Raw genomic sequence first — 57,671 nt, 5'->3', positions numbered from 1 at the left:
AACTCGTCGGACTCGATGGCTTCCAGAAGCACCTGCCCAAGCAACTCTCCGGCGGGATGAAGATGCGGGTCTCCATCGCCCGAGCGCTCACCCTCAACCCGGACATCTTCCTGTTCGACGAGCCGTTCGGCGCCCTCGACGAGTTGACCCGTGAGCGTCTCAATGTCGAAGTGACGAACGTGTTCGCCGCCCGCCCGTTCACTGGCATGTTCATCACGCACAACATCTTCGAGGCAGTCTTCCTCTCCACCCGTGTCGTCGTGATGTCCGGCCGGCCCGGCACCGTCGTCGGAGAGGTGCAGGTTCCCCTGCCTTTCCCCCGTCCGCTCGACCTGCGATTCGACCGTGCATTCACCCGTTTGGTGAGCGAAGTGTCAGGTCTCCTGAGAGAGGGATCCTCATGACTCTCACTGCGACGCAGCCCATGTCCCTGCCCAAGCGTCGCTCTGGACGTGGCTGGGCAGCGGCGGTTCTTCCGCCGCTGCTCGTGCTCGCCGGTTTCCTCGGTCTTTGGTACCTGATGTCCTATGAGCTGCTGGCTCCGGATCGACGGTTTCTGGTGCCTCCACCACACCGTGTGGTGTCCGTGGGCTTCCTCGACTGGGAGAATCTCCAGGCGCTGCTTGTCGGCTTGGTGGTCACCATGCGCGTGGCAGGCGTGGGTCTGCTCGCGGCGATTGTCATCGGGTTGGCCGTGGCGATCGCCATGAGCCAGGCGGCCTGGGTGGAGCGTTCTCTGTACCCGTACGCCGTCACGCTGCAGACCATTCCGATCCTGGCGCTGGTGCCGTTGTTCGGGTTCTGGTTCGGGTTCGGGTTCTTCAGCCGCGTGGTCGTGTGCACGATGATCTCGTTGTTCCCGATCATCGCCAACACCTTGTTCGGACTGAAGTCCATCGACCCCGCGCTTCGTGAACTCTTCGCCCTCCAGAAGGTCGGGCGCTGGAAGAGGTTGCGGAAGCTGGACCTGCCCTTCGCGCTGACCGCGGTGCTCGCCGGCTTTCGGATCTCCGCGGGCTTGTCGGTGATCGGCGCGATCGTGGGCGACTTCTTCTTCAGGCAAGGCACCACGGGCATCGGCATCCTGATGTCGCTCTACATCTCGCGGCTTCAGTCCGAACTGCTCTACGCCTCGATCATCTTGAGCTCGCTGCTCGGTATCGTCGCCTTCTGGCTCTTCAGCGGGCTCTCGTTCGTGGTAGGAAAGCGGTTCGACCGCAGCCAAGCCTGAGCGCAAGACTCCGGCTGGTCCATAGGAAGGCCTCCGAATCCGGTGTCGGCACCCGCCTTCACCAGGTTCGGAGGTCTTCGCATGACGGAGGAGCGGCTAGCGGATCGCTCGTGGCTGGGCACGGCGGCTTCGAGATGGCAGCGAGCGCCAGTACGGCGATTTGCTGCGCCAACCGGTCAAGGTCGGCGTCGTCGTTGTTGGAGGCAACGGCGGATTCGGCCAGGATCGCCTGTGCGGCAAGGCGGAACCTGGCCTCGTCAGGCATGCTCAACCGGTTCCTCCTTCTACGACGCGCAGTTGACTTACGCGTCGAGTACCAGGCGTGCCGACGTGGCGCGAGAGACGCAGATCATCATCCGGTCAGCACGCTGCTCGTCGCTGAGTACGGAGTCGCGGTGGTCCGGGGTTCCCTCGAGAACGCGCGTCTCGCATGTGCCGCAGATACCTTCGCGACATGACCCGAACACCTCGGAGCCGAGTTCCTCCGCGACGTCGAGGATCGACTCGTCTGCAGTGACCGTGCGGGTGATTCCGAGACGCCGGAACTCGACCTCGACGGGACGCGACTCGCCTGCAGGCGCCTGCGGCGCGGAGAAGCGCTCGAGGTGGGGCGGGGGCAGCCCGAGATCATGACACCTCGAGGCAACCGCGTCGAGCATCGGCGCTGGCCCGCAGCAGTACACGGCGGTCTTGTCTGTGCAACCGCTCAGAATGCGCCCCAGGTCAGGCATTCCGCATTCGTCCTCGGGGATGACATGTACCCGCTCTCCGAATCGCGACGTCAACTCCTCGACGAACGCCATCCGTGCACGACGTCGACCTGCGTAGTAAAGGCTCCAGCGCAGCCTGTCGGCTTCTACGGCGTCCACCATCGGGATGATGGGGGTGATTCCGATGCCGCCTGCGATGAACAGGTAGTCGTGGGCGCAGTCTAAGGGAAAGAGGTTGCGCGGGCCCCGGGCGCTGATCGCCGCCCCTTCTGCCAGGTGGTCATGGATGTACCTGGAACCGCCCCGGCCCGCGGGCTCGCGGAGGATTGCCACGCGCCACTCGAACGAATCCTCCGGGTCGCCGCACAGTGAGTATTGCCGGATAAGCGTGCCCGTGCCCTGGACCGGGAGTACGAGGTCGATGTGAGCGCCAGGGTCCCATCGCGGCAGCTTGTCGCCGGCCCGGGCGCGGAGAGCGATCTCCACGACGTCGGCCGCACGCAGTGCTTTCTCGACAACGACAAGGTCGATTGTTTCGTTGCTCGAGCGCTCATCCATGCAGACTCACCGTCCATTACCAGGTGCTAGTGGCCGGAGCGGAAAGAATGGGGCACGCCGTACGTTCTCGTGATGACGAGTTGTCAACACGAGCGCGTTCGGAAGCCCCATTTCTTACGCCAGTCCAAATATTAGTTCATACCTTTAGTATTGGCAACGCTAAAGGTTCAGGAAGAAGGTGCGGACGGCCGACCGGAACCGATCGACGTCAGCCTCGAGCGCCACCCGAACCGGGGTGCCGTCCCCAGCAGCGTTGCCTTCCTCTTCTCCACCTGGCCGCTTGTGCACCCGCCGGGCAAGCGGTCGCATGTCCACCACCGTCGCTCCCCATGCCGAGCTGCCGCCGACGTCCACTTGGACACCCAGCAGTTCCGAGGTCAGCAGGGTCGGGTCTGCGCACGCCATCGCCGCGACTAAGTCATGACAGGGCGTCTCCCCAGGCGCGCACAGCATTCCTGCGTTGCGCTGGTAGAACGAGAGTCGGTCCGCCAGGAACTCGGCCGCAGGCGTCTGGCGTGCCATGAGTGCGGCGAATTCGTGCTCAGTGAAGGTTGCCGCGTGTGTGACGTCCAGGCCCACCATCAGGGGCGGTTCCGCCCACGGGGAGCGAAGTACCGTGTCGGCAGCCGCGGGATCATGCGCGATGTTCGCCTCCGAGCTGGGACGCGCGTTGCCGCCGGCAGCGGCGCTACCGCCCATGAACGTCAGCCGAGCCTCGGCAGATTGCATGGCTCCGGACCCGACGGCGGCCGCCAGGTTCGTCATCGGTCCAAGCGCGAGTACGCCGATCCCGTCGCGGCAGTACTCTGCGAGAGCCTCCGTCGCGCTACGGGATGTCTCGGGCGGCCGTCGTGCAGCGGGACGTCGTACGTCCGCCAGCCCGTCGTGGCCGTGGATCGTCACGGGGCGCCGGGTGCGTGGCGCGGGCCCGGACGGGCTCGAGCCGACGAACACTGGAACGTCGTCCGCGCCCGCTGCTTCGAGGATCACCCTCAGGTTCGCCGCGGCCTGCTCGGCCGGCACACTTCCGCCGACGGCGGTCACGGCGACGATGTCTATGTCGGGATTACCACAAAGCCACAGCAGGGCCGCGGCGTCGTCAATAGCACCGTCGCTATCTACGATGAGTCTCAAAGGTATTCCTTCCGCTTCATGGTCTGGGTCCTCGGCAGCGTTAGAGTGCTGTCATGGCTGGATTTGGGAGCGAGGTGCAATATGTCGCTGAGTGAGGAGATGCGCCGGGAGATTGCCTCTCTCGAGGCGCTCCCTCTGGAGGATCTGGAGGAGGCGCTGCGGCATCACTCCGCCGGCCACACTCCGGGCTTCCTGCTCCGGCATGCGACGCTGAGGTGGCAGCGGCAGGTGGCGGCCGCGCTGGCCGGAATGTCGCTCACCCACGTTCAGTTCCTGGTTCTCAGTAGTACCTGGTGGCTCGGCAGAGAGGGCGAGGCGCCTCGCCAGCGTGAGATCGCAGCGCATGCCGGTCTCGAGCCCGTCCTCACCTCGCAGGTCCTCAAGACCCTCGAACGGGCCGGACACATCACGCGGGATCGTGACGTGCAGGATGCGCGCGCGGTGCGCGTAGCCGTGACGCCCGCAGGCAAGGACTTGGCCCGGCGCTGTGTGGTCATCCTCGACAAGCTCGGCGAGGAGTTCTTCGCCGACGCGATGGCCACACCTGGATTCCTCGACGCCATCCGCGGCCTGGCCGGCCGGGACTCCACAGGGCACGAGCTACCTGAACCTGGGGCTGACCCAGGCTGAGGCAGCTCGTGGCTGAGGTGCTTCGCGAGTGGGCGGATGCCTAGGCCTTCGGCTGCGCCGCGGCTCGCGCTGCCTCGACGAACGGGCGCGCCCAGGTCCGATCCGGCGGGACCAATGAGCTCTCCTGAGCCAGTTCCGCGAGGATGCGCCTGTACTCCACGGTCATCCGGTCGGTCCGGGTGTGCATCTCGGTCTGTACCTCGAGCGGGAACTCGGGTCGGATCTGCTCCAGGAGTTCCTTGTCCTCGGCCTGGATCCGCCGGTCGAGCGTGATGATCTCTTGCCGCTTGGCCTCGTCGGGGTTGTCGTTGCGGGCGATGAACTGGCAGAAGAGGGTGTGCTCGTCGTCCACCGGGGTCGCCGTCTTGAACAGCACGTGCCGTAGGCCGTTCTCGTACTCCATCACGTCGCGAAAGACGAAGGGCTGCACGAGTTGGGAGTTCGTGGTCCGAGTCGTGAAGTCGCCGGTCAGCCCGGTGTTGCGGCGCTGCTCCGGTGTCAGCCTGGAGATATAGGAAACCCGCGAGCGGATGGTGTCACCCTCGCGCTCGACCTTCATGTTGTTCATCCGGGGGTTGGACGAGTCGCCGATCGTGTTGCGATGCGTCCAGGCCAGATGGGAGACGTCGAGGGCGTTGTCGATCACCCGGGGCGCGGACGCCCGCCATACCTCCATGATCTCGTGGATCAGGTCGAACTCGGGATCCAGTGCCTCGGGGAGCTCGGGGATTCCGGCACGCGGCATCCCCGGGCAGATCCAGACGAGGCCGTACCGTTCCTCCACCAGGACGGACAGCGCCCGGGCACGCGGTGGCACTGGCTGCTCCGGGTCATTCTGCGGGATACGTTCGCACGCGCCAGACGGGGCGAAGGACCAGCCGTGGTAGCCGCACACCAGCGCGCCGTCCTCAACCCATCCCTGGCTCAGCCGCGAGCCACGGTGCGGACATTCGTCGATGGCCGCGCCGATCAGACCGCTTGTGCCGCGCCACAGCACGTAGTCGTCGCCGAGCACCCGGGCGGGCCTGGGCTTGTCCGTGATGTCAGACGAGTAGGCGACCGCGTACCAGTACTCCTTGAACGCTGGAACCTGACTTACGAGCATCTTCCGTTCCTTTCAATTCGCATGCGTGTGAGCACCGGTTTGCGCGCGGCGAAGGCATCCGCTTCGATCCGCGACTTCGAGCCGTGCACCAACTCCCCGTGATGGACGACGAGACGTCCGTCGACGAGGACGTGCTCAACCCGTCGGTTGAGACTGTTGGCGAAGACCAGGTGCGTCGCAGCCCGGACAGCCTCGGAAGGCACTCCTGCTTCCGGGGTGGCGACCACCGCGATATCGGCCAAGCGTCCGACCGCCAGCTCGCCGAGTACATCGCCCCAGCCGAGCGCCTGCGCACCCTGCCGGGTGCCGAGTTCGAGGATGCGGTACGCCGGCATCGCAGCGGCGCCGCACCTGGGCCGGTGAACCAGCGCTGCCATGCGCAGTTCGTCGAAGGCGTCCAGGCTGTTGTTGCAGGCGGCGCCGTCCGTTCCGATCGTGACGTTGACTCCGACGGCGAGCATCTCGGGCACTCGGGCAATCCCGGATCCGAGCTTCAGGTTGGCCGACGGGCAATGCGCAACGTTGGTCCGAGTGGTTGCCAGCAGCCGCAGCTCCTCATCAGAGAGCCAGACACAATGGGCGAGGACCGAGCGGGGCCCGAGGGCATCAAATGCCTTCAGCACCTGCACGTCACGACCGTCGTTCACTCCAGCGACCAGCGCGGCCTGTGAACGGTTCTCGTTGACGTGGGTGTGTATGACCAACTGCCTGCGTCGCGCAAGGTCGACCGCCTCATGCATGAGGACTGTGGATGCGGCACTGGGGGCGCGTGGTGCGACCGAGGCTTGAAGTCGCCCTCCCTCGCGCCCGTGCCAGCGTTCGACCAGGCGCTCCAGATCGGCCCATGCTTCGCCGGTGCTCTCGCCCCAGAGTTCTGTGCCCGGCTCCTGCCGGTCCATCAGAGCCTTACCGACGACCGCACGAGCGCCCAGGTCTGCTGCCGCCTCGAACGCAACGTCTGTGTGTCGGGCCGTCTCCATCGAGTTGAAGGTGGTCGTCCCTGACAAGAGCAGTTGCGCGACGCCCCAGCGCGCGGAGGCTGCAGCGGATTCACGGTCGAGAAGCTGCTCCAGGGGCCAGATGTGCCGGTCCAGCCACTGCATGACGTCCAAGTCCTCGGCGACTCCCCGGAACAGCGTTTGACACAGATGCACGTGGGTCTGCACAAGCCCGGGGATCACCCAGCACCCGGTGGCGTCGACCTCTTGGTCTCCGCCGGTCGCGCGGATCTTTCCGATTGCGGCGATGACGTTGCCCTCGACTGCGACGTCGGCGCGCCGTGCCATCGTGGTCCCACCTGCGACCACGACGCCGTTCCGGATGACCGTTCTACCCACACGCACCCCATTCGATTAATGTATGAACTGTAAAGGTACGAACTATCGACTGGCTACCCTCGGAACGGCGGTGCATTCGTGATCGTGCTCGGCGCGATCGATCCACAGGACGCGGGGGAGGCAGTGGCGAAGCGCGCTATCGGAACTGTGACCCGCATCGACGTGGGCCGTGGGCGGGCGCCGCTCCTCGTATTCATCGTCGCTCCGGCTGCGAAACCCTCCGCATCTCGGTCGGCTGTGTCGACGACCCAAGAATGTGAGGACACATGGACCTCGGTCTGCAAGGCCGGAACATCCTCGTCACCGGCGCGACCGGTCTGATCGGGTCCGCAATCGTTCAGGCGCTGGCGTCCGAAGGCGCCGTGCCGTTGGTGCATTACTGGACTGGTGTTCGCCGCGCTCGCGATATCGCTGAGGCCACCGGTGGCATCGCCCTGCGGGCAGACCTCCGCAGTGAAGCCGAGGTCGAGTCCTTGTTCGATGCGGCGATCACCCACTCCGGGTCCATCGATGGATTGGTAGCCAACGCCGGCTGGTGGCCAGGTGCGCCGGTGCCCTCGCGCGATCTCCCGCTGTACCGCTGGCGCACCACCTTGGAGCAGAACCTGACGATCACCTTCCTGACTGCCCGGGCGTACCTGCAGCACGTTCGCGACATCGGCCGCGGATCCCTGGTGCTCGTCTCGTCCGCAGCGGCGGATCTAGGCGAGGATGGGTTTGCGGACTACGCGGCAGCCAAGTCCGCAATCGCCTTCGGCCTGACGAGGACTCTCGCGCGAGAGATCGTGGCCGACGCCCCCACCGCCCGAGTGAACGCGGTCGCCCCGAGTTGGGTCCCACCACCCGGCCCGGTCGACCAAGGCCGTCTGCGGCAGGCGCTTGCCACGTCGCCTCTAGACCGCCCTGCAACCCCCACGGAAGTCGCGAACACCATCCTCTGGTTGCTTTCAGACGAGGCGTCAAGCTACGTGACGGGGCAAGTTATCCGGGTAACCGGCGGTCTGGCGGGCAAACCTCACACGCCCGCTCCGTGAACCGGCCGTGACATGTGCTTGGCGCTGACAGAGCGCTTGAGTACAGCGCAGCTGGGGATCTCGAGTGAGGACTATCTCTGTCGCACAAGTGTGGCTATGAAGAAATACAGACACCCGATCCCGGTCGCGATCAGGCACACCCAGTAAGCAAGGACGAGCCGCGGTGATTCCCTACCGGCGGCCTTGGCCTCGCTGGCGTCGCGGTACTCGTCGACCTGCGAGCGGGTGATTGCCTCGCCGATGTCGACCGCCTTGCCCTGCGTGCGCGCTTGCCCGGGCGGCGTGACCAGCGGGCGAGGTTGCCGTGTTGGCTGGGCCATCGTCAGTCCGAACACGAGCGTGTGGACGGCATCACCCATCTGGGGCCGGGTTTCTTTCTGGGCCATTCTCTCTGTCTCCGCTGTGGTCGAATCATAAGCGCAGATCGTCATCGAGCGGCGATGTCGGCGCTTGGGTCCAACGGTCCAACTGGAGGCGGAGACCAGGAGGACGTCCCAGTGCCGCGGCCTGCCCCGGCGGCACTGGTCGGTCCCCAGCAGACCAAGGCGCGGGTTCCGGCGATTGAGCCCCCATAACTCACCCGTCGGCAGCCGTGATCTGCGCGCAGCCACCTGGGCAAACTGGCCGGCCGCAGGAGGCTACAAGCAGGGCACTTTGCGCGCAAATTAAAAGTCAACCTCAAACGGCACAGATCCTGACCGGCTGGGCGGCGCAGGTGTTGAGGGTGTCTGGGCTGCTTGTCGAAGGCCTTACACCGGCAGCCCGTCTCCCAGCAGGTCAGCGTCCGTAACCGATCCCCACTACAGCATTTGGCCGCCGATGTACGCGTGGTGCGCCTCCTCGTGGAGCCGTCGCTCAGGCCCGCGACGGCTGTCGGGTCGGTGAGCTCTCGAAGCGCACGTACTCAAGGTGCACTCCTTGGTAGAGCCATTGACGTGGTCGCCGACGCGAGTTCATCGTGCAGGGGAACAGTCAGAGTGGAACCGTGCAGGTGTCAGCGTGCGTACCTCCTTGAACGGTGTCCGTCACGTAAGGGGAGCCCGTATGTCCCAACCGCCGCAGCAACCATCTGACCCACAACGGCGGCACCAGCCGCCGCCGGTGTATCGGGGCCAGCCCTTCCCGCCGCCAGGGCCGCCGTTCGGCCCTGGCGTCCAGGCGAGCTATCAGCGGCAGCCGGTCATGCCGCGGCAGCCTCAGCCGGACGCGGTGCCGCCGCGCAAGATCGATCACCGCCTTCACCTTGCGCTCACGATCCTGTCCTGCGGGTTCTACTTGCCCGCCTGGATAGGGATCGCGATTGCCTCCCGGAACAAGTCCAAGGTCGAGTGATGGCGAGCTGGCTGGCCCAGCACTGGCCTGGCGTCGCAGGCAGCCTCATCGTGCTTGGTCGGCAAGACCTCGCTGGTTTGCTCGAAGATCCGCGCAAGCCGACCAGTGAAGTCGCTCGGGAACTCGTGGCCGAGACCCGGCAGCATCCACCGAGATGCCGAGTCCGCGGAGTTGGTGTTCGGCCGACTCGACGACGTCGCGCAGGTCGTCGTCGGTTCCCATCAATACTGCCGCCGGCACGAGGCTCCGGGCAGCCGCAGCCGGCAGTCCGCGCAGAGCCGGAGCCAGTACGACGACGCCTGCCGCCGCTGTGGCTGGCCGGTAAGCGCCCAGTCGAGGGCCGCTCGTCCGCCTGCGGAAAATCCCGCAGCGATGAGAGGCAGCGACCGCAGTTCGGCGGGAAGATGGGTGAGTGCCTGCGCGACATCGCTCCGAGAGTGCTCCGGATCGGGCCATGTTCGATACATCGGTGACATGAGTTGGGACGACTCCACGCACAAGAGTGCGTAGCCAGCGAGGTCACGGTTGCCCAGTCCTTGGCTGCGTGCATTGCCCGCTGCCCGGCGCCGTGCAACGCGATCACCACACCCCGTGCCCGGTCCGTCGGCACCTACAGGATCGGCGTGGCGGGTTCGTGGTGTGACATTGCGCGGTTGGTGCGGGAGAGTTCGAGTAGCTCGGTGAATTCGGGCAGGGCCGGCAAGCCGCCAGATCATCGTCGTCGATCAGCAGGGACTCGGCCCACCAAGAACCCCTGGCGGCGGCGGACCGGAGGGCGCTCTGGGCGGCTTGTGGGCGGCCGAGAGCGCCGAGAAGGCAGGCGCGGAAATGGGTCAGCTCGGCTATCCAGGGCGCGAGTGAACTGCTGGCGCGGTCCAACGCGGCGAGGGCCTCGTCGTAGGCACCTGTTGCGTACAGGCGGGCGACTCGGTCGGTCAGGGCGTCGTACTCGGTCACGGCGATCTGCATTTGAGTGATTATATGCGCACAAACTTTCTGTCGAGGGTTGAAGTGGTGCAGGATGTTGGGGTGAAGGTTGAGATGGTTCCCGATGCGGCGCCGGTTCGGGTGTGGGCTCCAACCATGCTGGTGCTGGCTGCGATCTGGGGTTGCAGCTTCATGTTCATCGCGGTCGGCGTGCGCGAACTGCATCCGGCGTACCTGGCGCTCGGGCGAGTAGCGTGTGGGTCGATTGCGCTGCTGATGATCTTGGCGATCAAGCGGGAATCTCTGCCCAGGGATCCCCGGGTCTGGCTGCACGCACTCGTACTGGGGGCGATCGGGTCGGCCATCCCGTGGACGCTGTTCGGGTACGGCGAGCAGCGCGTGCCGTCCTTGCTGGCGGGGATCTGGAACGGGATCGTCCCGCTGATCGTGCTGCCGTTGGCGGTGTTCGTCTTCAGGACCGAGAAGCTCAGTTCGGAGCGCGCGGCCGGTCTCTTGATCGGGTTCTCCGGGATGCTGGTCGTGCTCGGCGTGTGGAACATCGAGGGTGGGGCCGATCCGGTCGGGCAGATTCTCTGCATGACCGCGGCTGTGTTCTACGGCATCGGCATCCCGTATCAGAAGCGTTTCATGGCCGGTATGAACATCTCCGGTGTCGCACTGTCGGCCAGTCTGTTGCTGTGCGCCACGATCGAATTGGCCGTCATCGCCCCGATCGTCAGCAGACACGTCCCGCCTGCGCCATGGTCGCTGTCGCCAGAGGTCGTCGGCAGCGTGATCGCGCTCGGCGCGCTGGGCAGCGGGCTGGCGTTCGTTCTCTGGCTTCGAACCATCCGGCTGATCGGCGCAAGCAAGTCGGCGCTCGTCACGTACCTGATGCCGATCTTCGCAACCGTCGCCGGCGTCGTCGTGCTCGGTGAGGACCTGACGTGGTACCAGCCGGTCGGCGCCGTGGTCGTGCTGTGTGGTGTGGCCGTCGCACAGAGTGTCTTCCGGATCGGCCAGTGGCCGTGGGCAACTGTTGTTGGACGCACGGCGGTGCCTCAGGCGGAGAAGCCTGAGACACCGAGCTCGTCATGAGTTGAACGTGCTCCGGACCGCTCGCCAGCACTGCGCCACGACGCTGGATCCCTCGCTCCTCCGTCGTACCAGGAAGATGCCGGCAGGCGGACAGTCCGAGATGATGAGTCGCTTCAGGCCCAACGTCTCCCATTGGAGCTCGAGACTGCTGGAGACGACCGATGCGCCGTACCCCGAAGAAATGAAAGACGTCATTTCCTCGACGGAGGTCGCCGGCCTGGCGGCGATGCGATCCTCGAGCGCTCCGTCGCAAAGCCAGAATGCTCTTTCGAAGAACTCGTCATCGAGTGCTCCCGGATCCAGAATCTGCATTGTGCGGAGATCAGCGACAGTTATGGTCGACCGGTCTGCGAAAGGATGGTCCTCCGGGATCACGGCGCACAGCGGGTAGGTGGCGATCTGATGTGAAACAAACGATTGAAAAGATCGCCCTGCCCGTGCGGTGACCAGCGCGATGTCCACGGCGCCCCGCCGGAAAAGCGCACTCTCCTGGCGCCAGGCCATGTGGACAGGTGTCACATCGGCAGTACCGGGCTCGCGCGCTGCCACCAGGGCCCGATTAAGCACCTCTCGGGGTGTGCTGGAGACGAAGCCGAGCATCAACTTCGGCAAGATGGAGGCCGCGCGCCTCTGGGCGCTGGCCAGAGCGGCGTCGAGACCGTGTACAAGCGGTTCGACGTCCGCGAGGAACGTCTCGCCCAGCGGTGTGAGTGTCGCCCCACGTCCGTCGCCGGCGGTGCTGCGCGCGAGGAGGCGCCCACCGACCTCATGCTCCAGTCGCTGGATGCTGAGGCTCAGTCCAGGCTGAGAGACGTGCAGGTTCTCGGCGGCCTTGGTGAACTTGCCCACCTTGGCCACCTCGATGAAATGCTTGAGTTGTCGCAGGTCCAACGTAGTCCCCGTTGCAGAGCTGAGCTATTAATCCCAGTTATAGTAGCATGAAGAGCTGGTATTGGACACCACGCCCCTCCACTTCCTAGCATCGAACTGTAAGACAATCGAGTGAGTCGAGCAGGGAAATGCACGCCAGAGCGAATAGGAAAAGTCTTTCTAATCTCCTCGATTGAGTCGTTTCGCCAGAAACCTCCGAGGCGGCTACGTGTAGCGGGCCGACAAGACTGATCAACGCACGCGACCACTGTGTGGCGCCGGTGCTTCTTTGCATGGCTGACGGGATTTGGGCAACACGAGCGAAATCAGAGGGAGACCGTGACCAGGCATCTACTCCTCGGCGCCTTCGAAGTGAACGCGCTGAACATCTCGTCGCAAGGCTTGTGGGCTCGGCCGGACCACGACAGCACCGAGTACAAGCACCTCTCGAGATGGACCCGGCTCGCGCAGATGCTGGACCGGGGTGGATTCGACTTCCTCTTCCTGGCCGACACCTACGGATACCCACTGCTCAGTGGTGAAGTTCCCGCGGTCGCCATCGAGCAGGCGGTCGACCTCCCGAAGAACGACCCGCTTCTCCTGATTCCGGCTCTCGCGGCGGTCACCGAGCGGCTTTCCTTCGCTGTCACCTCGTCCACCACCTACGAGGAGCCATTTGCGAACGCGCGCCGCTTCGCCACTCTCGACCACCTCACCGGGGGGCGCGTGGCCTGGAACGTGGTGACGTCCAGCAGTGTCGCGGCGACGCAGTTGTTCGGGCGAGACGGGCTGATCGCGCATGACCAGCGGTACGAGATCGCCAGCGAGTACATGGACCTGAGCTACAAGCTGCTCGAAGGTTCGTGGGAGGACGACGCCGTCAAGGCCGACAAGGTCGGACGGGTCTACGCGGATCCGGACAAGGTCCACGTCGTGGAGCACGAAGGCAAGTACTTCAAGTGCAAGGGCGTCTTCTGCTGCGAGCCGTCCCCACAGCGGACTCCGGTCATTTTCCAGGCAGGTGCCTCCAAGGCCGGCCGGGGCTTCGCGGCTCGGCATGCCGAGGTCGTCTTTCTCCAGGGCTCGGACACCGAATCCCTGCGAAACCAGGTCACCAGTATCCGGCAGGCGGCCGAGGAGCATGGGCGCGATCCGCGCGACATCAAGACGGTTGTCGGACTCTCCGCGATTGCGGCGGACAGCCGTGCCGAGGCGGAGGCCCAGCTTGAGGACTACTTGTCCTATGCGCACCAGCAGGCGGCACGGGTCTACTACGCGATGATGACCGGCGTCGACCTCGCGAAGCTCGAGGCAGACGGTGCGATGAGTGAGCTGCGCACCGAGCTCGGACAGACCCAGCTCGAGCGTTACGCGAAGAAGTCTGCCGCGGATGCCTACGCGGACTTCAGCAAGCGAGGACTCAGGGAGTTCATCATGCTCGGCACCGGTGGCGAGATTGCAGAGCAGTTGGCGGAGCTCGTCGAGGAGACCGACGTCGACGGCATCAACTTCGCGCCGTTCGCCAACCCGGGCTCGTACGAGAACTTCATCGACCGCGTGGTTCCGGAGTTGCGTGACCTGGAGTTGCTGCCGACCGAGCCGTCCGGTCCGAAGACCTTCCGCGAAGGGCTGTTCGGCCAGGCGCACGCGAAGAAGACCCACCCGGCGGCGCAGTACCGCGTCGGGAAGTAGCAGGAAAAGGAGTAGGAAATGAACAGCAAGACTCAAATGGGCCCCTCGCCTCCGGTCGTCCGCTCCGTCGGAAGCGACGGCGCGTCGATGCCGGACTTCCGGCAGCTGCTCAGCCAGTTCGCGTCAGGCATCGTCGTCTTGACCACCGCTCTGGAGGTTCCCTTCGGAGTGACCTGCCAATCCTTCTTCAGCCAGTCCCTCAACCCGCCCTGCATTGCTACATCAGTCTCCAAGAAGTCCTCGACTCTGCCCCAGTTCAAGTCCGCCGGCCACTTCGGTGTGAACGTGCTCGCCGCGGACCAGGCCGACCTCGCAACCCAGTTCGCCAGGAAGGACGGCGACCGTTGGGAGGGCGTCAATTGGGAATTGTCCCCGGCCGGCAACCCGCGGATCAGCGGTGCGCTGGCCTGGATGGACTGCCGGATCATGGTCGACGTGGAGGCCGGCGACCACGTCATGCTGATCGGTGAAGTGCTGGATGCCGCGATCGCAGACGCCCAGGAACACCCCTTGATTTTCTTCCGCGGCGGATTCCACACGCCCCTGATCGACTCGAGGAACCGACAGTGACATACATCGCCGACCCCGACCGGTACGAGGGTACGAAGTACTCGCGAGCCGGCTCGTCGGGGTTGCAGCTGCCGAAGATCTCACTCGGCCTGTGGCAGAACTTCGGCGCCGGCCACTCGTACGGCTCGCAGAAGGACACGATCCTGGCTGCGTTCGACGCAGGCATCACCCACTTCGACCTGGCGAACAACTATGGTCCGCCACCGGGCGAGAGCGAGATCTCGTTCGGGCGGGTGCTCCGCGAGGAGCTCAGTGCCCATCGCAACGAGATCGTCGTCGCCACGAAGGCCGGCTACCGGATGTGGCCCGGGCCGTACGGCGAATGGGGCTCGCGGAAGTACATGCTGGCCAGCCTGGACGAGTCGCTCGAGCGGCTCGGCCTCGACTACGTCGACATCTACTACTCGCACCGCTTCGACCCGGACACTCCGCTCGAGGAGACGATCGGCGCGCTGCAGACAGCCGTCACTTCTGGCCGAGCGCTGTACGTCGGCATCTCGAGCTACTCGGCTGCCCGCACCCGTGAGGCCTTCCAGATCGCTCACCGCATGGGCCTGCGATTGCTGGTGCATCAGCCCAACTACTCGATGCTGAACCGGTGGATCGAGGTCGAGTTGCTGGACACACTCGACGAGCTGGGCATGGGATGCGTCGCGTTCTCGCCGCTCGCGCAGGGCCTGCTGACCGGCAAGTATCTGGATGGCGTTCCGTCCGACTCCCGCGCGTCTTCGGGCGGCCCGTTCAAGGCGCACATGCTCGACCCGAAGATCCTTCAGAGTGTGAAGGCGCTGAACGCCATCGCAGCCGCGCGCGGTACGACGCTGGCCCAGATGGCGATCGCGTGGTGCCTGCGGGATCGACGCGTGACGTCGGTCGTCCTCGGTGCATCGTCGCCGAAACAGCTGTTGGAGAACCTGGCAGCCCTGAACGAGCCCGAGTTCTCCGACGAGGAGCTCGCTCAGATCGATGCCGCGGCGTTCGACGCCGATGTCGATCTGTGGCTGGATTCGCGCCAGTCCTAGTTCGCGACAGTTCGTCGCGAGTTCCCCTGTCGTGTCGATCTGCTCGGGGTGAGGTCCGAGCAGATCGATGCGAGTCCCCTGAACTTGTTCAAGCAATGAGGAGGTGTGCTATGTCCGAGGGCAGCCCGTCCAAGATCATCCTGGACACAGACATCGGCTACCTGAACGACGACGCCATCGCGTTGATGATCGCGTTGGCGAGCGCGGACATCGAGCTGCTAGGTGTCACTCTCGTTGCCGGCAACTACGATCTCCAGCAGGAGATCGTCGATACGCTGAGCTTGCTGGACGTCCTGGACCGAGCAGACCTTCCTGTCTACGCCGGCGCGGATCGGCCGCTGCTCCATCAACGTGGGGACTACGAGGAGCTCAGCTGGGGCAAGTGGGCCACGTTCGGCGAGGTCAACGTGCCTGCCCGGGGCTATCCCCAGGCCGAGCTGCGTCCGGGGCACGCGTCGAAGTTCATCATCGACACGGTTCGCAAGTACCCAGGGCAGGTCACGGTCGTCGCCGTCGGTCCGCTGACGAACGTCGCGCTGGCCTTCGCGCAGGATCCCGAGATCGCGTCGCTGCTCAAGGGCCTCGTGATTATGGGGGGCGCCGTCTCGAGTCTCGAGTTCGGCTCCGGCAACGTCACTCCGACTGCCGAGTTCAACCTGTGGGTCGATCCTGAGGCCTCCGCTCGGGTCTTCAGTGCGGGCGCGCCGACACGGCTGGTGCCGCTGAACGTCACCCGCCGGCTCACCTACACGGCCGACTTTCACGAGCGGCTGATGGACCACCACCAGGGGGTTGTGGCTCAGCTGATCGACGAGCGCATGGGCCCGTTCTTTGCCGGAAGCCAGCGCGACGTCGGATCCGCGCACTTCTCGAACTACGGTCTGTGCGATGCATCGGCTCTGATCGCCGCACTCAAGCCGGGTCTGTTCGAGTTCATCGAGACGAACATTCAGATCGATCTCAGCAACGGCCCGGCCAAGGGCACCTGCTACTGCTATGTGATCCGCGACTTGGACGACGCAGTACTGGAGTCGGCCAAGGGAGCGACGAGTGGCCTGATCCAGCCGTCCGTACTGCCTGGAGCGGTATCGCGACCTGGACGCGTCCAGGTCGCGATCGGGGCGGATGTCGCGGCCGTACGCGAGCAGTGCCTCATCCGGCTGCAAGCGGGTTGCACGACCCTCGGCCAGCCGATTGACCGGAAGGTGCCGCGATGAAGCACGAGGTGGTGGTCGTGGGGTCGGCCAATCTCGATGCGATCTGTCGTGTCGACCCGCCTCCGCAGCCAGGTCAGACGGTGATCGGCAGCGGCTCACTGGCCGGTGGCGGCAAGGGTGCGAACCAGGCGTGCGCCCTGGCCTCGTTCGGGGTGTCGACGACGCTCCTTGCCCGGGTCGGATCCGATCTGGCCGGGGTCCAGGTGATCGACGGCATCAGCGACCACGGCGTGGACGTCGAGATGGTGATGCCTGACCCGGACGAGCCCACCGGGATCGCCTTCGTGAGCATCCTCCCGGACGGCGACAACACCGTAGTCGTCGCGCCCGGTGCGAACCTGACGCTGAGTCGCACGGTTGTCCAACTTGCCTTCGAAGACATCGAGGACACAGCGATGGTGCTGTGCCAATGTGAGGTGCCGATCGATGCCGTGTCGGCGGCGTTCAGCGAGGCCGAGAAGGTCGGCGCGGCGAAGGTCTTGAACGCTGCGCCGGTCGTCGACGGCGTCGAGCGCGTCCTCGGCCAGGCGGACCACGTCATCATGAACCAGTCGGAGTTTCTCGAGATCTCGGATGAAGTCACCGCGGACCTCGAGTCGCTGCGACGCGCACACCGCCGCTTTCCGTTCCACGGGGGCCAGGCGCTGATCGTCACGCTCGGCGGCGACGGCGTACTCGTCTCGCACGACGGCAAGGCGACCCACATCGCCGCGCCGAAGCTCGAGAACATCGTCGACACGACCGGCGCCGGCGACACCTTCTGCGCCGGCTTCGCCGCGGCGATCCTGGCCGGTCAATCACCGGAGGAGGCCGCGAGAGTCGGCACGAGCGTCGGCGCAGCGGCAACGCAGGTCTACGGGGCGAGAGTCGATGCATCGGTCGTCGCCGACTTCGAGAAGGCGATGGCGTCGCAGCCGCCGCGTCAGTCGTCTGCGCCGGCGTCGTGGCACTACGACGAGGAGGAGGACCAGCTGTGACTGCTCGCTGGTCGGTGGCGCCCAAGCCGGCCACATCAGCCGGCGGCGAGGACGATCTGCCCGAGCAGGTGCGGATTCGGAAGGGAAAGCGTGAGCGTCTGATTGACCTGGAGCGCGAGCCGTATCCGACCATCGTCGCGCGGACGCACTCGCTGGCCGAGATCAGGGCGACGTACGAGCCTATGAATCTGGCTGCGGACGCCCGGACGGGAGACGTGGTCAGCGTCGTCGGTAGGGTCATCTTTCTCCGGAACACCGGAAAGCTCTGCTTCGTGCGTCTGCGTGAAGGCGCGGGCGACGAGTTGCAGGTGATCCTGACCCAGGACGACCTCGGTGTGGTGCCGCTGGGGGAGTTCAAGGGACTCGTGGACATCGGTGACTTTCTCGGGGTCACCGGCGAGGTCATCACCAGCCGCAGGGGAGAGTTGAGCGTCCGGGCGACGACGTGGGAGATGGCCGCGAAGACGCTCCGGCCGCTACCCAACGAACACAAACCGCTCAGCGACGAGGCTCGGGTGCGGCTGCGGTATGTCGACATGATCGTCAACCCGGCGTCGCGCCAGATGGTGCGCACGCGGGCGACGGTGCTCAGGTCCTTGCGCGAGACCCTCGACGACCGCGGGTATGTCGAGGTCGAAACACCGATCCTGCAACAGACGAACGGCGGTGCGGCCGCCCGGCCGTTCCGGACCTATCTCGAAGCGTTCGACCAGACGATGCTGCTGCGCATCGCGCTGGAGCTGGACCTCAAGAAGGCGATGATCGGCGGCGTCGAGCAGGTCTACGAGATCGGCCGAACGTTCCGCAACGAGGGCCTCGACTCCTCACACTCCGCTGAGTTCTCGATGCTGGAGGCCTACGAGGCGTACGGCGACATCCACAGCATGAAGCGCCTTGTGAGGGATCTGGTCGTCAATGCGGCGCGTGCTGTCGGCAGGACCGTCGTCACCGCACGCAACGGTGAGGAGATCGACCTCGAGGCCGAGTGGAAGAGTGCCAGCGTCATTGACCTGGTCAGCGAGAAGCTCGGTACCGAGGTCAGCGTCGACACGCCGTCTGCGAGGCTCCGGCAGTACGCCGCGATGCGCAACGTCGAGCTGGAGCCGCATTGTTGGGGATCGGGCGAGATCATCCTGGAGCTCTACGAGCAGCTCGTCGAGCCGACCTTGATCCAGCCCGTTTTCGTTGAGGACTACCCCGAGTCCGTTCGACCGCTCGCAAAGCCACACCGGTCCAAGCCGGGCTTGGTCGAGGCGTTCGACCTTGTCGTCAACGGTCTCGAGCTTGCCCCGGCGTACACCGAGCTGAACGACCCTGTCATTCAGCGCGAGCGGCTCACGGAGCAGTCACTGTTCGCAGCGGCCGGCAATCCGGAAATGATGGAGCTGGATGAAGCCTTCCTCCGCGCGATGGAGTTCGGAATGCCACCGGCCGGTGGCATGGGCATGGGCATCGACCGCCTCGTCATGCTGCTGACTGGCGTCGGCATCCGCGAGACGATCCTCTTTCCGCTGCTGCGCTTCGAGGATCCTCGAAGCGCGGGATCGAGATGACTGCCATCCGGCCTGTCTGCACGGACGCGGACTATGAGGGCTGGCGCGAGGTGCTGGTCGCCATACATCCCCAGGAACGATGCCCGAGTGTCGCCGAGCTTCGCGACGTGGAGGCGCCGAAGCGGCTCTTGCTGATCGCCAAGCTCGACGGCAAGGTGGTTGGAACTGGGCTGTCCGACAGATCGGTCCTGGCAGACCGTGCGCTCGTGATGGTGCGAGTGCTACCGGATGCGCGTCGGCAGGGCATCGGCTCGGAGCTGCTCCACGCACTGTCTCATCACGCAGTTGCCCAAGGCTACGAGATCGCCACCGCCGGTCTTGATGACGAGGGTTCACTGGCGTTCGCCCAGCGGCTGGGGTTCGTCGAGACACGGCGTGAGGTCGAGCAAGTTCGTCGGGTAGTGGCTGAATCCTGGCCGGAATCTGCCCGGCTTTACGACATTGTCTCGGTTGCCGAGCGGCCGGAGCTGTGGGCGAAGGCCTATGAGCAGGTGGCGCTGCCGACTTTCTCGGACATGGACGTTCCAGTGTGGCCGGCGGTCTCCGGCGAAGAGTGGGCGGAGCTGTGGATCAACGATCCAGAGGCGATGTTCATGGCCGTCGTGTGCGACGAGGTGATCGGGGTCGCCGGCCTGCTTGTCGATGCCGATCGGCCGGAGCGCGCAGAAGTGGCATACACCGGCGTACGGCAGGAGTGGCGCCGTCGTGGTGTTGCATCAAACCTGAAGCGCACGAGCATGGCCTGGGCCGCGGATCGTGGCATCACCGAGATCTACAGCTGGACCCAGCAGGGCAACGAGAACGTGCGCGCCCTCAATGAACGACTCGGCTTCACCTACGGCGCCATCTCCATCAAGGTCCAGGCGACCTTGCCATTACACCTCCCCTGCGCCTGGCCTCGGTAGACCAGGCCCACCAGACGACACCCCGGCCTGACCCGTCCCCCCAAAGACTCAGGTCAGGCCGGGGTGTCTTGCATCCCTGCGCCCAACTGAACGGAAGTTCGCCCCCATGTCTCAGCACACCGCAGTGCTGTCGTTCTACGACGAGCAGCGTCACCTCCAATTCACCTGGTCCGGCGCCTTCGACGAAGGCATCACCGTCCACGCGGCCGCCGGCGGCGCACTCCTTGACGAACTGCTCCTCACCGAAGCTCAGCAGCACGCTCTCTCCGACGGCGCAGACGCGCACTACATCGTGGCCCTGTTCCAGGTCTTCTGCCTCGCCTATCAACCCAGCCTCGACAGCACGGACGGTTTTGCGCAGGGGATTGTCTCGGCCAAGAGCGTGACCTCGAAATGACGTACACCTTCACTCGGGCGTGTGCCGAGGACGCCGATAGCGCCAAGCTTCTGCTGACGCAGCGTGCGATGTGGCTTGCGTCCAGGCGGATTGATCAGTGGGGGCTCTTGGATCCTGTGCGGACTACCGAAGCGACGATCGCGGCCGGAGAGACCTGGTTGTTGCGCCACGACATGACAGCTGAGGCGCTGGCGACTGTCACGCTGTCGACTCGGGCGGATCGGGACTTCTGGACCAGGGAAGAGGCAGCGACTCCGGCGCTGTACATGTCCAAGCTGGCGACGTCCATCAAGTACGCCGGCCTCGGGCTGGGGGAGATGACGTGCATCGCGGCCTGGCAATACGCCCGACAGTACGGCGTAGGTCGACTTCGCGCTGATGTGTGGCGTTCCAACACGCGGCTGCACGACTACTACCGGGGCATCGGCGCCGAGGTGCTTCGGACCGTTCAGGCTCCCGGTCGACGGTCGGGGACGCTGATCGAGTGGCGTGACGAGCTTGACCTGCGAGGGGCCGCGTTGGATGTTCCACGCCTGCTGACGATGGACGTGCGCAGCGACGTGCTCGCGATTGTCGCCTCGCATCGCATCGACCTTGGTGTGGCCCGGTCCGGCGCACTTCGTCGCTCAGGTCGCCCGAGCCACCAACACTCCACGCGCAAGTTGAAGTACTCGAACGGCAGGGCGATCGTGCTCACTGACTTCTCGGCTGTTGAGTTCGTGCTGCACCACGCCGGCGACAGGTGGCGGGTCAACGGCCGACCGGTGCGAGGAGACGCGCTGGATCAGCTGCAACCCGGGCTGCTCTACCGACTACATCATGCTTCTTCGGACGAGAGCTGCGACGTCGTGATCACGGGGGACGTGCTCAGCGGCGACTGCCAGTTGACGCCTGACTGAACCGGACACCCGAGGCCGCCAAGTGCGGTCCATCTCGAACACTGAAGGAGCCAATTTTGGCCGCCACAACCGCCGTTCCGCCTCCCAGACCGCTTGGCATCGACATTCTGGCCATGCCTGAGATCGCCGACCTGGCCGGCGTGAAGCTCAACACGATCGTGATGTGGCGCATTCGGCATCGCGGCGGCGACGCTCCGTTTCCGGAAGACGATGTCAACCTGTGCGGGCGTCCGGTCTGGCGGCTCGAGCGTGTCACGGCCTGGCTCGATCTGACTCACCGCCCGTACGACGTCGCGAGGTGGCGTACCAAGCGCATGGCCGGCGCGTACCGGCGCCCGCCAACGGCCGCTGGACGCAAGTAGAACAGACACGGCGAGACAGCATGAATGCCGCGGCCGTGGCTCAGGTCGGCGGTTCGGTGTCCGTTTCGGTCGCGTAGGTTCTGCCAGCTTTGATGAGCCGCTTGATCAGCCCGGCCTTTGCCTCGAGGTATGCGGCGCGGTCCGTGAGCAATAGGTGGGCCAGATCCCGCTTCAGGGTGGCGTACAGCTCGCGATCGGCCGCATTCCGTCGGAGATGGTCCCGTAACAGGATGTGGTCCCGATGCGGCTTGCTGCCGTCCACTACGACGTACAGATGGTGGTACTGCCGGGCGCCCGGCGGCAGCGCAAACGACTCTCGGCCGGGGATGCCTAGATCCTCGCGGTGTTGACAGCCGGCGGTGGCAAGGCTGCTGATCGCGAGACGTACCGCCTGTGTGGACGGGACGACGACGTCGATGTCGATGATCGGCTTGGCCGCGAGCCCCGGAACGGCGGTGCTCCCGACATGCTCGATGCGATGCGGGACCTCGGTGAGGTACGGAGCAAGTTGCGCGCTGATCTCGTTGAACCACAGTGGCCAGCGTAGGTCGTAGTCGACGACTTCAACCGGCGGAGTGAGATCGAGCTGAGGTCGCCCCTGGCCGAATAGACGACGCCACGGTGGCAGAGATCCATGCGCGCGTGGTTGCATGAGGTAGCCGTGCTGGCGGCCGGCCTGCAGGGCCTCCCCACTGCTGCCGGTCGATAGCTGGCCGCCCTGGAGCGTCATGATCGGCCGGGCGCTGCCGGCACTTCGGCTCGGGTGGTGGTTGAGACATGGAGGACCTCAGTCATGTGGCTAGTGCGATTCGGGGGAGTCGCGGACAGCGAGGTGGCCGCGAGCGGCTGCGACAGCCAGCCAGGGGACAGCCCCAAGGGTGCCGATGCCGAGGAGGAGCAGGGCCGGGCGGAGACCGATCGCACTGCCGAGCAGACCTCCGAACAGGCCGCCGAGCGGCCCAGGTCCCCAGTCGACGAGGTGGATGACGGAGCCAACCCGGCCTAGGAGCTGAGGCTCGACCGTGCGTTGGAGCATGGTGGACCTGAGGATGATCAGATACACGACGCCGAGGCCGAGCAGAAACTGACCGGCGCCAATGGTCAGGATGACAAGCAGGTGCGAGCCGCTCGCCAGCGGGATGAGCAGGTTGCCACCAAGCAGGATCGCGGCAACGACGGAGGTCGCAGACGTTCCGAAGCGGCGGCTGACGGGGGTGGTGACCAGGCCGGCCAGCAGTGGACCGAGAGACCCGATCATCGCGATTACACCGAGCTCCGCGGGGGACAGCCCGAGCTCCCGCACGCCGTACAGGACATACAGAGCGAGGACTCCCCACTGGAAGAATTCGAAGCTCCCCTTGCCGAAGGTGATCGCGACGATTCCGCGGTGGCTGCGGAACGCGGCGAAGCCGGCACGTACCGAAAGCTTGAACTGCCGCTCGGTCGGGACCGGTGCAGGGTCAGGCCCGCGCCCGCACGCTTGCAGCAGGGCAGCCACCAAGAAGGACAGACTGTCGACAGCCACCGCGACAGGAGCCGTCAGAACCTGTACCAGCAGGCCGCCAAGGCCCGGACCGGCGACTGCTGTGACGGAGTCGGTCAGGTGCAATGCTGCTGTTCGCGGCAGTCAGTTGCCGTCGGTCTGTGACCAGCGCCGGAACGTATGCAACGTGGGCCAAGCTGTAGCCGAGCGCCAGCCCGCCGACGGCGAACGCCACAACGCACAGATGAGTCATCGTCAGTACGTCGAAGGCAGCGGCAAGGGGAACGCTGCCGATCAGCAGCGCCTGCCCGATGTTGCACCAGAACAACATTCGCCGGCGCCGGACCCGGTCGACGAGCACGCCGAGGACTACTGACAGCAGGAGGCTTGGCAGCGACTCCAGGGCTGTGAGGACGCCCATCTCCGCCGGGCTGGCGGACAGTAGCAACACGGCGACCAGCGGGATCGCGAGCTCGCTGATTTGCGTTCCGGCGTTGGACAGCAGTTGGGCGGTCCAGAAGAACGCGAACGGCCTGTTCCGGCGCAGCGGAAGACTGTCGGCGACGTCCGCCACGCGTGCTTTGTACTTCATGACGAGTCTCCCCGGATCGGCGGGTTCTGCACGAGCCACGGGGCTCACTCCAGCCGTGACTACGTGGCGGTCCGCGGTTCCGGTTCCACTCGCAGGCGCCGAAGGTGACCCCGGTCAGGCAGAGGGCTGCGCCGCGACCGCGGGGAAACAGTCGCGAGCCTCGCCCGTACACGGCCGATGGCGGAGAGGGAGATCCTCGCCGACCGTGCGCGCGGCTCAGACGCAGTTGCCTGACCGGGGCGTCTATGGATGATGCGCCGTCGAAGCGTCTTCAGGTGCGGTTGCGTCGCCGGGGTACGGCGCGTCCGCCGTGGCGGCTGGTCAGCCAGCCGTCAAGCTCTCGGGCAGGACCGCCTCCCCCAGAAGGCGGTCCAGTTTCCGAGCCACGGACTACCGCGATGCGGAAATCGAATTGCTGTATGCGGAAGCGTAGGTGCCCGCGAGTAGCCGGGTCAAGACCGGCGGCCGTGGCGATCAGATCGTTGCTATTGGCATGGAGTCGTGCGCCGCCCAGATTCTTTGCCTGAGGCATCTGTTTGCGGCCGCGACGGCGGTCACCCTGTCACGGAAGGCGTTTCCCCGCGAGGTGACGAGGTTGCTGACAGATCACGAGCCGCAGCGGGCTGTGACAGAAGTGGGGCAAATGCTCTATTGCTCGCGCTTATAGCTGCATGAGAACCAAGTATTGGACACCCCAATAGGCGGTTCCTAGCATCAAATTAAGGCCCGTCCGACGGCCGAAAACTTCGCGGCCGGGACCTGCCTCCGCGGCCGACCACAACTCTTTGAAACCCTCCAAGGAGGCGACGCATGGACGTAGTCCAGCGGCGATCGTTCATCAAGGGAGCCGTCCTCGGTGTGGCAGCGGCCGGCGGAGCCGCCTCGCTGCTGACCGGGTGCACCCCTGATGCGGCGCCGCCCGCCCAGAACACGTCAGGAGCGCCGAAACACGGTCGGTTGGACTGGCAGCTCGCCTGGATCAAGAACGTGCAGTTCTCAGGCTCATACATCGCCCATGCAAACGGCTACTACAAAGCCGGTGGCTTCGACACCGTCAACTTCCTTTCGGGTGGCCCGACTGTCGTGCCAGTGCCAGTCGTCGCCTCCGGAAAGGCGTTCGTCACGACGGCGGCCGCGGAGCAGGTCGCCGGCGCCATTCTGCAGGGGGCCGATGTCGTCTGTATCGCCTCGCTCTACGAGAAGGCCGCGTTCGGCCTCATGTCCCTCGCGGACAAGCCGATCACGAGTCCGCAGGGGATGAAGGCCAAGCGGATCGGGGTGCAGGTGACGAACACCGGCATGTTCGAATCGTTCCTCTCGGCGAACGGCGTGAATCGCTCGGACGTGACTGTGGTTCCGGTTCAGTTCGACCCGGCCCCGCTGACCACCCGGGACGTCGACGGCATGTTGTGCATGGTCACGGTCCAGCCGGTCTCGCTGAACCAGCAGGGCTACCAGGTGGCCACCTGGCTGTTCAACGACTTCAACTACCCGAAGATGGATGGGTTGTACGTCGTACGGCGCGAGACCCTGACGAGAAAGCGCGACAAGGTCAAGGCGATGTTGAAGGCCGAGATCCGGGGCTGGCGGGACGCCGTACTCAAACCGGAGACCGGTGCCCGTCTCGCCGTCGATGTCTACGGCAGCGACCTCGGACTCGATGTCCGTGCGGAGACCGACACCGCGAAAGCCCAGAACCCACTGATCTACACCGCCCGCAGGAAGACCGAGGGAATCCTGTCGAGCAGCGCCGAGCTCAGAGAGCAGACCGTCCAGACGCTCGGCCTCGGGGGCATCGCCATCACCGACAAGAACCTCTTCGACAACTCCGTTCTCGACGAGGTGTTCGCGGAGAGCCCTGAACTCCGTAGCGGACTATGAGGAGCAGCAATGACCAAAGCAACGCACTCGCAGAAATCCGTCAGCTGCCCCAGGTCTGGCGATGGGATCTACCTGCAGAACCTCTCCAAGCAGTTCTCCATCGGCCATGAGGTCGTACCGGCTCTCCAGGAAGTCAACCTGGAAGCGGCCGCCGGCTCGTTCGTGGCGCTGATCGGCCCGTCCGGTTGTGGCAAGTCGACGATCATGCGGATCCTCGCCGATCTGGAGCGCCCGACCAGCGGCACCGCCCTTCTACACGGCTCGACGCCGGCTCAGATCCGCCGGTCGCACAAGCTCGGCATCGCCTTCCAGGACTCGGCGCTGCTGCCCTGGCGCACCGTCCAGGCGAACATCGAGCTCCCGCTGGAAGTGTCGGGGCTGTCGCGGTCCAAGGAGGACATCGCCCAGCTCATCAAGCTTGTCGGCTTGAGCGGGTTCGAGAACGCGCGCCCGACCCAGCTGTCCGGTGGCATGCGTCAACGTGTCGCGATCGCCCGTTCACTGGTCGTGGAGCCGAGTGTCCTGCTGATGGACGAGCCGTTCGGCGCCCTCGACGAGATGATGCGCCGGCGCCTGAACCTCGAGCTCCAGCGAATCTGGACCGAGCGGCCGGCAACCACCCTGCTGGTCACCCACTCGATCCCCGAGGCCGTTTTCCTGGCCGACCAAGTGGTCGTGATCAGTCAGCGTCCCGGCCGCGTCACTGCGACCGTGCCGATCGATCTGCCGCGCCCGCGGACCCCGGAGACGCTCCGGACGCCCGAGTTCCACGAGCTGTGCGACAACGTCTCCGACCTCCTGTTCGAGACCTTCGCACCGAGCGACCGGGCGGCGGTGAGATGACGACTACCCCGAGCAGAACCGCCAGGTGGCTCTACGGAAGCCTGGGGTTCCTCATCGTGCTCGTGTCCTGGCAGGTCGCGGCGCAGTTCCTGTTCGCGGAAGGCGCTACGATCCCGCGTCCTGGACAAGTGTTCGCACAGCTCCTCCGGGACGGCTGGGAGCTCTACGGACCGAACATCATCACGACGGGTCGCGAAGCTGCCAAGGGCTGGCTCCTCGGCAACGCCGTCGCGATGCTCCTCGCGCTTGTCGTCGTACAGTCGGCGACCATCGAGCGCTTCGCGATGCGTATCGCCGTTGCGGCGTACTTCCTGCCGGTGGTGGTCTTGGCCCCGATTCTGGCCATCTTGTTCACCGGCGACTGGCCGATGGTCGTCATCGCCGCGATGACTGTCTTCTTCCCGACCCTCGTCTTGTTGCTGGTCGGCCTGAAGACGGCCGAAGCCAGCAGCCTGGAGGTTGTTCGCTGTTGTGGCGGGCGCCGACTGACGGAACTCAGGAAGGTCCGCCTGCCCGCCTCCGTCCCGAGCTTGTTCACCGCGCTTCGACTTGCGGCACCGGGCGCGGTTCTCGGAGCCGTCATCGGTGAGTACGGCGGAGCCGAGAAGGGCCTTGGTGTCCTCATGATCAACGCCCAGCAGTCGCTGGAGGTCGAAAGGACCTGGGGCGTCGCGATCGTACTGGCCGGCCTCGTCGGCGTGGCGTACGGCGCCACAGTGCTCACGCAGCGTCTCGTGGCCCCTTGGAGCATGGAGAGTCGTCATGTCTAGTCAACAGCCGATCGGCCGCCGATCGGTGGGCCAGCGCCTTGCCGAGGCAGCGAGCGAGATCAGAGCAGGAAGCGTTCGGCTCGTCGTGGGCGGCGTGGTGTCTCTCGCGCTCATCCTGATCTGCTGGCAGCTCCTGATCACCGTGTCCCAGGTGTCCGACTTCATCGCCAAGGGGCCTCGCGACGTCTACACCTACCTGGTCACCGACCCGGTGGCGCCCAGGTACCGGGAGGAGATGTTCTCGGCACTGCTGGAGACCTTGGGCCACGCGGGCATCGGGTTTGCCGCTGGTGGGCTGGCTGCCGTCCTGTGTGCGCTCATGCTCCTGTGGTATCCGACCGCGGAGCTGTCGGTGATGCCGTTCGCGCTCACCATCAGGACCGTTCCGATCATCGCCATGACACCGGTGATCGCTCTGGTGTTCGGGCGTGGACTGCTCGGAGTCACTGTCGTCGCCGGGATCGTCACGTTCCTGCCGACGCTGGTCAACGTGACGGCCGGGCTTCGCAGCGCCTCGAAGACGTCGCTGGATGTTCTGCATGCTTATGGTGCTGGTCGGCTCACGGTCCTGCGGAAGGTCCAGCTGCCGAGTGCGATGCCCGCGCTGTTCGCGTCAGCGCGCCTGGCCGCACCGGCTGCGGTGTCGGGCGCTCTCCTGGCGGAGTTCCTTGTCACCGGCAACGGAATCGGGACGCTGATGCTGACGACCATCAGCACCTCGGACTACATCCGGCTGTGGAGCGCGGTCTTCGTGGTGACGACCGCCTCCGTCGTCCTCTACGCCATCGTCGCGGGACTCGAGAGCCAGGCGCTCCGGCGTTACGCACCGGGGCACGGGAGGCAGGTGCATTGACGGAGCAACCGGAGCCCCATTCCTACTGAGCAGTCACCGAGTCGGCGCTCCACGCAGGCAGTCTCCTGCGCACAGCTGAAGACCCGGAGCACTGCTCGTCTGCCAAAAACAAGTACCAGTCAGGAGATAGTGAAATGTCCGAGAACACAGACAAGGCTCAAAGCGGTGCGACATCGGTGCGAGACCTCCGCGCGCTCCCGAAGGCGCACCTGCACCTGCACACGGAAGGGTCCATGCGGCCTTCGACCCTGCTCGAGCTGGCGGAGGTCTACGGGATCCCCGCCCCCGAGATGGGTGTGTACGAATCGTTCGCGGCCTTCGACGCGATCTACGGGACGGCGGTGAACGTCCTCAAGACCGAGGCCGACCTGCGCCGCCTGTACGACGAGATCGTCGACGACGCGGCCGATGACGGGGCCGTCTGGGTCGAGCCGGCATTCTGCCCGCCCATGCTGCCCTGGCTCGGTGAGTCCGAGCACGTGCTCGAGATTGCCATCGACGCACTGAAGAGCGCCTGTCAACGGCGGGGCATCGACGGTGGCTTCCTGCTCACCATCAACCGGGCCGACGTCGGGATGGCCGCGGGCCTGGCCGATCTGGCGGCGCGCTACGCCGGGAAAGGTGTGGTCTCCTTCGGGCTCGCGAACGACGAGAACATCGTCGGACCGGAGCCGTTCGCGGAGGCCTACAAGGTGGCGAAGGACGCGGGCCTCCTGGCGGCGCCGCACGCGGGCGAGATGGCTGGCGCGGACAGCGTTCGGCGGCACGTCGAGTACCTCAACGCCGACCGGCTTGAGCACGGCGTACGAGGCCTGGAGGACCCCGCGGTCTTGGAGATGATTCTCGAGCGCGACATCTGCCTGGACGTCTGCCTGACGTCGAACGTGCTCCTGTCGGTGGTCCCCAACATGGAGGAGCACCCGCTGCCGAGGCTGCTGGACGCCGGGGTCTCGTGCAGCCTGAACGCCGACGACTCGTTGCTGTTCGGGCCCGGACTGCTCGACGAGTACGAGAACGCTCGGAACGCGGTCAAGCTCGACGATGTCGCACTGGCCGGCATCGCCGCAGCGTCCATCGCGCACAGCGGCGCACCGGACTCGGTCAAGCGTGAGGCGAAGGTCAGCATCGCCGACTGGCTCACCAAGTAGATCGCCGACTGCCGTCAGCGAGTAACTCGAGAGGAGAGAGCCCGGCGAGCCGGTAGGAGATCGTCGCCGGGCCCAGGATCAGAGACCATGCTCGAAAACCTTGTGGTCGTGACCGTTGTGGCGCTCGCCGGCGCCCTCGTCGGCATCTCCGGCTTCGGCTTCAACATCGCCGCGACCCCGGCTCTGGCGCTGGTCATGCCCAGCAAGGTTGCCGTTGTCATCGCGCTCGCGAACGGAGTCTCGACCAACGGGATCCTGTCGTTCACCATGCGATGGCCGCGCGCGAAGCTGGTCGAGCTGCTGATCGGCAGTGCTCTCGGGATCGCCTTGGCCGCCGGCTTTGTGGCGAAGCTGGACGAGACCACGGTCAGGATGGCAGTGGCCGTCGTCGCACTGACGTCGATCGCGATGATGGTGCGTGGACAGCGGGCCACGTCGCGCACGTCCCAGGAGCCTGCGAAGGTTCGCCGGCAACCCAAAGGCCGGACCGCTGCCGTGTTGGTAGGTGGCGTCTCCGGCGTACTCGCATCCGCGACCGGGATGGGCGCACCAGTGGTGGCGGCGTACCTGTCACGGTGCGGCGTGGAGAGTGACGAGATCCGAAGCATCGTGACGATCCACACCTGTGCTGTGAATCTGGTGGTGATCGGGGCCGCGATGACTGTGGGCTCGGTGGACCTCTCGGCGTTGTGGCTCGCGTGCTCCCTGCTTCCGGTGAGCGCAGTCGGGTTGCTGGCCGGAGCCTTGGTTTACCGGAAATTCAATCGAGTCTTCCGCCCGACCGTTTTCGCGATGATGTTCACTGCTGCGGCCGTGAGTGTCGTACTGCTGATTTCTCGATAGAAGGAACGATCATGGAAGTGGATGATTCGGTGAAGGACGAATACGCGGTGGCCGAGGCTGAAGTTCTGGCCGTGGTCAACCGGGAGACCCAGGCCTGGAACAGCCAGGACGTGGAGCTGCTGCTCAGTGTTTTCCACCCCCACATGTGCTGGGCCTGGCCGCCCGACAACGACGCTCACGACCCGGAGAAGTGGGTCTTCGCGCTGGGCCACTTCGACACCGAGCGCTGGGGCAAGTGGTGGCAGTCCCGATTCGACGACTACGAGGTCGTGCACAACCAGAGGAATGTCGTCCGCATTCTGATGTCCGAGCAACTCGACGCCGCACTCGCCATTGTCGACATCGACACTCGTTGGAAGCATCGCCAGACCGGGGAAATGATGCTCTGGCAGGGCCGCACCGGAAAGATGTATTCCAAGAATGACGGCGAGTGGAAGATGATCAACCAGACCGGCGTTTTGACCTACTAGGAGTGGGACTGTGAGCGAGCAAATTACTGCAGTCGATCTGAAGCTTCTCGGTGAAGCCATTGAGGTGGCGGGCGAGGCCGGTGCCCGGGGCGACTATCCGTTCGGCTGCGTTCTGGCTGACTCGGAGGGCACCGTCATCGGTCGCTTCGGCAACTCGTGCTTCACCTCCGGCGACCCGACGGCGCACGCGGAGGTCGGACTCATGCGCGACCTGGGCATGCAGGCCTTAGGGCCGGTCGACCTCTCGAAGTGCACCGTGTACGTGAACGCGGAGCCTTGTCCGATGTGCGCGGCAACCATGTACTTCGGCGGTGTCCGTCGCATCATCTTCGCCCTGGGAGACGAGCGCTGCCGCCAGATCACCAGCCGGCAGCCGGACGCTCCGCACATCGAGATGGAGGTTCGTGACCTGCTCGGCAAGGCCGTGCAGCCGGTCGTGATCCTCGGACCGGCGTTGGAGGACGAGGCGGCCAAGGTCGTCGACCGCTACATCAACGGGCCCAACTGACTGGGCCCTTCATGAACGGCTGCGCGAGCAACGGGGTCGCGCACCGGGGGCTCCCCACCTGTTCCTCCCGACACGACAGGTGGGGATTCCCGCACCTGCGGGAAGGCGGCGCCGGCTGTGCCATCAGCCCCGGCTGCAGCCGGCGTCGCCACAACTGAGTCGGGGCCATGAGAAAGGACGGTGCAACTGTGCAACCGATGAGCGCCGCTGCCCTGCGGGATCTGTGGACGCGGTTCTGGACCGCCAAGGCGCATACCCAGGTGACGTCGTCCTCGCTCATTCCGTTTCATCCGTCCGCGCCGATGTTCACGAACGCGGGGATGATCCAGTTCGTCCCGTACTTCCTGGGCGAAGTGCCTGTGCCCTACTCGCCGCCGCGGGTGACGAGTGTGCAAAGGTGTGTACGGGCCGGTGGGAAGCACAACGACCTCGACGCGATCGGGCGGTCGCTTCGCCACCTGAGCTTCTTCGAGATGCTCGGAAACTTCAGCTTCGGCGATTACTCCAAGCAGGACGCGATCCTGTGGGCCTGGGAGTTCGTCACCGAGGTCGTCGGCATCGACAGCGACCACCTCTGGGTGACCGTTCACGAATCCGACGACGAAGCCGCGGACATCTGGTCGACCAAGGTCGGGCTGCCTTCGGAACGGATCCAGCGCCTCGACAAGGACAACTTCTGGGAGATGGGTGACATCGGGCCTTGCGGTCCATGCACCGAGTTGTTCTACGACTTCGGTCCCGACTTCGGGCCGCCTGGTGGTCCGGCCAATCCTGAGTCCGAGCAACGCTACGTGGAGTTCTGGAACCTCGTATTCATGGAGCAGTTCCGGGATGGCGACGGGGAGCTGTCGCCGTTGCCCAAGAAGCATGTCGACACCGGCGCCGGACTCGAGCGCCTTGCGGCACTCCTCCAAGGCAGTCCGTCGCTGTTCGCTTGCGACACGCTGAGCGCCTTGCTGCGGGCAGCCGAGGACGTCACCGACCGCAGGCTTGGCGAGGACGCGCAAGCTGATGTCGCGCTGCGGGTGATCGCCGATCACGCCCGAACCATGACGTTCCTGATCGCGGACGGCGTCGTACCCAGCAATGATGGTCGAGGGTACGTCCTTCGTCGCATCATCCGCCGGTCGATCCGATTCGCTCATCTGCTTGGCGTGACATCGGCGTTCACCACGTCGATGGCTGATGCGGTGTTCGAGACGATGGGTGCGGCGTATCCGGAGCTGATGAGGCAGCACGACCTCGTCGAGTCGGTGCTCAGGCGTGAAGAGACACAGTTCCGCAAGACCCTGCGGGCCGGGCTGGACATGCTCGATGCAGAGTTGGCAAACCTCGCAGACGCCGAGGAGGCACTGCCAGGTAAGGTCGCTTTCACGCTGCACGACACCTTTGGGTTCCCACTCGACGTCACAGTCGAGATCGTGAGCGAACGTGGTCGCAGTGTTGACTTGGACGAGTTCGAGCGACTGATGGACGAGCAGCGTGCGCGAGGTCGGCGGTCCAGGGTTCGGGCCGCCGCTGACGACCCGGCGACCTTCCAGCAGGCGCTGGCGTACGGCCCGACTGACTTCGTCGGCCGCGAGACCTACGAGACCCGGGCGCACGTGATCGGCGTCGCCAACGGACCCGACAGCGTCAAGGTCATGTTGGATCGCAGTCCGTTCTTCGCCGAACAGGGCGGCCAGGTTGGCGACACCGGCGTGATTGTGCGTGAGCGCGACGGTGCCGTGTTCGAAGTGAAGGACACAGTCTTCGGGTTGCCGGGACTGCACCTTCACCTCGTCGAGAAGCAGGCCGCGGCGATCCTCAGCGTGGGCGACGAGGTGCGAGCGTCCATTGACGCGGACCGTCGCGACGCCATCCGGCGCAATCACACCGGAACGCACCTGCTGCAGTGGGCGCTTCGGACCGTTCTCGGTCCTCATGTTGCACAGCAGGGGTCCCTGGTTGCCCCTGACCGCCTGCGATTCGACTTCAGCCACTTCGAGCCCGTGACTGCGGATCAGCTCCGCGAGGTCGAAGATCTGGTGAACCGAGAGGTCCTCTCGAACGCCGGAGTCACGCACTACGAGTCGACGTACGACGAGGCAGTCGCCCAAGGCGCGCTCAGGATCGCGGGCGAGACGTACTCGGACAACGTTCTGGTGCTGCAGGCCGGCCCGCACTCGCTGGAGCTGTGCGGTGGAACTCACGTCGCGGCGCTGGGACAGGTCGGAACCCTGAAAATTGTGTCCGAGAGTTCCATCGGCTCCAACCTGCGCCGGATCGAGGCCGTGACAGGGGCGGAGACGATCCGCGCGTTCAGGGCTCTCGGCGAGACGGTCGTCAACGCGGCGGCGGAGGCCGGCGTTCCGGCCACACACCTTCTGCCCGGCCTCTCGAAGCGGATGGCTGATCTCCGGGCGGCACGGGCCGAGGTGCGGCGGCTGAGCCAGCAACTCGACGACTTGGTCGTTGAGCGCCTGCTCGGTCAGGTCCATGGCGGCGCCCTCGTGAACTCACTGCACAACATCGAGGTCGAAACACTCCGCCGACTGGCTGTCGCGACCCAGGAACGTGGGGACCTCGAGGTCGTGGTGCTCGGCTCGATCGTTGGCGACAGGCCGATCGTCGTGGCCACGGTCGCTCCGGACTCTGACGTCGACATCGACGCACTGCTCGGTCCCTTGTCGAGGGCGATCGGTGCCAAGAACCCCCAACGCGGCAAGGTCGCGCTGATGGTCGGGGTTCACGCCCAGTGGCTCGATGCCGGGCTGATGACAGTGCGGAAGCAGCTGATTTCAACTGCGGTATCAGTGAGGCGCTCTGTGGGTTCGACTGCCGGGGACCGGCCTGATTCGGGGAGCGACACATGATCTTGCGGATGTCGGCACTGTTCGCGCGGACTCTTCGTGAGGATCCCGTGGACGCAGAGGTGCCTAGCCACAGACTTCTGCTGCGTGCCGGCTACCTGCGCCGGTCCTCGCTCGGGGTCTACACGTGGCTGCCCCTGGGCCTTCGGGTCCTGCGCAACATCGAACAGATCGTCCGCGAGGAGATGCACGCGATCGGCGCGCAAGAGCTGCAACTGCCTGCTCTTCTGCCGCGTGAGCCGTACGACGTCACAGGCCGTTGGGCCGAGTACGGCGAGGGCGTCTTCCGGCTCAGGGACCGCAAGGGGTCCGATTACCTGCTGGGTCCCACCCACGAGGAGATGTTCACCCTCGTGGTGAAGGACCTGTACTCGTCGTACAAGGACCTTCCCGTCACGCTGTACCAGATCCAGACGAAGTACCGCGACGAGGCACGGCCCCGGGCGGGACTGCTCCGCAGTCGCGAATTCGTGATGAAGGACAGCTACTCCTTCGACACCACAGAGCGAGGCTTGGCGGCGTCGTACGCGGCACATCGCGCGGCCTACGTCCGGATCTTCGATCGGCTGGGCTTCGAGTACGCGATCGTCTCGGCGACCGCAGGTGCGATGGGCGGCTCGAAGTCCGAGGAGTTTCTCGCCAAGGCGGCGGTCGGCGAGGACACCTATGTCCGCTGCACGCGCTGTGAGTACGCGGCCAATGTCGAAGCGGTAGAAGTCCGGGTGCCGGAGGTGCCGTCCGTCGACGGCATTCCGGCGGCGCGCACGGAGCCGACTCCGGACTGCCCGACCATCGAGGCTCTTGTCGATCATCTCAACGAACACTTCCCCTGCGACGATCGGCCGTGGCACGCCGGCGACACTCTCAAGAACGTCATGATGGTCCTGACTCATCCTGATGGCACCCGCGAGCCATTGGCCATCGGCATCCCAGGCGACCGCGTGATCGACCAGAAGCGCCTCGAGGGTCTGCTCGAGCCGACTCTGGTCGAGCCGATGGACGCCGAGGAGTTCGAGAAGCACCCGTCGCTCGTGAAGGGGTACATCGGGCCTGGTGTGCTGGGGGAGGTCAACGAGTCCAAGATCCGCTACCTGGTCGACCCGCGCGTTGCGGCCGGTACTCGGTGGGTGACCGGGGCGAACATCGACGGCACCCATGTCCTCGATCTCGTCGCCGAACGGGACTTCGAGCCGGACGGCACGATCGAGGCTGCCGAGGTACGCGACGGAGACGGTTGCCCATGCTGCGCCAAAGGGGTGCTCGAGACTGCTCGAGGCATCGAGATGGGCCACATCTTTCAGCTGGGCACGAAGTACGCCGAGGCGCTCGACCTCAAGGTGCTCGACGAGGACGGCCAGCTCGTGACGGTCACGATGGGTTCGTACGGCGTCGGAATCTCCCGCGCTGTCGCGGCCGTCGCGGAGAACACTCACGACGAGCTCGGACTGTGCTGGCCTCCCGAGCTGGCTCCGGCCGATGTCCATGTCGTCGCGGCCGGCAAGGACGACAAGATCTACGCCGTCGCCGCGGCGGTCGCAGCGGAACTCTCGAGGCAGGGCCTGACGGTCATCTACGACGATCGGCGAGGCAAGGCCACCCCAGGCGTGAAGCTCAAGGACGCCGACCTGATCGGCGTGCCGCTGATCGTTGTCGTAGGCAAAGGACTTGAAGACGGCACGATCGAGGTCAAGAACCGCATGACGCGGAAGTGGAAGGTCTGTACGGCGAGCACGGTGATCGACTTCGTCGTCAGGGCGGCCTCCGGGGGTTCGTCTTGATTCGCGTCACCGGCGACGCCGAGGAGTTCAAGGCCCGGGTAGGTCCGCTGCTACTGCGCGATCCGGTTCTTCACACCGTCCTGCTGACCCACCTGGCTGAGCGTGCCGACGGCAACGGTGGCGACGACCACGCCGAACCGACGTACTTCTCCGTCCACCGCGGCGGAGTGGTGGCCGGCGCAGCGATGGCGACGGCGCGGGTTGTCGCACTCGGTGGGCTGCCCATGGGACTCGTTCCGGACCTGGTGGGCGTGGTTGCGGAGTTCGTGCCGACAGCGCAGATGGTCGAGGGATTGTCGGGCGTCGCACAGAGATTCTCGGCCGCGTACGCCGCCCGGCTCGGACGGGAGTTCAGCGAGGCTCAGGCGATGCGACTGTACCGCCTTGGCAAGTTCGTCGCGCACCGGGCTGACGGCAGGCCTCGTCTGGCCACCGAAGGCGACATCGAGCTGGCCAGTCGTCTGATCGATGCTTTCGGCCACGACGTCGGCGAACCGCTCGTGGACCCTGAAGCCTGGGCCAGGGACCGGATAGACGTCCGTCGGTTGTGGTTCTGGGAGAACAACGGTCGCGTAGTGAGCATGGCGGGACATCGTGGTGCAGCCGCCGGCGCCGCGCGAATCGGGCCCGTCTACACACCTGTCGCCGATCGTGGGCAAGGCTACGGCAGCGCTCTCACAAGCCACCTCACCGAGCGGATCCTGGACGGCGGCATGCGGCCCTGCCTTTTCACTGACCTGGCCAACCCGACATCCAACAAGATCTACGCCGCGATCGGTTACCGCGCCCTTGCCGACTTCAAACGGTACAAGGTGAGGTAACCGAAGATTCGAGCTCGCCATAAAGGTTGCTTATATCTACATCAAGGAAAGGTATTGGACGGGTCTTTCGTCGCATCCATAGCATCGGGTGCGGACTCGTCGAGATGTCAATGGTATGGGTCCTAACCGGTGGAATCTGCCCGTGACATGGTGTGAGAAAGGTGCTGCTGTGCCCGAGATCAAGATCACCCACATCGATGGCGCTACACGTATCGATCGTGCGGTGACAACGGGCACCACGGCCGAGGATTTGTTCGCCGACCAGCCGGCCGTGATCGCCGCTCGAGTCGCAACCCCTGACGGCGAAGGGCACCTGAAGGACCTTGCCTACGAGCTCGTCGACGGGGATGAGGTCGAAGGGGTTGAGGTCTCCAGCAAGGATGGTCTCGACATCTTGAGGCACTCGACAGCTCACGTGCTGGCACAGGCCGTTCAACATTTGTGGCCCGAGGCAAAGCTGGGCATTGGCCCGCCGGTGGAGAACGGCTTCTATTACGACTTCGATGTGGCGACCCCGTTCGTGCGGGACGATCTCGTGAAGCTCGAGACCGCGATGCGGAGGATTATCAAGCAGAACCAGCGGTTCAGGCGTCGGATCGTCACAGACGACGAGGCACACGCAGAGTTGGCCGCCGAGCCGTACAAACTTGAGCTGATCGAGCTGAAGGGAGCGATCGTCGACGCGGCCGAGGGCGCGAGTGCGGAGGACGGCCAGGGTGACCTGACCATCTACGACAACCTGAATCGTGACGGAGAGATCGTCTGGAAGGATCTCTGTCGCGGGCCTCACCTGCCGACCACCAACCGGATTCCGGCGTTCAAGCTGATGCGCACTGCTGCGGCGTACTGGCGCGGCGATGAGAAGAACAGGCAGCTCCAGCGCATCTACGGTATTGCATGGCCGAGCAAGGATGAGCTCGGGGCTCACCTCAAGCGCATCGAAGAGGCTGAGCGCCGTGACCATCGCAAGCTTGGCCGCGAGCTCGACCTGTTCAGCTTCCCCGACGAGCTCGGGTCTGGCCTTGTGATCTTCCATCCCAAAGGCGGAGTCGTCCGCAAGGAGATGGAGGACTATGTGTATCGGCGTCACATCGAAGCCGGGTTCCAGTACGTGACCAGCCCTCATATCAGCAAGGCGGGCCTGTTCCACACCTCCGGCCATCTGCCGTACTACGCCGACATGATGTTCCCTCCGATGGAGATGGAAGGGGCCAGCTACTACCTCAAGTCGATGAACTGCCCGATGCACAACCTGATCTACAAGTCACGGGGGCGCTCGTACCGTGAACTGCCATTGAGGTTGTTCGAGTTCGGCACCGTCTATCGCATGGAGAAGTCGGGTGTCGTTCACGGTCTCACTCGAGTCCGCGGTCTGACCCAGGACGACGCGCACTCCTACGTCACCCCTGAGCAGGCGCCTGGAGAGGTGAAACACCTGCTCGACTTCGTCCTTCGCATCCTGAAGGACTTCGGCCTCGACGATTTCTACCTCGAGTTGTCCACTCGCGACGACTCGAAGCCGGACAAGTTCGTGGGCACCGACGCGGAGTGGGAGGTGGCAACGCAGGTTATGGTCGATGTCGCGCGTACGACCGGCCTGCAGTTGGTGCCGGACCCGGGCGGCGCGGCGTTCTACGGGCCCAAGATTTCCGTCCAAGCCAGAGACGCCATTGGCCGCACGTGGCAGATGTCGACCGTTCAGTACGACTTCAATCAGCCGAAGGGCTTCGACCTCGAGTACACCGCTGCCGATGGTAGCCGTCAGCGTCCGGTCATGATCCATTCGGCGAAGTTCGGGTCGATCGAACGATTCCTCGGTGTACTCACTGAGCACTATGCGGGCGCCTTCCCGATGTGGCTCGCGCCAGTTCAGGTCTACGGCATCCCGATCACCGAGAGGCAGAACGCGTACCTCTCGGAGGCGGCGAGGATGTTGCGTGCCAACGGCATCCGGGTCGAGGTCGACTACTCCGACGAGCGTATGCACAAGAAGATCCGCAAGGCTCAGCTACAGAAGATGCCCTGCATGCTCATCGCAGGTGACGCCGACCTGGCCAACGGCACAGTGTCGCTTCGCTACCGCGACGGTCGTCAGGATTACGACATTCCGCTCAGTGTCGCCGTCACACGCCTGGCTGGTGCGTCCAGACCGGCCAGGGACGCCAGAGGCGAGTAGCGCTGCACTGCGTCGCGAAACCGGCTCGGCCGGGCATCACCTCCGTTACGGTGGGACGGAGGTGATGCCCGAAACGCTTGTTACGACCCGGCCAGCTTGTGCAGCATCTCGCTGATGGCCCTCACGTGTTCGTGAGTAGTGCCGCAACAGCCTCCGAGCACCGTGAGGGCGGGCAGCTTTCCATACATGTAGGCGTAGTCCGCGGCCAGCTCCTTCGGGTTCCCGCGGTCCAGCTCCTCGGCCTCGTCCAGTTCGTCGTGGCTCAGCTTCGACGCGTTCGCCCGTAGCCCGCGCAGCCGATCGTGCCAGGGCTCGTTGGAGTCCAGCGCCAGCAGCAGATGGCTCGGGTGTGCGCAGTTGACCATGTAGTAGGCAGGGTAGCCGTCGGTTGCCTCGTCTACGGCAATGATCGCGGCCCCGAGCTCCTGTGCCGTAGGCAGCCGGCCATCGGTCTCCACGGTGAAGGAGATGACGACCGGGATGCCGGAGCTCTTCGCCGCCTCCGCGATGCCAATGGCCTCCTCGACGTAGGTCATGGTGATCGCGGTGACGAGATCGGCCTCGCTCTCGGCAAAGGTCCTGATCTGTGCCGCGTGATAGGCCTTCGCTTCCGACGTGCTCATCAGGGTGTCCGGCTTGTAGCCGTCACCGCGCGGGCCGATGCAGCCGCTGATCACGACCGGAACCTCCGGCGTCTCGAAGCGACGGCGAACGTCGAGCAGCAGCTCGACGGACTTGCGGTTGATCGTGACCAGCTCGGTGCTCCCGTACCTTTGACGGGCCGCCCAATCCGGATTTGCCCGCCAAGTGGGTGTCTCCAGGACGATGCCGAGACCGTCCCGTACGGCGATCTCGGCGTACCTGTCGAAGTAGCGCTGAAGGATCTCCTGGCCGACCTCCTCCGAAACGAGTGGGAACGCTGCGAAGTCAATCAAGTCGATACCTTCATCGAAGATGATCGTCGTCTCGATGCCGCCGTCGGTGAGGAACACCCGGCTGGTGAGTTGCGGCAGCCGGGTACGGTACTTGGACATATTTCATGACTCCTTGGGTCATGTGACGAGTTGTACGTCCTTTCTGCGTGAGAAGTGTTTTCACGATGTGATCTGACTATGGGAGTCTCACCACATGCGGCTCGTCGGCAGAGATCTCGAACAGGTAGAAGTTGCGCGCCTGTTGCGCGACTACCGCCTCGTCACCCTGGTCGGACCGGGCGGTGTCGGTAAGACCGCCCTTGCGACGGCAGTCGCCGCTTCCGCGGCGGACCAGTTTCCCCAGGGTGTCCGGTTCATCGATCTCACGCTGGTGAATGAGCCGGCATCCGTTGCGGCGTTCATGGCTGCCCGGCTCGGCTATTCGTCGTTCGAGGCTCTCCTCGGGTCTCCGAGCGACGTTCCCTGTCTCGTCGTCCTGGACAACTGCGAGCACGTCATCGACGCGGCGGCCGAGACCGTCGTTCAGTTACTGGAGGCTTGCGCCTCTCCGACAGTGCTTGCGACCAGCCGATCGCCCCTGAACCTTCCCGGCGAGCAGGTAGTCCTGATCGGCCCGCTTGGCCAGGACGACGCTGTGCTCCTGTTCGAACAACGCGCTGCGGAGGCTGGTGCCGACGCGATTCGGTCGGCGGAATCGCAAGCGGTGGACGCGTTGTGCCGTGCGCTCGACGGACTTCCGCTAGCGGTCGAGTTGGCGGCCGCACGGATGCGCTCGCTCAGTCCGGCGGAGATCCTTGGCCGCCTGGAGGTCGAGCCGCTGCGGCGCCCTCGGTTCCGCGGACCATCGCGGCATCGAAGTCTGCGCGCGACCATCGAGTGGTCGTACGACCTGCTGGACGCCCCGGAGCGTGATGTTTTCGACAGGCTGGGCGTCCTGAGTGGTGACTTCACTGCCGGCGCGGCCGCTGCCGTGACTGGGCGAGATGTTCTGGACGAGCTCGATGCGTTGGTCGATGCGTCGCTGGTCAGAGCCGATCGGCACGGTGTGACTACGGCGTACCGCCAGCTCGAGATGATTCGAAGCTTTGCCCACAGCCGGCTCGTCGACCGCGGACTGCTGGAGGAAACGGCTGAGCGCAACGTGGAGTTCGTCGTCTCCGAACTGACAACGGTTGACAACGGCAGCTGGACGGCGAGCGCGCTCGAGGAATCCGTGGCGTCGCGCGATCAACTGCTGGACGCGCTCCGCTGGTGCATCTCACACGACTCGAGCCCGGAACGAGCCTTCGTCGTAGTCGGAGCGCTGTGGGACTCGCTTCACGCGTCCGACGTGGAAGAGGTCAGTCAGGTCTGCGAGGCGGCCCTGGAACGCTGGGAGGGCCAAACCTCAGCCAGCTGGGCCGATGCAGCGGCCACTGTCGCGAGCTGCAGGCTGTTGCGTGGCGATCTCGCCGGCGCGGCCTCGCTGTGCACGTCGGTGCGGAGTTCAGTGGAGCCGAGTCCACGTGCCGCGCACATCGCCGCCCGCGTCCTTGGTCAGGTGACGGCTGCGCAAGGCGAATTCGAGCGGGCTCGTGGGCACTTCCGCGAAGCCCGCCACGCGCCGAGGTTCGAGGTGGAGATGCGGCTGTACGAGGCTGTGGTGATCGCCGCGATGGGGCGCCGGTCGGAAGCACTGGATGTGGTCGTGACCACCGAGACGGCATCCGAGATCGCCGAGCTGTGGAAGTCATCAGTGCGTGCGCACCTTCTGCTTCCTGACTCGCCAGCCGATGCGCGGATGTATGCCGATGTCGCGCTGCGGCGAGCCAATGAGTTGGGCTACGCGGCGTGCGCAGCCGTCAATCTGCACACGCTTGCGGCCGCGGAGCTTGCCGAGGGCAGAACACACGAGGCGTCGGTTCATGCTGTCGATCTACTCGCTCATGTCGCCCGGCGCGGCGCTCACTTCGAGACGCGGGCGATCTTCGATATCTGTGCTGCAGTGCTCCGTGCTGCAGGCCGCGTCGCCTGGCGTCGTCTGGCGGCAGCCGTCGCCGCCCTTCCTCGGGTCGATCTCCTGGACGTACGTCGCGACGGGCCAGCCGACCGGGTGCAGCCTGAGCCGCTAGCGGTGCGAGAGGCTCTCCTCCTGGCGCGTGCAGAGCTGGAGGCCGTTCAGCAGACGCCTCATCGCGAAGGCTCCTCACTTTCGAAGACAGCTGCGCCCGGTGTCTTCCGTTTGATAGGTGAGACCTTTGAGATCGGCTATATGGGTCGCCCCGCGCAGCTGAAGCCCTCCAAAGGGCTGACCGACCTTTCCAGGCTTCTGGCTCAGCCTGGCGTCGAGCTGCACTGCACTGAGCTTGCAGATGTCGGAGTGGATCAATCATCTGCCGGCCCGCTCATCGACCCTGAAGCTCGGCGCGCTTACGAGTCGCGCATCCGGGAGTTGCGTTCCGAGCTGGACGAAGCCGAGGCCGACAACGACATCGGGCGCGTGGAGTTCCTCCGCGCGGAGTACGACGCGATCGTCGAACACCTCGCCGCAGCAACGGGTCTCGGCGGTAGGAGCCGGCAAGCAGGCGTCAGCAACACGGAACGTGCTCGGTCGACGGTCACTCAGCGGATCAGGAGTTCGATGCGCCGGATCGCGGCGGTGCATCCGGAACTGGGCCGCCACCTGGAGGTGTCGGTCACCACGGGTACCTACTGCAAGTATGCTCCGGAGCGCGATCAGCAGTGGATCACGTCGTGAGGCCGCATCTCACGCCTCTGGGGTATGAACACTGAGATTGACGCTCTGGAACAGAACCTGTGGAGCATGTGGGGCCAGTTCGGCGGTGGCAGCGGCTGCAGGCTGCTGACCTCGGATGACACACTCCGGTTCGAGACGCCGATTCCGATCACCCCGTACAACTCCGTGCTGAGATTCACGGGTCCACTGGAGCAGGTCACTCTCATCAACGCGTCGTACGCGAACCGGGGCGTCGCGCCCCTGTGGTGGGTTCATCCCTCCGCAACCGCCGGCCTGCCCGGCCACCTGCGTTCGGATGCACTCGTTTGCGCGGAGCACGTTGCCGGAATGGTGGCCGATCTGGCTGTCGTGGCGCCGCCCGGAGCATCTCCTGCCGAGATCGTCGAGGTAGACGACACTTCGCTGACCGACTACCTCGGCTTGGTTTCCTGGCGCTTCAGCGTGCCGGAGCGGGACACCGAGATCCTCGAGAGCGTCGTACGCGCTGCGAGCCTCGGATCAGTCAACCGAGCGTGGGTGGCACGACTGAACGGCCGGCCAGTAGCCAAGGCTTGGCTTCACCGTGCGGGTGGAGTGGCGGGCCTCTACGGCATTGCCACTCGCCCCGAGGCTCGAAAGCTGGGCATTGCGGGGTGCCTGACTTCGACGGCCCTCCAGGCGGCGAAGGACGAAGGGGAGCAGGTCGCGGTACTGCACGCGACTCCGATGGCGCGACCACTGTACGAGGGGATCGGCTTCCGATTCGTCGCCGGCTTCGAGGTGTGGGCACCGCCGGGCGGCGCGCCATGGCTTGGTCCGGGGACCGTCGAACACGCCACCGTTTCCGGGTTGTGACGTCAGGGGAGTTCGATCCAGTAACGGCGTTTCGACCCGGCGTGCGGGCCGCCTGTCGCGACGGACTCCAGTTTGCCGCCGCAGTTCTCGATCACCGTGGCCGACGCTGTGTTGGCTTCATCGCAGACAAGGAGAAGGCGATCAATTCCCAGCGACCTCGTAATGTCGAGAGATTGACGAAGCATCTCGGTGGCGAAACCGCGACCTCGGAATTTCGAGATCACGCCGTAACCGATATGCCCGCCCTCGCGGAGGAGAAGCTCGTTGAGTTGATGCCGAATCGAGATCCGCCCGACGAGCTCGCCGGCCGCCTCGGCGACGAGAAACGTCGCCGGAACCCATCCGTCCGGCAGATCCGTGCCGGTCCGCCATCCATCCACCTGAGTGAGAAATAGCGCCCACGGTTGGCCGTCCCAGCCGATGAGAAACTCGAATACTTCTTGGGCGAGCTCCTCATGTGCCGACAGGGCCTGGTACTCGTCGGCATTCGTCAACGGTCGCAGACGCAATCGTTCAGGCCTTCTCATCATGCTTTCCCCCGTTGGAAAACGGCGCGGCCGCGGCCGACGGCCCGAGCGCACGGCTGCGCCGTTGCTTGTGGTGGTTCAGACCTGGCGCAGTTCCGGATTTTCGGCGTAGACCTCGTCCAGCACGGACGGGTCGAACATACGATCCGCCGGAAGGTCGAGTCCGCCGAGGGCCAGGCTGGCCACGGTCTGTTCGCGCAGTTCCGCGGTGTTGCTGAGCAGTCCCTCGGTCTTCGTCCGGTCGGTGAGCATCAGCGGCTTCTGCGCGGTCGCGGTCGCGAGTTCTGACTTGATGTTGAGACCCAGGTCGCTGCCGTACTTCTCGACTGCCAACTGCGCGCCGATCGAGGGGTCACGCACTTGGTCTCGCCAGCCCTGAATCTCGGACTTGAGCACCGCCTTCACCTTGTCACGGTGCTTCGCCAGCGTGTCCTTTGTGACGACGTAGAGTCCGTCCATCTTCGGGTAGTTGAAGTCGCTGAACAGCCACGAGTTGGTCTTGTATCCCTGCAACTCGAGAGCGACGGGCTGACGGGTGACAAGGCAGAGCAACCCATCCACATCGCCGTTGGTCAGTGGTGCAGGGTCGAACTGGACGGGCACGGACTTCACGTCTTCGGGCTTCATGTCGTTCGAAGCGAGGAACGCCGCGAAGATGCCGGTGTTCGTGGTTTGAACACCGATGCGCTTGCCCGCCATGTCCTCGGGCTTCGTGATCGGCGACTTGGCCAGCGACATCAGCCCCATGGCGTTCTTCTGGTACAGCGTCGCGATCGTGACGACGTCCGCGCCCTGAAGGATCGCCGAGGCGACCTGTTCGGCAGCGGCGAGGGTGACGAAGGCCTTGCCGGACACGACGACGGGGACCGGAACGACCGTCGGTCCGCCGGCGATGAAATTCACCGACTCGAATCCGTTGCTGCGGTAGTAGCCTTTGTTGTCGGCGATGTAGGATCCACCGAATTGCGCGTCCTTGATCCACGCCAATTGCCAGTTCAAGGCGCCAAAGGCTTCCTTGTCGGCGGGATTCGAGCCCTTCGAGTCCGACCCGCAGGCCGTGAACACGGTTGAACCGCCGCCGGCGAGAGCCAAGCCCATCGCAGCGCCTTTGAGAAAACTCCTGCGGTTGAGGGAGTCCATCATTCACCTCCGGGACGAGGATGCAGTGCCCCGGCAACTGCATGGCCTACTTGCTACAGGAACACAGCCTCATTCTTTGCCTCGCCGCGCCGGTCGTCCAATACGAAGTCTCAATCAAGACATTTTCCCAAGTTATGGCTAGATCGCTGACGCCGCGTGCTCATCTCGACACGCATCGAATACTGCCCCAGTGCACTGTTTCAACTTGACAGTGCGCTCATCATGGAGGGGTGAATATCACCAGTCTCGGCTATCAGACGGATCTCATGCTGCTCCGGCTGAGGGGCAGCTCGTTGACGGAGATGGATGACTACATCGTTGTCAGGACGCCGTCCAACCCGACGTTCTGGTGGGGGCACTTCCTGCTCTTCAGGACCGCGTTCGCGCCCGGCGAGCTTCCCGTACGGCTGAAGCAGTTCGCGAGCGAGTTCCCCGACGCCAAGCACGTTGCCTTTGGCATCGACTCGGTCGACGGCGTGGTCGGCGCCGAGGAGGAGCTCTCCGAGGCCGGTTTCGAGGTGGGGCGCGACACGGTGATGACGGCGTCCGAAGTTCGCGAGCCCTCCCGGCCGAACACGAGTTCGGAGTTTCGATGCCTGACCAGTCCCAATGACTGGGAGCAGCAAGTGAACCTCACTCTCGCGACCGCGCCCCCGACCACGGAGGAGGGGTATGAGGGCTACGTTCGAGCGAAAATCGAGGGTGAGCGGCGACTCACAGAGGCTGGACAGGCGCAGTGGTTCGGCGCGTTCGAGGCTGGCAAGCTGCAGTCCTCCCTTGGCCTGGTCACGGACGGTGCCGGCGTTGCTCGATTCCAGAGCGTTCAGACGCACCCTGGCGACCGCGGCCGGGGTCTTGCCAGCACGCTCGTGCACCGTGCGTCGACGTACGGTCTCAGCGAACTGCGGGCGCGAACGCTCGTCATGGTTGCCGATCCCGGCTACCTCGCCATCGGCCTCTACCGTGCTCTTGGTTTTGCCGACCGGGAGACGCAGATCCATCTCACCAAGCGGCCGCAGTGATCGCCGCACTTCCTGACGAAACGCGCAGGTAATCCACACACTTTGATCGGGGACTCCCTCAGATGAAGCACAAAAGCGCCGAGGGGGGTTCTACGCGCCAACCGGCGCCGACCGCCTCTGAGGCCCGGATACCGCCGATCCGGTATCGGGTGCTCGGACAACTCGAGCTCGCCCACGGCCGACCGGGTGCCGGTCTCACGGGTGGCCGCCAGCGGTCACTTCTCGCCGCGTTGCTGGCCGCGAACGGTCAGGTCGTGTCCAAGGACACGTTGGTAGAGATCGTCTGGGGAGGCCGGCGTCTGGAGGATCCCTACGCCTCCCTCTACACCCAGATGTCCCGTCTCAGGATGCTCCTGCCGGAGGGCGTTCTGGAGACGAAGTGGTCCGGGTACTCGCTGACGGTGCCCCCCGAGCAGGTCGACTCACAGTGCTTTCTGACGCTGCTGACCGAAGCGCGCAGATTTCGTGCGGCCGAGCCAGAGCGTGCCGTCGCGCTGTTGGAGGAAGGGCTCAGCCTGTGGCGGGGCAGGGCCTACGAGGAGTTCCTGCACGACGAGTACATCGCCTCGGCCGCCCGGCAGCTCCAGGAGATGGAGATGACTGCTCGCGAGGAGTGGTTCGATCTGCAACTGGAGCTCAAGCGACACGACGACGTGGTCGTTGCTTTGACTTCGTATGTCAGTGAGCATCCGTTCCGGGAGCGCGGCGTTGAGCAACTCATGCGCGCCCTGGCTGCTCAGGGCAACCAAGCCGAGGCGCTGCAGGTCTATGCGAACCACCGCCTGACGCTGTCTACCGAGTTGGGGATCGAGCCCTCGGCCGGCTTGCAGTCCCTGCACCTATCGCTTCTCTCACCGGAGGCAGATGCCCAGGCCGAGCCCCTCCCGACACCTCCCGACATCAGCACAGCCCCGGTCGGTCCGAAGATGCCATGGAACACCGAGCTCATCGGGCGCTCGGCGGAGATCGAGAGCTTGCGCAAGCTGATCCACGGCAATCGCCTCGTCACCGTTGCCGGGCCGGGCGGGGTCGGCAAGACGCGGCTGGCGCTCGAGACTGCCAACCGGATGCGTTCGGAGCTGCAGGTCGACGTCCACCTGTGTGAACTCGCCGGCGTGCGCGAGTCCGCTGACGTACCAGCGGCCGTCGCGTCGGCGATGGGCGCCAACATCCGGGAGTCCGGGGACTCCCACCGGGCGATCGCCAAGCAGCTGTCGACGACCTCGGCGATTCTGGTTCTGGACAACTGCGAGCACGTTCGTTCCAGCGTCGAGTTGTTCGTCGGGGCTGTTCTGGAGAACTGCCCGAATGTCCGGCTGGTGGCCACGTCGAGGTTGAGGCTCGGCGCGGATGGGGAACGTGTCCTCACCCTTGGTCCGCTCGCCTTGCCCGACGGCGACAGTCTGCGATCGGCCAGATCGTCGCCGGCTGTGCGGCTGTTTCTCGATCGTGTCTCCGCCTTTCGCGAGTTCGATCTCAGCTTGGAGAACGTCGCGGATGTCGTCGATATCTGCTCTCGCATCGACGGCATGCCGCTCGGGCTCGAGTTGGCCGCTTCCCGCATGCGGATGATGTCGGCGGCGGAACTGTCGCAGCAGCTGAGCAGGACGGTGACGACGCTTGATGGCGGCGGCGACCGGAAGTCCGGCGGGCGCCACCATCTCCGGGAGATCGTCGAGTGGTCGTACCAGCTTCTCGATGACGTTCAGCGGCAGGCATTCGAACGCCTCTCGATCTTCGCTGGTGGTTTCAGCATCGCCGCAGCCGAGGCGGTCTGCGAGGGCATCGCGGAAAAAGGACTGACATCGGACGTCGTGCAGGAACTCGTCGATCACTCCCTGATCTACATCAGAGAGCAGGACTCAGACATCACGAGCTTCGGCATGTTCGAGACGCTTAAGGCCTATGCTGCCGAGCGCCTTGCCGACCGAAGTGATATGGAAGCCTGTCGTGATCAGCATGCCGGGTATCTCACCAGGCTGGCGCGAGAGATCGAGGCGGTCGAGGAGGAGCGGGCAGCGTTCGAGCGCCTGTGGCGGTTGTTCCGGATGCACCGTGCAGACGTCCTGGCAGCGGTTCGCTGGTGTATCGAGACGGATCGAGAGCCGGACCGTGCGTTCACCATGCTTGCGGCGATGTGGTACGCCGTACACATCGATCATGCGCGTGATGTGGTGGACCTCGGGCAGCAGGCGCTCACCCGGTGGCCGGCGAAGATACATCCGCTCTACCCGATGGTGTGCGGAACGGTGGCGAATGGCCGATTGGTCATCGGGGACCTGGACGCCGCCGTGGACTACGCCGATCACGCGATCGCGGCCGACGGGGGGCGGCGGTCGGTGCGGAGCTTGCATGCCCGCCGAGTCATGGCTCATATCGCGCACACGGTCGAAGGCGACCACGTCGCGGCGATGCGGTGGATCGACGACGTGGTCGAGATTGCCAGCGCTCATGGACTGCTGTGCGACCTCAGCAACCTTCGAGCGATGGTGGTTGCCGCTCAGGGCGACCTGCTCCAGGCCATCCAGTTGGCAGAGCTCGGTAGCCGAAGGGCGATGGCACGGGGCAGCAGGATGGAGACTCTCTGGAGCCGTTTCCTGCTCGGTGCGTTCAACATCCCCCTGTCGGCCAATCGGGCCAAGCTCTTTCTCGAGGCCACCCTCGACGACGCGCTTCGGCTTCATCAGTCTCACGTTGTTGCCGTCTCAGCCCGCGCGCTGGCCGTCCTCGACAGTCAGGAGGGGAGACCGGCTGAGGCGGCTGGCAGCCTCGAGCGCGCATTGGACCTTTTCGTTGCCACCGGGAACCCGATGCAGGAGTGGTACACGATCGCAGCCGTGCTCCCGCTTCTGACTGCCGTCGGCGATGACACCACGGCGGCGACACTCGCCGGGGCGGTGGCCGGCGGAAGCCCTCGTTGGAAGCCGAACCCCGCATTCACTCCGCTGTATCGGCAGGCCGAGCAGGAACTGGAGGCGAGAATGGACCGCGACCTCCTGGAGGCCCATCAAGCCCGTGGTGCCCTCCTGAGCCAGGACGAGCTTCTCGCGATGGCCCGCGAGTTGCTGCGGAGCTTGGCGGTGACGGGGGACTAACGGACCCGCGTTCCGAGCCGATATACCGCTCGGACGGTGTGGAGCGCGGAGAGGTCCACCGTAGGGTCATCCGCCAGCACCAGGATGTCGGCGTCGTACCCGGCGATCAGTCGGCCTTTGCGTTGCCCGACGCCGCAGGCATGCGCCGCGAGACCGGTCGCGGACCGGAGCGCCTCGATCGGCGTGAATCCAATCGAGGGAAGATCGGCGACGCCGTGCGGGAGCACGTCGTGTGGCTTCGACGGATGGATGCCGGCATCCGTGCCGACGACGATGGGCGCTCCTAGCTCGTGCAGCCGTTGCCGGATCTCGAGCGTCGTCCGGCAGGAGTTCCTGGCCAGTGCGAGGTGAGAAGCCGGATCGAAGCCCATGGTTGCGCTGATGACAATTTGCGATCGCGCGAGGTCGTCGATCAAGTGGTCGTCTCGCACGATCCCGTCTGGTGTCGCGAAGCTGGCGTGCTCGAGCGTGTCGAACCCGGCCGCGGTCGCATCGATGATGGCGGCTGTGCCATGCGCATGCGCCGCCGTGGACATGCCGAAGCTGCGTGCGTAGTCGACCAGCATCGTGAGCTCGTCCCGCGTGTACTGCGACAGGTAGGGCGAACTACCTTTCGTGATACCGCCGCCGCTCGCCATCACCTTGAGGACGTCGCAGCCATGATCGGCTCGTTCGCGGACGGCCGCGCGCAGCGCCTGCCTGCCTTGTGCTTCGCCGCCCAGAAAGTGGCAATGACCGCCCGCCGTGGTGATCGGAGGGCCTGACACGACGAGATGTGGTCCCGGCAGCGGATTGCCGGCCAGCTCGTCTCGGAGCTGCACGGTGGTGTACGAACGATCGCCGAGGTCGCGGATTGTTGTGATTCCCGCCGCCAGGGCTTGCGCAGCCGCTGTCCGGGCCCGTTCCAAGAGAGTCCCGTCGTCTGCTTCGACGACTGCCTGCACAGCGTCCTCGCCTGGAACGATGCACAGGTGGGAGTGAGCGTCGATCATTCCCGGCATCAGGAACGAGTCCGCACCGAAGTCGGTGATCGAGACCTCCGCCGGTGGCTCCACACCGCCCTGTTCGACCGCGACGACAACGCTGTCCTGGATCAAGACCCAACCCTTCGCGTGAACAGCGTCACCGTCGAAGACCCGACCTGCACGCAACACACTGCGTCGACCACCCGGCACCGAACTCTCCCTCCTACTCTCACCATCGATACGGCAACGGCTCCTGATCAGTTCCCTCGTTCGACGAGCAGTTCACGAACACCGGGAACCGGAAGGCATGAGACCGCCGTACACGTCTACGTAACGACGCACTGGGCGCAGGTAACCCATGTCGTCTCAGTCCGCTCACCGCCCTGTGGTCTGCCTCTCGAGGCAAACCCGGAAGGAGACCGCTCTCGTGAGAAAGCCCACGATGCGGCGTACCGCTCGAATCGCCCTGGCTGCCCTATTGGCTTCGGTCATGGGTGTGCTCACGACCCCGCTGGCGCATGCCGTTGATCCGCCCGGAGAGCCGAGCATCGGCGACCTCGCCGCGCAGGCCCCGGAGATCGCCTCGCCCGGGGCCGGATCGGGTCAAACGAGCGAGCAGGGTGACTACAACTATGCGTACCCGATCGAGGTGCCGCCGGGAAGACGAGGCCATCAGCCACAGCTGGCACTGAACTACTCGTCCGCCGGGGCAGTCCACGGAGGCGTCGCTGCAGGATGGACGCTGCCTGTTCCGACCATCACCGTCGACCCAGCGGCCGGCTCGTTCCGAGCGGAATGGCCGAAGGGAGGCAGGGCTACCCAGCCGCGAAACTTCCTGGGTCCGGATGGCAGTCCGTTGGTCAAGGATCCGAAGATCCCGGTCAGTGCGGGTGGTGTCGGGTACCGGTCGCCGACGGATCCGACGTTCACGCGTTTCGAGTACCTCGGCGACGTCGTCGCCTCGCCTCACTGGTGGGTCGCATATGGCAAAGACGGGATGAAGACGTTCTTCGGAATGAAGAACCAGACGCCCTACTCCTACGCCCCGATCGCCAGCCAGGTCGACCACACCGGTCACAGGTTGTGGTACGACTACGCGGTCAGGGGACGGGTGGACGACTCGCCCGTCGTGCCTGAGGGCCATCCCCGAGAGATCCTGCTCGAGGACATCTCGTACGAGTCGCCGCCCGTAGACGGGCAGCCCACTGCGACCTACGCGCGTATCACCTTCGAACACAGTGGGCCCACGTTCTGCGGAACTCCGGAGAAGCTCCCGGCCGTGGGCAGCAAGCTCGACTACCGCTACGGCTTCGGCCTGCTGACCGGCACCCGGAAGCTGACCGCAATCAAAACTTGGCGGCACCAGGCCGGCGCTCTGGCCACCCACCGCGTCTACACCCTGGCCTACGACAACACCGACAACTGCGCAGCCGCCACGACAACGCCGTTCCGTCAGTTGGCCAGCATCCAGCAGACAGCCCTCGCCCCGAACACTGGGGCTCTGACGATCCTGCCCCCGACGCAGTTCACCTACGGAAAGGCCGCTGCCTATGTCCATGACAGCGACTACACCGCCTGGCAGGACCTGCCAGGCGTCAGGGTGCCGACCTCGCTTGAAACGAACAATCTCGGCAGCGAGGGTGCCGACTGCGGTGCGCCGTTTTGTATGGGTAGCGGGGAGAAAGGCTTCCTCACTGCAAGGCAGGGACGCGGCGAGCGCGTTCAGGTTGCCTGGATCGATATCAACGGCGATGGTCGTGTCGACCAGCTCCGCACGAAGAGCCCGGCGTATCTGTCGTTCGCTGCCCCTGCCACCGGGAACTGCAAGGTCGAGACCTACGTCAACAAGGGGAGTTTGGGTTTCGTCAAGGACGATGGATTTTCCTTCAGCCTCCGTGATGCCTTCGCTGATATCCCCGTGGCGTCCATGCCAGGTTCGGACGGCGACGAGGAATTGCTGTGCTCCCTGAGCCGGTCCTACAGTAAGTCCACGGTAGGTGCGGGCGGGGATCCGAATAAGCCCTGTTCCTTCGGTCTCAGCTGGGGATCAATGCAGAAGGTCGATCACGGCTTCGCGGATCTCGATGGAGACCGCCGCCCGGAGTTGATCTCGCGCCCCACAGCATCGTTGGAGTGCCCGTATGAGAGCATATTCGGCCGACCGATCTATAAGGACAACGGCTCCATCAACTTCGACGACTGGAACGGACACAACGACTCTGCGACGATCACCGCGCGGGACTGGTACGTCTATCGCAACACGGGTTCCGGGTTTGCCTCGACTCCCTCGATCCATCGGATCGATCGCGGCACATGGCCGTACACCATGCCGGAGAAGGCCAGCCCCCCGGCTGTGACAGTCAGCGGGACTCGTCACGTGTCGGAGAGTTGCAGGGCCTTCGCCGACGTGACAGGTGATGGATACCCAGACTTGGGGGACCTGTTCTGTAGCCGCCTCGACGCGTCGGTCCGTCCGGGACTGAGTACTGGTGAGCGATCGGAGGAGGCCATCGAACTGCCGCGGACCAGCCTGCGCCGTGGGGCTCATGCGGTCTGCGATGAACCGACCTGCGATGTTGAGGATGGTGTCGGGCATCACTTCAACGGTATGGCCGCGGATGTGAATGGTGACGGTCTGAGCGACGTCCTCGACTTCGTCGAGTCCAAGGGCACCAAGGTGTACTTCAACTCGGGTTACGGCTGGGCGTCCGGCGCCGGGAATCCGGAGTTCTTCAGTGAGAACGCCCCGAATACAAACCATCTGCTTCAGATGCGGCCCGTCGATGTCTCGCTGGATGAGCGCCAGATGCCGATAAGTGGCGCTTACATGTACGGCAACCAGATGGTGGATCTGGACTACGACGGCCTTGCCGACAACCTCTATCGTGATCCCGCCGCGAATTCGGGCAAGCTCTACCTGAACGGCGGGTCAGCGTGGGTGAAGGTGGTCGACGTCGCGGCCGGTTCAGATGACACTTTTGTCCGTGCTCTCGGCGGGCGGTTCGAGTACGCCAGCCTGACGGAATTCAACGGGTTGGGCGACTACAAGATGAGGCAGACCCACCAAGCTGTCGACCTGAACGGTGATGGTCTCCTCGACTTGGCGCGGTCGCGAGGCATTGGCGTCAACCTCGAGGTGCGGTACGCCAAGCCGTTCCTCGACAACAGTGCTGACCACAAGGCGCCGGCGCGCTTGCTGCGGACGGTGAAGAACGGGTTTGGTGCCAAGACGACCGTGAGCTACGCGCGGCAGAGCGCCGCTCAGCGTTGGATGGCGACGGAGGTCACGACGTCGCCGGGCGCCTCGCAGCCGGACATGACGGAGAAGTACGTCTACAAGTTCGCGAACTTCACGGACGGTCCGTACGGCCACTCGCTGTTCCGTGGGTTCGGTGAGGTCCGCAGCCTGCAGGTTGGTGACAGCGCAGACACCGACGATGATGTCACCACGGTGCGGCTGTACTCGTTCAACGAAGACTACCGAGGTGTTCTGACCAGGTCTGTCACCGTGCGGGGTGACTCCGCGTTCAACAGCTTAACTGCGTTCAGCCCAGCCGCACAGAGCGGCGTCATGTCTGTCGTCGACCAGACGTATGACTTTGTTTTCTGGAACATCCTCATGCCCGGCATGGAGACGACTTTCGCGCCGAAGGCGGCACTGCCGGCCAGCACCACCCGCTACATCTGTGCCACGTCGGGTGGGCAGACGGTCGACAACTGCCTCGCAACCAACCTGTCGACGCGTGAAGAGACCATCTGGTCAGAGCTAGCTGGCCCGGATGACGCTCGGGTGGCCAAGCTGCCTACTCGTACACAAATGTCATTCGTGAACGCGGACGGCGATCTTGAGATCCGGAGAACGGACCGGACGTACAACCTCAGGTGGAGCGGTACGGAGTACAACGTCGCGCACAAGTCGACAGTGGACTCGGTAACAGTAGGCGGGACGACCACCGAACTCGGCGGCGTGCACTACGAGTATGAAGACGAGAGCTACTTCCGGCTGCATGCATCGAAGGTCACGGATCCGTCGTCCGACGACAAGATCACCCGGTATGCCTACTACGCGGCCGGCGTGAACAATGGCCAGCCTGGATACATTTGGGAGCCTGAGCAGGTCCGGCGCTACGGCATCAATGCGCCAGTGAGCAAGGCTACGCAGTTGTCCTATGACAGCTTCGGTGTCCATGTTGCCAAGGCGACCAACCCGGTCGGCCACTCGCAGCTCTTCACCACGGACCTGGGGACTGGCCAGGTCACCGATGTCCGGGGTCCCGACTATGTATGCCCGGACGGGCCGGATGCCGGCACCCGACCGGATCCTGGATCGGCATGCGCGTTCGACGACGCACTGAACCCTGAACGGTCGACTACGAACCTGGATGGTCTCGGGCGTCCGATCTCCCGGACTGTCTACAGCACCGAAGTCGGCTCGACAGCAGTAGTGTTCGAGAGCTACACCTACGGTGATCGCACCTACTTCGAGAGTGGTGCGCCAGTGTGGACAAAGGTGCAGCGGAAGAACGGCGACGGCTTGTTCGGCTCAATGACGACCTCCGTGGACGGACTCGGCCGGACGGTGCAGACCAGCGCAAGCCAGAGCCCGCAGCCGACGAAGACGGTCTCGTATTCCTACAACGCTCGTGGACTCCTGAGCACCGTGGTGGGTCCGCGGGCGGACGCCAGTGGGGTCACAGGTGTGAAGAAGACCTACGATCCGCTCGGCCGACTCACGACCCTGTCCGAGTTCGAGAGCGGTACGCGCATCCTCCGCCAATACGTTTACAGCTCGCTGAGCGTGACTGAGATGCAATGGCCCAATGGGGACGGGGCAAAACTGCTCGAGAAGACGTCCACCATGGACGCGGCGGGTCAACTTGTTCAGATTCGCGAGAAGGCCGGCACGAAACCTGTTGGCGACGATGTGGAGCCGATTTACGCATACACGAACTACCGTTACGACGGCATGGGACGGGTCAGCAAGTTGAGCGATCCCGACGGTGCTCTCACCACCGTTACGCATGACTACCTCGGCAACCGCCGCAGTGTCGCATCGGCCGGCCGGACGTGGGCCTATGGCTACGACCACAACAACAACCTGACTACGGTAGTCGAGCCGGTGCCTGCCGGGGCGAGCGCTTCGTCGTACACGCACTCTCGGACATTCGACGACATCAACAGAGTCGTCTCGTACACCCCGGCGGTCCGGGATCTCACGGAAACCGAGCGCGGGCAGCTCAAGCACGGCGTCACGACCTACGCCTACGACAACGCGCATCCCTCGCTGCAGGGTGGTGACAGGCTGTTCCAGCTAGGCCGGCTCTCTTACACGAGTTCGCCAGTCTCGACTGTGATCAATCAGTACGACGAGTACGGCTCGCTGAAGCGAACCAGACAGAACCTGACCGCCCTGAATGGCCTGGTGACGGCTGACGACCTGGAGCTCAAGATCAACACGCCTGCCGGCGCGCCGACAGTCGGAAGCATTGGACTCAAGGCGTTTGCGGACGGGGCAACAAGCCCGTCGCACGATGGGGCCCTGATCGCGTACGGCTACGATGCGGATGGAACACCGTCGCGGGTGAGCGCTGGCCTGACGTCCGGCTCCCTCGAGCTTGCCAAGAACACTCGCAACGCTGCCGGCGTGGTGACGAAGCGAGAAGCGAACACGAACAACCTCTCCGGATTCGCCAAGCCGGTCGTGCACTACGGATACGACAAGTTCGGCCGTGTGACCCAGGTTCAGGAGAAGCTCGGTGCGACTCAACGCTACAAGCTGATCCAGTCCTACTGGAGTAACGACCACGTCAAGCAGACGCACATCGTGCAGGGTGCGGATGGTGTCGCGCCGGCGGCCGTCATGGGCTTCCAGTACGACAACAGGATGCAGTTGACCCAGGCAAGCGAAACCGGCGGGGTGGGTTACAGCGGAACGTTCACCTACACGACCGGTGGGCGTCTTGCTTCGGCCAACGTCATGGCGACGGCGGCGGCGAGAGTGCCCACGCGCAACGCCACGCACGTATACGAAAACGCAGCGGACGGTGGTGATCCGCAACGTCTGATGGCGCTGCGCAAGCCGGACCAGAGCAACCTTGCGACCTACGCGCACGACGAGGCTGGGAACATGACCAGCCGGACCTTGCCGGATGGAACGGTCGTGAATCAGCGATGGGATGGTGTCGATCTCAGAAGGGTCAGCACCTCGAACGGCAGCGAGGTGTTCTTCTACCAAGGTGGCACTCGAGTGGCCGCGGTGCGCTACAACGCGAGCGGCGCCGTGCAGGAGATGCGGAGATGGTTCGGCAATGCCGAGGTCCTGTACACCCCGGGCCAGTCGCAGCCGAAGTACCGGCAGTACGTCGCGCTGAACGGGGAGGTCGTTGCACGCGTCGACGGTTCCAAGACGGCGCCGGCAATCGAGTACTACGTGACGGACACACGCGGCAACCACGTGCTGTCGACCTCCGCCACAGATGGCTCGGTCAAGCGACGAGCGACGTACGGGCCGTTCGGTGAATTGCTGACAGAGTCGCGCGCCTCGGGCACGCCGGCGAACAAGTACACTAAGGAGTTCAACGGCAAGGACTACGACCCGACGGGCGGCCTGCACTACTACGGATCTCGCTATTACGACCCGCTGGCCCTGCAGTGGGTGTCCGCGGACTCGAAGTACCGGCATGCCCCAGATGCGAACTTGTCGGCGCCGCGCCGGGCGAACCTGTACACATTCAGCCTCAACAATCCGGTCAGCTACGTCGATCCTGATGGCCGTGACCCGTACTATTCGGCCGGAGGCCACTATCACACGCCTGACGGCGGAATACGCGGAGATGCTTTCGGTCTACCGGCTTGGTTGACGATCTATCCTCCGTCGATCACGTATGGGGGCGGAGGGTCTCGCGAGAGTGGCGGTGGGCCAAGTGCTGATCTGGCGTCCGGCCAACTTGGTGGCATCGGGATCGGCGATGGGATCTTCACTCTGAAGGTAATCTCAGGTGGGGTTAACGTCAGCGCCAAGGGCCTTGGTGGAGAACTACAGGCTCTGGATGCCGAACTCAAGGTTCCAATCCTAGAGACTCAAGATCTGAACGTTCTGGTGTACGGCAGGGGTCGTGCGCTCGGCGCAGGAATCGACGGGGAAGGCTCTCCGAGTGCCTTCAAACTAGACGGTAGGGCTGGACTCGGTGCGACTGTCGGCGATACTGAAGTCATCGGATACGTGGGGGCGCAGATCGGGACAACGCCGTTGTACGTAGGAATTCAGGCCAGCAATATGAACTACAACACCGCGTCTCTCAGTCAGAAGCCAACCGACATCTTCGGGGTGATCAAGTTCAATTACTGGACAACGACGGGATGGATGGCATCCGCAGCACACTCCTTCTTCAGATCAGGTCTGACTCTGACATGGGATATGAACTGGGACTCGAAGGAGAGACCTTACTGAGTGCTGACAGCTGAATCCGCCGCCGAGTCGACAGACTCGGCGGCGGATTCATCGGAAGGGAGCTTCGATGGAGGCCACGGCTGGATGCCGGTGATCGTCGTAAAGGAGTACTTACTCGTGAAGAAGGCCAGGGCGACTGTCTCGGGTAGGGAGACGGGGCAACCCTTCCGGGCCGCTGCACTATGGTGCGGGTGGGGCCGGATGCCGATCACGAGGTCGCGGTCGTGGTCGTGAGTGCTAAGGAGTGAGTGGTGGCGATACAGGTCATCGGTGCACGGCAGGACCGGTACGACGAGATCCTGACCGAGCGGGCGCTCGGGCTGATCGAGCGGTTGCACCGGGAGTACGGCGCCCGCCGGCTGGAACTGCTGGAGCGCCGGCGCGAGCG

At 64.8% G+C, this 57,671-nt stretch carries 49 protein-coding genes (1 of these 49 running past the window's edge); 34 read left to right on the top strand and 15 right to left on the bottom strand.

Annotated elements, in window-relative coordinates; genetic code table 11:
* Positions 1-404 carry the 3' portion of an ABC transporter ATP-binding protein gene (locus E1218_RS05040; protein WP_132316720.1) on the top strand. Its footprint begins 364 nt before the window's first position, so 404 of the gene's 768 nt are visible here — the last part of the coding sequence; the start codon falls outside the window, past its left edge; its stop codon occupies positions 402-404.
* A complete protein-coding gene (locus E1218_RS05035) occupies positions 401-1,231 on the top strand; it encodes an ABC transporter permease (protein ID WP_132316719.1) in 831 nt (276 codons plus the stop codon). Before E1218_RS05040 ends, E1218_RS05035 begins: the two co-directional genes overlap by 4 nt.
* A gap of 58 nt (positions 1,232-1,289) precedes the next feature.
* Here the strand turns inward: E1218_RS05035 and E1218_RS05030 are convergent, their stop codons facing one another.
* The 3 genes from E1218_RS05030 to E1218_RS05020 all read right to left on the bottom strand — a co-directional run bounded on the left by E1218_RS05030 (position 1,290) and on the right by E1218_RS05020 (position 3,633).
* Positions 1,290-1,502, bottom strand: a complete 213-nt coding sequence (locus E1218_RS05030; protein WP_132316718.1) for a hypothetical protein — start codon at positions 1,500-1,502, stop codon at positions 1,290-1,292.
* Between the two features lie 31 nt (positions 1,503-1,533).
* Complete coding sequence (locus tag E1218_RS05025; RefSeq protein ID WP_132316717.1) at positions 1,534-2,499, bottom strand: PDR/VanB family oxidoreductase; 966 nt, start codon at positions 2,497-2,499, stop codon at positions 1,534-1,536.
* A gap of 159 nt (positions 2,500-2,658) precedes the next feature.
* Positions 2,659-3,633 (bottom strand): nucleoside hydrolase, encoded by a 975-nt coding sequence (locus tag E1218_RS05020; protein ID WP_132316715.1) that lies wholly within the window; start codon positions 3,631-3,633, stop codon positions 2,659-2,661.
* A gap of 18 nt (positions 3,634-3,651) precedes the next feature.
* Between E1218_RS05020 and E1218_RS37920 the strand changes: the two genes are divergently transcribed.
* Entirely contained in the window at positions 3,652-4,263 is a 612-nt protein-coding gene (locus E1218_RS37920; protein WP_132316713.1) for a MarR family winged helix-turn-helix transcriptional regulator, read from the top strand.
* Positions 4,264-4,303: 40 nt separating this feature from the next.
* On the opposite strand, the gene E1218_RS05010 is transcribed toward E1218_RS37920, so the two are convergent.
* Both E1218_RS05010 and E1218_RS05005 read right to left on the bottom strand, forming a co-directional pair.
* Entirely contained in the window at positions 4,304-5,368 is a 1,065-nt protein-coding gene (locus tag E1218_RS05010; protein ID WP_132316711.1) for an aromatic ring-hydroxylating dioxygenase subunit alpha, read from the bottom strand.
* Positions 5,359-6,654, bottom strand: a complete 1,296-nt coding sequence (locus E1218_RS05005; RefSeq protein WP_132316709.1) for an amidohydrolase family protein — start codon at positions 6,652-6,654, stop codon at positions 5,359-5,361. Before E1218_RS05005 ends, E1218_RS05010 begins: the two co-directional genes overlap by 10 nt.
* Before the next feature lie 317 nt (positions 6,655-6,971).
* Between E1218_RS05005 and E1218_RS05000 the strand changes: the two genes are divergently transcribed.
* Positions 6,972-7,739, top strand: a complete 768-nt coding sequence (locus tag E1218_RS05000; RefSeq protein ID WP_132316707.1) for an SDR family NAD(P)-dependent oxidoreductase — start codon at positions 6,972-6,974, stop codon at positions 7,737-7,739.
* A 71-nt stretch (positions 7,740-7,810) separates the two neighbouring features.
* Here the strand turns inward: E1218_RS05000 and E1218_RS04995 are convergent, their stop codons facing one another.
* Positions 7,811-8,170, bottom strand: a complete 360-nt coding sequence (locus tag E1218_RS04995) for a hypothetical protein (protein WP_132316705.1) — start codon at positions 8,168-8,170, stop codon at positions 7,811-7,813.
* Between the two features lie 751 nt (positions 8,171-8,921).
* Between E1218_RS04995 and E1218_RS35895 the strand changes: the two genes are divergently transcribed.
* Positions 8,922-9,071, top strand: coding sequence for a hypothetical protein (locus tag E1218_RS35895; RefSeq protein WP_165949118.1), 150 nt, complete (start codon positions 8,922-8,924; stop codon positions 9,069-9,071).
* A gap of 579 nt (positions 9,072-9,650) precedes the next feature.
* On the opposite strand, the gene E1218_RS36555 is transcribed toward E1218_RS35895, so the two are convergent.
* Positions 9,651-10,040: a hypothetical protein gene (locus tag E1218_RS36555; protein ID WP_202865792.1), complete on the bottom strand. Its 390-nt coding sequence runs from the start codon at positions 10,038-10,040 to the stop codon at positions 9,651-9,653.
* Positions 10,041-10,154: 114 nt separating this feature from the next.
* Between E1218_RS36555 and E1218_RS04985 the strand changes: the two genes are divergently transcribed.
* Positions 10,155-11,096, top strand: coding sequence for a DMT family transporter (locus tag E1218_RS04985; protein WP_233712010.1), 942 nt, complete (start codon positions 10,155-10,157; stop codon positions 11,094-11,096).
* Here E1218_RS04985 and E1218_RS04980 read toward each other — a convergent pair.
* Positions 11,091-11,987 (bottom strand): LysR family transcriptional regulator, encoded by an 897-nt coding sequence (locus tag E1218_RS04980; protein ID WP_132316701.1) that lies wholly within the window; start codon positions 11,985-11,987, stop codon positions 11,091-11,093. The genes E1218_RS04985 and E1218_RS04980 overlap by 6 nt on opposite strands.
* Positions 11,988-12,305: 318 nt before the next feature.
* Here E1218_RS04980 and E1218_RS04975 point away from each other — a divergent pair, with 318 nt between their 5' ends.
* From E1218_RS04975 to E1218_RS04930, 10 genes are all read left to right on the top strand, one after another.
* Positions 12,306-13,658 (top strand): NtaA/DmoA family FMN-dependent monooxygenase, encoded by a 1,353-nt coding sequence (locus E1218_RS04975; RefSeq protein WP_165949126.1) that lies wholly within the window; start codon positions 12,306-12,308, stop codon positions 13,656-13,658.
* An 87-nt stretch (positions 13,659-13,745) separates the two neighbouring features.
* Positions 13,746-14,228, top strand: a complete 483-nt coding sequence (locus E1218_RS04970) for a flavin reductase family protein (RefSeq protein WP_165949125.1) — start codon at positions 13,746-13,748, stop codon at positions 14,226-14,228.
* On the top strand, positions 14,225-15,250 hold the full coding sequence (mgrA, locus tag E1218_RS04965) for an L-glyceraldehyde 3-phosphate reductase (RefSeq protein ID WP_132316695.1): 1,026 nt from the start codon (positions 14,225-14,227) through the stop codon (positions 15,248-15,250). Before E1218_RS04970 ends, mgrA begins: the two co-directional genes overlap by 4 nt.
* Positions 15,251-15,345: 95 nt before the next feature.
* Positions 15,346-16,467, top strand: a complete 1,122-nt coding sequence (locus E1218_RS04960; RefSeq protein WP_325052809.1) for a nucleoside hydrolase — start codon at positions 15,346-15,348, stop codon at positions 16,465-16,467.
* A complete protein-coding gene (locus E1218_RS04955) occupies positions 16,464-17,444 on the top strand; it encodes a ribokinase (RefSeq protein WP_132316691.1) in 981 nt (326 codons plus the stop codon). The genes E1218_RS04960 and E1218_RS04955 overlap by 4 nt, the downstream gene beginning before the upstream one ends.
* A complete protein-coding gene (gene lysS, locus E1218_RS04950; protein WP_325052806.1) occupies positions 17,411-18,997 on the top strand; it encodes a lysine--tRNA ligase in 1,587 nt (528 codons plus the stop codon). The genes E1218_RS04955 and lysS overlap by 34 nt, the downstream gene beginning before the upstream one ends.
* On the top strand, positions 18,994-19,902 hold the full coding sequence (locus tag E1218_RS04945) for a GNAT family N-acetyltransferase (RefSeq protein WP_132316689.1): 909 nt from the start codon (positions 18,994-18,996) through the stop codon (positions 19,900-19,902). Before lysS ends, E1218_RS04945 begins: the two co-directional genes overlap by 4 nt.
* A 106-nt stretch (positions 19,903-20,008) precedes the next feature.
* Entirely contained in the window at positions 20,009-20,299 is a 291-nt protein-coding gene (locus E1218_RS04940; RefSeq protein WP_132316687.1) for a hypothetical protein, read from the top strand.
* A complete protein-coding gene (locus E1218_RS04935; protein ID WP_132316685.1) occupies positions 20,296-21,198 on the top strand; it encodes a GNAT family N-acetyltransferase in 903 nt (300 codons plus the stop codon). Before E1218_RS04940 ends, E1218_RS04935 begins: the two co-directional genes overlap by 4 nt.
* Positions 21,199-21,311: 113 nt before the next feature.
* The gene (locus E1218_RS04930) at positions 21,312-21,560 is read left to right on the top strand and encodes a hypothetical protein (protein ID WP_132316683.1); all 249 of its coding nucleotides are present in this window, start codon (positions 21,312-21,314) and stop codon (positions 21,558-21,560) included.
* Between the two features lie 40 nt (positions 21,561-21,600).
* Here E1218_RS04930 and E1218_RS04925 read toward each other — a convergent pair whose 3' ends face one another.
* The 3 genes from E1218_RS04925 to E1218_RS04915 form a co-directional block, all read right to left on the bottom strand.
* Positions 21,601-22,290 carry a GrpB family protein gene (locus E1218_RS04925; protein WP_132316681.1) on the bottom strand — a complete coding sequence of 230 codons (690 nt, stop codon included), beginning with the start codon at positions 22,288-22,290 and terminating at the stop codon, positions 21,601-21,603.
* A 69-nt stretch (positions 22,291-22,359) separates the two neighbouring features.
* Positions 22,360-23,115: an MFS transporter gene (locus E1218_RS04920; protein WP_325052808.1), complete on the bottom strand. Its 756-nt coding sequence runs from the start codon at positions 23,113-23,115 to the stop codon at positions 22,360-22,362.
* Entirely contained in the window at positions 23,021-23,635 is a 615-nt protein-coding gene (locus E1218_RS04915; protein WP_132316677.1) for an MFS transporter, read from the bottom strand. Before E1218_RS04915 ends, E1218_RS04920 begins: the two co-directional genes overlap by 95 nt.
* Positions 23,636-24,445: 810 nt before the next feature.
* Here E1218_RS04915 and E1218_RS04910 point away from each other — a divergent pair.
* The 12 genes from E1218_RS04910 to thrS all read left to right on the top strand — a co-directional run bounded on the left by E1218_RS04910 (position 24,446) and on the right by thrS (position 38,578).
* Positions 24,446-25,516 carry an ABC transporter substrate-binding protein gene (locus E1218_RS04910; protein ID WP_132316675.1) on the top strand — a complete coding sequence of 357 codons (1,071 nt, stop codon included), beginning with the start codon at positions 24,446-24,448 and terminating at the stop codon, positions 25,514-25,516.
* A 9-nt stretch (positions 25,517-25,525) separates the two neighbouring features.
* A complete protein-coding gene (locus E1218_RS04905) occupies positions 25,526-26,359 on the top strand; it encodes an ABC transporter ATP-binding protein (protein WP_132316673.1) in 834 nt (277 codons plus the stop codon).
* Complete coding sequence (locus E1218_RS04900) at positions 26,356-27,129, top strand: ABC transporter permease (protein WP_132316671.1); 774 nt, start codon at positions 26,356-26,358, stop codon at positions 27,127-27,129. The genes E1218_RS04905 and E1218_RS04900 overlap by 4 nt, the downstream gene beginning before the upstream one ends.
* Positions 27,122-27,982, top strand: a complete 861-nt coding sequence (locus tag E1218_RS04895; protein ID WP_132316669.1) for an ABC transporter permease — start codon at positions 27,122-27,124, stop codon at positions 27,980-27,982. The genes E1218_RS04900 and E1218_RS04895 overlap by 8 nt, the downstream gene beginning before the upstream one ends.
* A 134-nt stretch (positions 27,983-28,116) precedes the next feature.
* Complete coding sequence (gene add / locus E1218_RS04890; protein ID WP_202865791.1) at positions 28,117-29,130, top strand: adenosine deaminase; 1,014 nt, start codon at positions 28,117-28,119, stop codon at positions 29,128-29,130.
* 87 nt (positions 29,131-29,217) lie between these two features.
* On the top strand, positions 29,218-29,973 hold the full coding sequence (locus E1218_RS04885) for a sulfite exporter TauE/SafE family protein (RefSeq protein ID WP_132316667.1): 756 nt from the start codon (positions 29,218-29,220) through the stop codon (positions 29,971-29,973).
* Positions 29,974-29,984: 11 nt separating this feature from the next.
* Complete coding sequence (locus E1218_RS04880) at positions 29,985-30,443, top strand: Cif family virulence factor (protein ID WP_132316665.1); 459 nt, start codon at positions 29,985-29,987, stop codon at positions 30,441-30,443.
* Between the two features lie 10 nt (positions 30,444-30,453).
* A complete protein-coding gene (locus E1218_RS04875) occupies positions 30,454-30,951 on the top strand; it encodes a nucleoside deaminase (protein WP_132316663.1) in 498 nt (165 codons plus the stop codon).
* Positions 30,952-31,118: 167 nt separating this feature from the next.
* On the top strand, positions 31,119-33,806 hold the full coding sequence (gene alaS / locus E1218_RS04870) for an alanine--tRNA ligase (protein ID WP_132316661.1): 2,688 nt from the start codon (positions 31,119-31,121) through the stop codon (positions 33,804-33,806).
* Positions 33,807-33,814: 8 nt separating this feature from the next.
* Positions 33,815-35,581, top strand: a complete 1,767-nt coding sequence (locus E1218_RS04865) for a proline--tRNA ligase (protein ID WP_202865793.1) — start codon at positions 33,815-33,817, stop codon at positions 35,579-35,581.
* On the top strand, positions 35,578-36,402 hold the full coding sequence (locus E1218_RS04860; protein WP_165949122.1) for a GNAT family N-acetyltransferase: 825 nt from the start codon (positions 35,578-35,580) through the stop codon (positions 36,400-36,402). The genes E1218_RS04865 and E1218_RS04860 overlap by 4 nt, the downstream gene beginning before the upstream one ends.
* Before the next feature lie 169 nt (positions 36,403-36,571).
* On the top strand, positions 36,572-38,578 hold the full coding sequence (gene thrS / locus E1218_RS04855; RefSeq protein ID WP_132316655.1) for a threonine--tRNA ligase: 2,007 nt from the start codon (positions 36,572-36,574) through the stop codon (positions 38,576-38,578).
* A gap of 80 nt (positions 38,579-38,658) precedes the next feature.
* Here the strand turns inward: thrS and E1218_RS04850 are convergent, their stop codons facing one another.
* On the bottom strand, positions 38,659-39,612 hold the full coding sequence (locus E1218_RS04850) for a homocysteine S-methyltransferase family protein (RefSeq protein ID WP_132316653.1): 954 nt from the start codon (positions 39,610-39,612) through the stop codon (positions 38,659-38,661).
* A 94-nt stretch (positions 39,613-39,706) separates the two neighbouring features.
* On the opposite strand from E1218_RS04850, the gene E1218_RS04845 reads away from it, so the two are divergent.
* Positions 39,707-42,250: an ATP-binding protein gene (locus E1218_RS04845; protein ID WP_132316651.1), complete on the top strand. Its 2,544-nt coding sequence runs from the start codon at positions 39,707-39,709 to the stop codon at positions 42,248-42,250.
* 24 nt (positions 42,251-42,274) lie between these two features.
* Positions 42,275-43,084 carry a GNAT family N-acetyltransferase gene (locus E1218_RS04840; RefSeq protein ID WP_132316649.1) on the top strand — a complete coding sequence of 270 codons (810 nt, stop codon included), beginning with the start codon at positions 42,275-42,277 and terminating at the stop codon, positions 43,082-43,084.
* A 2-nt stretch (positions 43,085-43,086) separates the two neighbouring features.
* Here E1218_RS04840 and E1218_RS04835 read toward each other — a convergent pair whose 3' ends face one another.
* Both E1218_RS04835 and E1218_RS04830 read right to left on the bottom strand, forming a co-directional pair.
* A complete protein-coding gene (locus tag E1218_RS04835) occupies positions 43,087-43,611 on the bottom strand; it encodes a GNAT family N-acetyltransferase (RefSeq protein WP_132316647.1) in 525 nt (174 codons plus the stop codon).
* 78 nt (positions 43,612-43,689) lie between these two features.
* Entirely contained in the window at positions 43,690-44,751 is a 1,062-nt protein-coding gene (locus tag E1218_RS04830) for an ABC transporter substrate-binding protein (RefSeq protein WP_165949121.1), read from the bottom strand.
* A 230-nt stretch (positions 44,752-44,981) separates the two neighbouring features.
* On the opposite strand from E1218_RS04830, the gene E1218_RS04825 reads away from it, so the two are divergent.
* Both E1218_RS04825 and E1218_RS04820 read left to right on the top strand, forming a co-directional pair.
* The gene (locus E1218_RS04825) at positions 44,982-45,773 is read left to right on the top strand and encodes a GNAT family N-acetyltransferase (RefSeq protein ID WP_132316645.1); all 792 of its coding nucleotides are present in this window, start codon (positions 44,982-44,984) and stop codon (positions 45,771-45,773) included.
* Between the two features lie 62 nt (positions 45,774-45,835).
* On the top strand, positions 45,836-48,868 hold the full coding sequence (locus E1218_RS04820) for a BTAD domain-containing putative transcriptional regulator (RefSeq protein WP_132316643.1): 3,033 nt from the start codon (positions 45,836-45,838) through the stop codon (positions 48,866-48,868).
* On the opposite strand, the gene E1218_RS04815 is transcribed toward E1218_RS04820, so the two are convergent.
* On the bottom strand, positions 48,865-49,965 hold the full coding sequence (locus E1218_RS04815) for an amidohydrolase family protein (protein WP_132316641.1): 1,101 nt from the start codon (positions 49,963-49,965) through the stop codon (positions 48,865-48,867). The two genes, E1218_RS04820 and E1218_RS04815, sit on opposite strands and share 4 nt — an antisense overlap.
* A 295-nt stretch (positions 49,966-50,260) precedes the next feature.
* On the opposite strand from E1218_RS04815, the gene E1218_RS04810 reads away from it, so the two are divergent.
* Positions 50,261-57,283: an RHS repeat-associated core domain-containing protein gene (locus tag E1218_RS04810; RefSeq protein WP_165949120.1), complete on the top strand. Its 7,023-nt coding sequence runs from the start codon at positions 50,261-50,263 to the stop codon at positions 57,281-57,283.
* 248 nt (positions 57,284-57,531) lie between these two features.
* Positions 57,532-57,671: hypothetical protein (locus E1218_RS37915; RefSeq protein ID WP_325052807.1), on the top strand; the 140-nt coding region annotated here is incomplete at its 3' end.

This window comes from Kribbella turkmenica (assembly GCF_004348725.1).
GTDB lineage: Bacteria > Actinomycetota > Actinomycetes > Propionibacteriales > Kribbellaceae > Kribbella > Kribbella turkmenica.
Note: the sequence above shows the minus strand (reverse complement) of the source record. Positions and strands in the feature narration are given on the sequence as shown.

Bases quoted from the DNA above. Each gene is read 5' to 3' on its own strand.
- E1218_RS04910 (WP_132316675.1), top strand. From the start codon at position 24,446: ATGGACGTAGTCCAGCGGCGATCGTTCATCAAGGGAGCCGTCCTCGGT.
- E1218_RS04840 (WP_132316649.1), top strand. From the start codon at position 42,275: ATGAACACTGAGATTGACGCTCTGGAACAGAACCTGTGGAGCATGTGG.
- E1218_RS04820 (WP_132316643.1), top strand. From the start codon at position 45,836: ATGAAGCACAAAAGCGCCGAGGGGGGTTCTACGCGCCAACCGGCGCCG.
- E1218_RS36555 (WP_202865792.1), bottom strand. From the start codon at position 10,040: ATGCAGATCGCCGTGACCGAGTACGACGCCCTGACCGACCGAGTCGCC.
- E1218_RS37920 (WP_132316713.1), top strand. From the start codon at position 3,652: ATGGTCTGGGTCCTCGGCAGCGTTAGAGTGCTGTCATGGCTGGATTTG.
- E1218_RS05025 (WP_132316717.1), bottom strand. From the start codon at position 2,499: ATGGATGAGCGCTCGAGCAACGAAACAATCGACCTTGTCGTTGTCGAG.
- E1218_RS04970 (WP_165949125.1), top strand. From the start codon at position 13,746: ATGCCGGACTTCCGGCAGCTGCTCAGCCAGTTCGCGTCAGGCATCGTC.
- E1218_RS04960 (WP_325052809.1), top strand. From the start codon at position 15,346: ATGAGGAGGTGTGCTATGTCCGAGGGCAGCCCGTCCAAGATCATCCTG.
- add (WP_202865791.1), top strand. From the start codon at position 28,117: ATGTCCGAGAACACAGACAAGGCTCAAAGCGGTGCGACATCGGTGCGA.
- E1218_RS04945 (WP_132316689.1), top strand. From the start codon at position 18,994: ATGACTGCCATCCGGCCTGTCTGCACGGACGCGGACTATGAGGGCTGG.
- E1218_RS04925 (WP_132316681.1), bottom strand. From the start codon at position 22,290: ATGACGCTCCAGGGCGGCCAGCTATCGACCGGCAGCAGTGGGGAGGCC.
- E1218_RS04880 (WP_132316665.1), top strand. From the start codon at position 29,985: ATGGAAGTGGATGATTCGGTGAAGGACGAATACGCGGTGGCCGAGGCT.
- E1218_RS04915 (WP_132316677.1), bottom strand. From the start codon at position 23,635: ATGAAGTACAAAGCACGCGTGGCGGACGTCGCCGACAGTCTTCCGCTG.
- E1218_RS04955 (WP_132316691.1), top strand. From the start codon at position 16,464: ATGAAGCACGAGGTGGTGGTCGTGGGGTCGGCCAATCTCGATGCGATC.
- E1218_RS04835 (WP_132316647.1), bottom strand. From the start codon at position 43,611: ATGAGAAGGCCTGAACGATTGCGTCTGCGACCGTTGACGAATGCCGAC.
- E1218_RS04985 (WP_233712010.1), top strand. From the start codon at position 10,155: ATGCTGGTGCTGGCTGCGATCTGGGGTTGCAGCTTCATGTTCATCGCG.
- E1218_RS04905 (WP_132316673.1), top strand. From the start codon at position 25,526: ATGACCAAAGCAACGCACTCGCAGAAATCCGTCAGCTGCCCCAGGTCT.
- E1218_RS04850 (WP_132316653.1), bottom strand. From the start codon at position 39,612: ATGTCCAAGTACCGTACCCGGCTGCCGCAACTCACCAGCCGGGTGTTC.
- E1218_RS05010 (WP_132316711.1), bottom strand. From the start codon at position 5,368: ATGCTCGTAAGTCAGGTTCCAGCGTTCAAGGAGTACTGGTACGCGGTC.
- E1218_RS35895 (WP_165949118.1), top strand. From the start codon at position 8,922: ATGCCGCGGCAGCCTCAGCCGGACGCGGTGCCGCCGCGCAAGATCGAT.
- E1218_RS04995 (WP_132316705.1), bottom strand. From the start codon at position 8,170: ATGACGATCTGCGCTTATGATTCGACCACAGCGGAGACAGAGAGAATG.
- E1218_RS05035 (WP_132316719.1), top strand. From the start codon at position 401: ATGACTCTCACTGCGACGCAGCCCATGTCCCTGCCCAAGCGTCGCTCT.
- E1218_RS04900 (WP_132316671.1), top strand. From the start codon at position 26,356: ATGACGACTACCCCGAGCAGAACCGCCAGGTGGCTCTACGGAAGCCTG.
- E1218_RS05005 (WP_132316709.1), bottom strand. From the start codon at position 6,654: ATGGCACGGCGCGCCGACGTCGCAGTCGAGGGCAACGTCATCGCCGCA.
- E1218_RS04935 (WP_132316685.1), top strand. From the start codon at position 20,296: ATGACGTACACCTTCACTCGGGCGTGTGCCGAGGACGCCGATAGCGCC.
- E1218_RS04865 (WP_202865793.1), top strand. From the start codon at position 33,815: ATGTCGGCACTGTTCGCGCGGACTCTTCGTGAGGATCCCGTGGACGCA.
- E1218_RS04885 (WP_132316667.1), top strand. From the start codon at position 29,218: ATGCTCGAAAACCTTGTGGTCGTGACCGTTGTGGCGCTCGCCGGCGCC.
- E1218_RS05000 (WP_132316707.1), top strand. From the start codon at position 6,972: ATGGACCTCGGTCTGCAAGGCCGGAACATCCTCGTCACCGGCGCGACC.
- alaS (WP_132316661.1), top strand. From the start codon at position 31,119: ATGAGAAAGGACGGTGCAACTGTGCAACCGATGAGCGCCGCTGCCCTG.
- E1218_RS04940 (WP_132316687.1), top strand. From the start codon at position 20,009: ATGTCTCAGCACACCGCAGTGCTGTCGTTCTACGACGAGCAGCGTCAC.
- E1218_RS04845 (WP_132316651.1), top strand. From the start codon at position 39,707: ATGCGGCTCGTCGGCAGAGATCTCGAACAGGTAGAAGTTGCGCGCCTG.
- E1218_RS04895 (WP_132316669.1), top strand. From the start codon at position 27,122: ATGTCTAGTCAACAGCCGATCGGCCGCCGATCGGTGGGCCAGCGCCTT.
- E1218_RS04930 (WP_132316683.1), top strand. From the start codon at position 21,312: ATGCCTGAGATCGCCGACCTGGCCGGCGTGAAGCTCAACACGATCGTG.
- E1218_RS04830 (WP_165949121.1), bottom strand. From the start codon at position 44,751: ATGGACTCCCTCAACCGCAGGAGTTTTCTCAAAGGCGCTGCGATGGGC.